The sequence below is a fragment of the Mesobacterium pallidum genome (genome assembly GCF_019966535.1).
Taxonomy (GTDB): domain Bacteria; phylum Pseudomonadota; class Alphaproteobacteria; order Rhodobacterales; family Rhodobacteraceae; genus Mesobacterium; species Mesobacterium pallidum.
Window position 1 is genome coordinate 56,803 of record NZ_JAIMID010000018.1, and the last position, 54,956, is coordinate 111,758.

58 protein-coding genes (2 of these 58 only partly in view) are annotated in these 54,956 nt (G+C 61.6%); 32 read left to right on the forward strand and 26 right to left on the reverse strand.

Going from position 1 to position 54,956, the window contains the following annotated elements; all coding sequences use genetic code 11:
* The 4 genes in view from MF270_RS21520 to MF270_RS21535 are tightly spaced (at most 29 nt apart) and all read left to right on the forward strand, a layout consistent with a single transcriptional unit that may run on beyond the window.
* Positions 1-1,384 carry the 3' portion of a TolC family protein gene (locus MF270_RS21520; protein ID WP_238367845.1) on the forward strand. It extends 29 nt beyond the left edge of the window, so only the last 1,384 of its 1,413 coding nucleotides appear in the window; its start codon lies off the left edge, out of view; it ends in the stop codon at positions 1,382-1,384.
* Entirely contained in the window at positions 1,381-2,748 is a 1,368-nt protein-coding gene (locus tag MF270_RS21525) for a multicopper oxidase family protein (RefSeq protein ID WP_238367846.1), read from the forward strand. Before MF270_RS21520 ends, MF270_RS21525 begins: the two co-directional genes overlap by 4 nt.
* 27 nt (positions 2,749-2,775) lie before the next feature.
* On the forward strand, positions 2,776-3,261 hold the full coding sequence (locus tag MF270_RS21530; RefSeq protein WP_238367847.1) for a cupredoxin domain-containing protein: 486 nt from the start codon (positions 2,776-2,778) through the stop codon (positions 3,259-3,261).
* Between the two features lie 29 nt (positions 3,262-3,290).
* Positions 3,291-3,578 (forward strand): copper-binding protein, encoded by a 288-nt coding sequence (locus tag MF270_RS21535; RefSeq protein WP_238367848.1) that lies wholly within the window; start codon positions 3,291-3,293, stop codon positions 3,576-3,578.
* Positions 3,579-3,635: 57 nt separating this feature from the next.
* Here MF270_RS21535 and cueR read toward each other — a convergent pair whose 3' ends face one another.
* Complete coding sequence (gene cueR, locus MF270_RS21540) at positions 3,636-4,040, reverse strand: Cu(I)-responsive transcriptional regulator (protein WP_238367849.1); 405 nt, start codon at positions 4,038-4,040, stop codon at positions 3,636-3,638.
* 12 nt (positions 4,041-4,052) lie between these two features.
* Positions 4,053-6,563 (reverse strand): heavy metal translocating P-type ATPase, encoded by a 2,511-nt coding sequence (locus tag MF270_RS21545; protein ID WP_238367850.1) that lies wholly within the window; start codon positions 6,561-6,563, stop codon positions 4,053-4,055.
* 148 nt (positions 6,564-6,711) lie between these two features.
* Between MF270_RS21545 and MF270_RS21550 the strand changes: the two genes are divergently transcribed.
* Positions 6,712-6,912 (forward strand): heavy-metal-associated domain-containing protein, encoded by a 201-nt coding sequence (locus MF270_RS21550; RefSeq protein ID WP_094023146.1) that lies wholly within the window; start codon positions 6,712-6,714, stop codon positions 6,910-6,912.
* Positions 6,913-6,957: 45 nt separating this feature from the next.
* On the opposite strand, the gene MF270_RS21555 is transcribed toward MF270_RS21550, so the two are convergent.
* The 7 genes from MF270_RS21555 to MF270_RS21585 form a co-directional block, all read right to left on the reverse strand.
* Entirely contained in the window at positions 6,958-7,689 is a 732-nt protein-coding gene (locus tag MF270_RS21555; protein WP_238367851.1) for a DsbA family protein, read from the reverse strand.
* A 1-nt stretch (position 7,690) separates the two neighbouring features.
* Positions 7,691-8,173 (reverse strand): c-type cytochrome, encoded by a 483-nt coding sequence (locus tag MF270_RS21560; protein WP_238367852.1) that lies wholly within the window; start codon positions 8,171-8,173, stop codon positions 7,691-7,693.
* Complete coding sequence (locus MF270_RS21565) at positions 8,170-9,564, reverse strand: multicopper oxidase family protein (protein ID WP_238367853.1); 1,395 nt, start codon at positions 9,562-9,564, stop codon at positions 8,170-8,172. Before MF270_RS21565 ends, MF270_RS21560 begins: the two co-directional genes overlap by 4 nt.
* Before the next feature lie 44 nt (positions 9,565-9,608).
* Complete coding sequence (locus MF270_RS21570; RefSeq protein WP_238367854.1) at positions 9,609-10,526, reverse strand: c-type cytochrome; 918 nt, start codon at positions 10,524-10,526, stop codon at positions 9,609-9,611.
* Positions 10,527-10,528: 2 nt separating this feature from the next.
* Positions 10,529-11,104, reverse strand: a complete 576-nt coding sequence (locus tag MF270_RS21575) for a c-type cytochrome (protein ID WP_238367931.1) — start codon at positions 11,102-11,104, stop codon at positions 10,529-10,531.
* 379 nt (positions 11,105-11,483) lie between these two features.
* Positions 11,484-11,942, reverse strand: a complete 459-nt coding sequence (locus tag MF270_RS21580; protein WP_238367855.1) for a c-type cytochrome — start codon at positions 11,940-11,942, stop codon at positions 11,484-11,486.
* Positions 11,943-11,969: 27 nt separating this feature from the next.
* Positions 11,970-12,530: a L,D-transpeptidase gene (locus MF270_RS21585; protein WP_238367856.1), complete on the reverse strand. Its 561-nt coding sequence runs from the start codon at positions 12,528-12,530 to the stop codon at positions 11,970-11,972.
* Positions 12,531-12,684: 154 nt separating this feature from the next.
* On the opposite strand from MF270_RS21585, the gene MF270_RS21590 reads away from it, so the two are divergent.
* The 3 genes from MF270_RS21590 to MF270_RS21600 all read left to right on the forward strand — a co-directional run bounded on the left by MF270_RS21590 (position 12,685) and on the right by MF270_RS21600 (position 16,108).
* On the forward strand, positions 12,685-12,990 hold the full coding sequence (locus MF270_RS21590) for a DUF2933 domain-containing protein (protein ID WP_238367857.1): 306 nt from the start codon (positions 12,685-12,687) through the stop codon (positions 12,988-12,990).
* A 245-nt stretch (positions 12,991-13,235) separates the two neighbouring features.
* Complete coding sequence (locus MF270_RS21595; RefSeq protein WP_238367858.1) at positions 13,236-13,997, forward strand: DsbA family protein; 762 nt, start codon at positions 13,236-13,238, stop codon at positions 13,995-13,997.
* Positions 13,991-16,108: a protein-disulfide reductase DsbD family protein gene (locus MF270_RS21600; RefSeq protein WP_238367859.1), complete on the forward strand. Its 2,118-nt coding sequence runs from the start codon at positions 13,991-13,993 to the stop codon at positions 16,106-16,108. Before MF270_RS21595 ends, MF270_RS21600 begins: the two co-directional genes overlap by 7 nt.
* Positions 16,109-16,138: 30 nt before the next feature.
* On the opposite strand, the gene ccmI is transcribed toward MF270_RS21600, so the two are convergent.
* The 7 genes from ccmI to MF270_RS21635 form a co-directional block, all read right to left on the reverse strand.
* The gene (gene ccmI, locus MF270_RS21605; RefSeq protein WP_238367860.1) at positions 16,139-17,290 is read right to left on the reverse strand and encodes a c-type cytochrome biogenesis protein CcmI; all 1,152 of its coding nucleotides are present in this window, start codon (positions 17,288-17,290) and stop codon (positions 16,139-16,141) included.
* Positions 17,287-17,760: a cytochrome c-type biogenesis protein gene (locus tag MF270_RS21610; protein WP_238367861.1), complete on the reverse strand. Its 474-nt coding sequence runs from the start codon at positions 17,758-17,760 to the stop codon at positions 17,287-17,289. The genes ccmI and MF270_RS21610 overlap by 4 nt, the downstream gene beginning before the upstream one ends.
* Entirely contained in the window at positions 17,757-18,323 is a 567-nt protein-coding gene (locus MF270_RS21615) for a DsbE family thiol:disulfide interchange protein (RefSeq protein WP_238367862.1), read from the reverse strand. The genes MF270_RS21610 and MF270_RS21615 overlap by 4 nt, the downstream gene beginning before the upstream one ends.
* 8 nt (positions 18,324-18,331) lie before the next feature.
* Positions 18,332-20,332 (reverse strand): heme lyase CcmF/NrfE family subunit, encoded by a 2,001-nt coding sequence (locus MF270_RS21620; RefSeq protein ID WP_238367863.1) that lies wholly within the window; start codon positions 20,330-20,332, stop codon positions 18,332-18,334.
* A gap of 63 nt (positions 20,333-20,395) precedes the next feature.
* A complete protein-coding gene (locus MF270_RS21625; RefSeq protein ID WP_238367864.1) occupies positions 20,396-20,701 on the reverse strand; it encodes an SHOCT domain-containing protein in 306 nt (101 codons plus the stop codon).
* Complete coding sequence (locus MF270_RS21630) at positions 20,637-22,103, reverse strand: ATP-binding protein (RefSeq protein WP_238367865.1); 1,467 nt, start codon at positions 22,101-22,103, stop codon at positions 20,637-20,639. Before MF270_RS21630 ends, MF270_RS21625 begins: the two co-directional genes overlap by 65 nt.
* Entirely contained in the window at positions 22,103-22,837 is a 735-nt protein-coding gene (locus tag MF270_RS21635) for a response regulator (protein WP_472850409.1), read from the reverse strand. Before MF270_RS21635 ends, MF270_RS21630 begins: the two co-directional genes overlap by 1 nt.
* A gap of 162 nt (positions 22,838-22,999) precedes the next feature.
* Between MF270_RS21635 and MF270_RS21640 the strand changes: the two genes are divergently transcribed.
* From MF270_RS21640 to MF270_RS21650, 3 genes are all read left to right on the forward strand, one after another.
* Positions 23,000-23,578 carry an EF-hand domain-containing protein gene (locus MF270_RS21640; RefSeq protein ID WP_238367866.1) on the forward strand — a complete coding sequence of 193 codons (579 nt, stop codon included), beginning with the start codon at positions 23,000-23,002 and terminating at the stop codon, positions 23,576-23,578.
* A gap of 75 nt (positions 23,579-23,653) precedes the next feature.
* Positions 23,654-24,040: a DUF302 domain-containing protein gene (locus MF270_RS21645; protein WP_238367867.1), complete on the forward strand. Its 387-nt coding sequence runs from the start codon at positions 23,654-23,656 to the stop codon at positions 24,038-24,040.
* Positions 24,041-24,056: 16 nt separating this feature from the next.
* Positions 24,057-24,617 (forward strand): hypothetical protein, encoded by a 561-nt coding sequence (locus MF270_RS21650; RefSeq protein ID WP_238367868.1) that lies wholly within the window; start codon positions 24,057-24,059, stop codon positions 24,615-24,617.
* Positions 24,618-24,868: 251 nt separating this feature from the next.
* Here MF270_RS21650 and MF270_RS21655 read toward each other — a convergent pair whose 3' ends face one another.
* Positions 24,869-25,921, reverse strand: a complete 1,053-nt coding sequence (locus MF270_RS21655; RefSeq protein ID WP_238367869.1) for a hypothetical protein — start codon at positions 25,919-25,921, stop codon at positions 24,869-24,871.
* Between the two features lie 226 nt (positions 25,922-26,147).
* Between MF270_RS21655 and MF270_RS21660 the strand changes: the two genes are divergently transcribed.
* The 8 genes from MF270_RS21660 to MF270_RS21695 all read left to right on the forward strand — a co-directional run bounded on the left by MF270_RS21660 (position 26,148) and on the right by MF270_RS21695 (position 35,370).
* On the forward strand, positions 26,148-27,032 hold the full coding sequence (locus MF270_RS21660) for a recombinase family protein (protein ID WP_238367870.1): 885 nt from the start codon (positions 26,148-26,150) through the stop codon (positions 27,030-27,032).
* A gap of 293 nt (positions 27,033-27,325) precedes the next feature.
* Positions 27,326-28,471, forward strand: a complete 1,146-nt coding sequence (repA, locus tag MF270_RS21665) for a plasmid partitioning protein RepA (protein ID WP_238367871.1) — start codon at positions 27,326-27,328, stop codon at positions 28,469-28,471.
* A complete protein-coding gene (locus MF270_RS21670) occupies positions 28,461-29,390 on the forward strand; it encodes a ParB/RepB/Spo0J family partition protein (RefSeq protein ID WP_238367872.1) in 930 nt (309 codons plus the stop codon). Before repA ends, MF270_RS21670 begins: the two co-directional genes overlap by 11 nt.
* A 203-nt stretch (positions 29,391-29,593) precedes the next feature.
* A complete protein-coding gene (locus MF270_RS21675) occupies positions 29,594-30,706 on the forward strand; it encodes a helix-turn-helix domain-containing protein (RefSeq protein ID WP_238367873.1) in 1,113 nt (370 codons plus the stop codon).
* A gap of 127 nt (positions 30,707-30,833) precedes the next feature.
* A complete protein-coding gene (locus MF270_RS21680; RefSeq protein WP_238367874.1) occupies positions 30,834-33,005 on the forward strand; it encodes a ParB/RepB/Spo0J family partition protein in 2,172 nt (723 codons plus the stop codon).
* A 100-nt stretch (positions 33,006-33,105) separates the two neighbouring features.
* Positions 33,106-33,579, forward strand: a complete 474-nt coding sequence (locus MF270_RS21685) for a hypothetical protein (protein ID WP_238367875.1) — start codon at positions 33,106-33,108, stop codon at positions 33,577-33,579.
* A gap of 389 nt (positions 33,580-33,968) precedes the next feature.
* The gene (locus tag MF270_RS21690) at positions 33,969-34,133 is read left to right on the forward strand and encodes a hypothetical protein (RefSeq protein ID WP_018001789.1); all 165 of its coding nucleotides are present in this window, start codon (positions 33,969-33,971) and stop codon (positions 34,131-34,133) included.
* Between the two features lie 187 nt (positions 34,134-34,320).
* A complete protein-coding gene (locus MF270_RS21695; protein ID WP_238367876.1) occupies positions 34,321-35,370 on the forward strand; it encodes a hypothetical protein in 1,050 nt (349 codons plus the stop codon).
* 20 nt (positions 35,371-35,390) lie between these two features.
* Here MF270_RS21695 and MF270_RS21700 read toward each other — a convergent pair whose 3' ends face one another.
* A complete protein-coding gene (locus MF270_RS21700) occupies positions 35,391-35,708 on the reverse strand; it encodes an H-NS histone family protein (protein WP_238367877.1) in 318 nt (105 codons plus the stop codon).
* Between the two features lie 425 nt (positions 35,709-36,133).
* On the opposite strand from MF270_RS21700, the gene MF270_RS21705 reads away from it, so the two are divergent.
* A complete protein-coding gene (locus MF270_RS21705; RefSeq protein ID WP_238367878.1) occupies positions 36,134-36,538 on the forward strand; it encodes a single-stranded DNA-binding protein in 405 nt (134 codons plus the stop codon).
* Positions 36,539-36,649: 111 nt separating this feature from the next.
* On the opposite strand, the gene MF270_RS21710 is transcribed toward MF270_RS21705, so the two are convergent.
* Positions 36,650-37,714 (reverse strand): hypothetical protein, encoded by a 1,065-nt coding sequence (locus tag MF270_RS21710; protein ID WP_238367879.1) that lies wholly within the window; start codon positions 37,712-37,714, stop codon positions 36,650-36,652.
* Positions 37,715-37,960: 246 nt separating this feature from the next.
* On the opposite strand from MF270_RS21710, the gene MF270_RS21715 reads away from it, so the two are divergent.
* The 8 genes from MF270_RS21715 (at position 37,961) to MF270_RS21750 (ending at position 42,664) form a co-directional block, all read left to right on the forward strand.
* Positions 37,961-39,160, forward strand: coding sequence for a DUF932 domain-containing protein (locus tag MF270_RS21715; protein WP_238367933.1), 1,200 nt, complete (start codon positions 37,961-37,963; stop codon positions 39,158-39,160).
* A 125-nt stretch (positions 39,161-39,285) separates the two neighbouring features.
* On the forward strand, positions 39,286-39,726 hold the full coding sequence (locus MF270_RS21720) for a JAB domain-containing protein (RefSeq protein WP_238367880.1): 441 nt from the start codon (positions 39,286-39,288) through the stop codon (positions 39,724-39,726).
* A 111-nt stretch (positions 39,727-39,837) separates the two neighbouring features.
* A complete protein-coding gene (locus tag MF270_RS21725) occupies positions 39,838-40,356 on the forward strand; it encodes a DNA repair protein RadC (RefSeq protein ID WP_238367881.1) in 519 nt (172 codons plus the stop codon).
* A 96-nt stretch (positions 40,357-40,452) separates the two neighbouring features.
* A complete protein-coding gene (locus tag MF270_RS21730; protein WP_238367882.1) occupies positions 40,453-40,944 on the forward strand; it encodes a DUF6878 family protein in 492 nt (163 codons plus the stop codon).
* A gap of 11 nt (positions 40,945-40,955) precedes the next feature.
* Positions 40,956-41,333, forward strand: coding sequence for a DUF6915 family protein (locus tag MF270_RS21735; protein ID WP_238367883.1), 378 nt, complete (start codon positions 40,956-40,958; stop codon positions 41,331-41,333).
* 1 nt (position 41,334) lies between these two features.
* Positions 41,335-41,532: a hypothetical protein gene (locus tag MF270_RS21740; protein WP_238367884.1), complete on the forward strand. Its 198-nt coding sequence runs from the start codon at positions 41,335-41,337 to the stop codon at positions 41,530-41,532.
* A 75-nt stretch (positions 41,533-41,607) separates the two neighbouring features.
* The gene (locus MF270_RS21745; protein WP_238367885.1) at positions 41,608-42,027 is read left to right on the forward strand and encodes a hypothetical protein; all 420 of its coding nucleotides are present in this window, start codon (positions 41,608-41,610) and stop codon (positions 42,025-42,027) included.
* Positions 42,020-42,664 carry an antitoxin of toxin-antitoxin stability system gene (locus MF270_RS21750; RefSeq protein ID WP_238367886.1) on the forward strand — a complete coding sequence of 215 codons (645 nt, stop codon included), beginning with the start codon at positions 42,020-42,022 and terminating at the stop codon, positions 42,662-42,664. Before MF270_RS21745 ends, MF270_RS21750 begins: the two co-directional genes overlap by 8 nt.
* A 10-nt stretch (positions 42,665-42,674) precedes the next feature.
* Here the strand turns inward: MF270_RS21750 and MF270_RS21755 are convergent, their stop codons facing one another.
* Positions 42,675-42,971: a hypothetical protein gene (locus tag MF270_RS21755; RefSeq protein WP_018065918.1), complete on the reverse strand. Its 297-nt coding sequence runs from the start codon at positions 42,969-42,971 to the stop codon at positions 42,675-42,677.
* A gap of 178 nt (positions 42,972-43,149) precedes the next feature.
* Here MF270_RS21755 and MF270_RS21760 point away from each other — a divergent pair, with 178 nt between their 5' ends.
* From MF270_RS21760 to MF270_RS21775, 4 genes are all read left to right on the forward strand, one after another.
* Complete coding sequence (locus MF270_RS21760) at positions 43,150-47,544, forward strand: bifunctional class I SAM-dependent methyltransferase/DEAD/DEAH box helicase (RefSeq protein ID WP_238367887.1); 4,395 nt, start codon at positions 43,150-43,152, stop codon at positions 47,542-47,544.
* Between the two features lie 3 nt (positions 47,545-47,547).
* A complete protein-coding gene (locus MF270_RS21765; RefSeq protein WP_238367888.1) occupies positions 47,548-48,579 on the forward strand; it encodes a DUF7146 domain-containing protein in 1,032 nt (343 codons plus the stop codon).
* Positions 48,580-48,943: 364 nt separating this feature from the next.
* Positions 48,944-49,876 (forward strand): DUF2493 domain-containing protein, encoded by a 933-nt coding sequence (locus MF270_RS21770; RefSeq protein WP_238367889.1) that lies wholly within the window; start codon positions 48,944-48,946, stop codon positions 49,874-49,876.
* 84 nt (positions 49,877-49,960) lie between these two features.
* Entirely contained in the window at positions 49,961-50,233 is a 273-nt protein-coding gene (locus MF270_RS21775; RefSeq protein WP_238367890.1) for a WGR domain-containing protein, read from the forward strand.
* A 148-nt stretch (positions 50,234-50,381) separates the two neighbouring features.
* Here MF270_RS21775 and MF270_RS21780 read toward each other — a convergent pair whose 3' ends face one another.
* The 6 genes from MF270_RS21780 to darT form a co-directional block, all read right to left on the reverse strand.
* Positions 50,382-50,555 (reverse strand): hypothetical protein, encoded by a 174-nt coding sequence (locus tag MF270_RS21780; RefSeq protein ID WP_238367891.1) that lies wholly within the window; start codon positions 50,553-50,555, stop codon positions 50,382-50,384.
* Entirely contained in the window at positions 50,545-51,495 is a 951-nt protein-coding gene (locus MF270_RS21785; RefSeq protein WP_238367892.1) for a restriction endonuclease, read from the reverse strand. Before MF270_RS21785 ends, MF270_RS21780 begins: the two co-directional genes overlap by 11 nt.
* Positions 51,492-52,757: a three-Cys-motif partner protein TcmP gene (locus MF270_RS21790; RefSeq protein ID WP_238367893.1), complete on the reverse strand. Its 1,266-nt coding sequence runs from the start codon at positions 52,755-52,757 to the stop codon at positions 51,492-51,494. Before MF270_RS21790 ends, MF270_RS21785 begins: the two co-directional genes overlap by 4 nt.
* A gap of 27 nt (positions 52,758-52,784) precedes the next feature.
* Positions 52,785-53,567, reverse strand: a complete 783-nt coding sequence (locus MF270_RS21795; protein WP_238367894.1) for a DUF5131 family protein — start codon at positions 53,565-53,567, stop codon at positions 52,785-52,787.
* Positions 53,568-53,867: 300 nt separating this feature from the next.
* Positions 53,868-54,947, reverse strand: coding sequence for a type II toxin-antitoxin system antitoxin DNA ADP-ribosyl glycohydrolase DarG (gene darG, locus MF270_RS21800; protein WP_238367895.1), 1,080 nt, complete (start codon positions 54,945-54,947; stop codon positions 53,868-53,870).
* Positions 54,947-54,956: the 3' portion of a type II toxin-antitoxin system toxin DNA ADP-ribosyl transferase DarT gene (gene darT, locus MF270_RS21805; RefSeq protein WP_238367896.1), read on the reverse strand. 620 nt of this gene lie beyond the right edge of the window; only the last 10 of its 630 coding nucleotides appear in the window; its start codon lies beyond the right edge, outside the window — the gene reads right to left on this strand; it ends in the stop codon at positions 54,947-54,949. The genes darG and darT overlap by 1 nt, the downstream gene beginning before the upstream one ends.

Consider the following 54,956-nt stretch of genomic DNA (forward strand, 5'->3'; position numbering starts at 1 on the left):
GGTTTTGCTGTCCGCCTGTGCGCAAACCTCGATCGTCCAGGTTGCCAGCAAGGATCGGGCAGGATTCGATACGGTACAGACCGGAGCGCAGCGGGCGGTCGGGGCTTCGCCGGAATGGGCATTGTCCGCTACCGAGATCCAAGCTCTGGACCAGCGTGTTCACGGGTTGGTGCACAAGAAAACCATCAATGCCGATATCGCTGTGCAGGTTGCGATCATAAACAATCGCGCATTGCAGGCGAATTTTGCCGATCTGGGTTTGTCTTCGACGGAGCTCTGGGAAGTGGCCATGGGGCCGATCCCTTCGGTCGGCGTATCTGTTTCCGGACTTGCTGGAGACGTGACGCGGTCTCTCGAATCTCTGGTCATGCAATCCATCCTGGATTTGGCAACCCGAAAGCCGCGGACAGAAATTGCGCAAATTCGCTTCCGGCAAGCGCAGCTCAATGCTCTATCCGAAACGATTGCTCTCGCGATCGAAACCCGCCGCGCATGGATCGAGGCGGTTGGCGCTTTTGAAAAAGCCGCTCTGATCGCGGAGGCACAGAACACGGCCGACTCCGCGTCTGAGCTTGCCTCTCAACTTGGGCGCACAGGATTTATGAGCAAGGCCGATCAAGCGCGCGAACACACGCTGACCGCGGTATTGGCCGCTGAGCGATCCGAAGCACGCCTCGAAGCGCAACTCGCGAAAGAGCGTTTGATCAGGCTTATGGGACTTTCCGGAAGCGCGACGGAGGTATTCGTCCCCAACGCCCTGCCGAAACTGCCAAGCCGGCCACGTGCCTCCGCAGATATCGAACGTCTGGCATTGGTAAACCGGGTGGATCTCGCAGTAGGCAAGTTGGAGCTCGAAGCCGTGGCACGCGAGTATCGATTGTCAGGCAAAACACGCATGATTTCGGATATTGCGCTGGCCGCCGGTCTGGAGGCGGAGACCAACGACGGCGATACAGAAGTAAGTCCGGCGTTGTCGGTAGACTTCGAAATTCCCCTTTACGACACCGGGCGCCTGGCGTCGAAGCGCGGGCAGATGAATTACCTGCGGGTCGCGAACAGCCTGGCGCAGAAGGCGATCGACGCGCGTGCCGAGGCGCGGATGGCCTACAAGTCCGTAACCGGCCGACACGCCGTGGCGCGACATTGGCGCGACGTGGTTCTGCCACTCCGCAGAACCATCGATGAAGAATCTCTCAAATCTTACAGCGGGATGATCACCTCGACCTTCGAATTGCTCGAGGACGCGCGTGACGGTCTCGAGGCCCAGATCGGAGCGGCAGAGGCAAAGCGTGCCTATTGGCTGGCCGAAACAGAGATGACCGCCGCGATCTGGGGCGGGTCTGGCGGAGCAGTTGCCGGCGGCGATGAGGAGGACAAGGAATGATCAATCGCAGACAAGTTCTCGGAGCAGGTTTGACTGCCGGAGCGGGCGCGGTGCTCGCCAATGCGGGGGCGGCACAGACCCGTTTTCGGGATCTGCCCGAGGCAGCATTCACCGACAGCCCCTACACTCAGGTGCCGCCGCGCCCGACCGACCGTTTCGACTACAACCCGGTGGTGACGCTCAATGGCTGGTCTCTGCCCTGCCGGATGAACGGAGACGTCAGGGAATTTCATCTGGTCGCCGAACCCGTCGAGCGGATCATGGCGGACGGCATGATCGCCCGGCTCTGGGGCTACAACGGCCAGTCGACCGGCCCCACCATCGAGGCGGTCGAGGGCGAGCGCGTACGCATCTACGTCACCAACCGACTGCCCGAGCATACGTCGGTCCACTGGCACGGCCTGATCCTTCCTTCGGGCATGGACGGCGTCGGCGGGCTATCCCACCCGGCCATTCCGCCGGGAAAGACCTTCGTCTACGAGTTCGACCTCGTGAAGTCCGGCACTTTCATGTACCACCCCCATGCCGACGAGATGGTGCAGATGGCCATGGGTATGATGGGTCTCTTCATCATCCATCCCCGCGACCCGGCTTTCATGCCCGTCGACCGCGACTTTGCCTTCCTGCTCGCGGCCTACGACATCGATCCGGGCAGTTACATTCCGCGCGTCGCGGAAATGACGAACTTCAACATGTGGACATGGAACAGCCGGATCTTTCCGGACATCGACCCCCTCGTCGTCAACAAGGGGGATCGTGTGCGTGTCCGGTGCGGTAACCTGACCATGACCAACCATCCGATCCACATGCACGGGTACGATTTCGAAGTGACCTGCACGGATGGCGGCTGGGTCAGGCCAGAAGCGCGCTGGCCCGAGGTCTCGATCGACATTCCGGTTGGGGCGATGCGTGCGTACGAGTTCGACGCGGTTCACGAGGGCGACTGGGCCATCCACTGCCACAAGTCGCATCACACGATGAACGCGATGGGCCACGAGATCCCGACCTTTATCGGCGCGGACAAACGGCGTCTTTCGCAGATGGTCGGCCGTCATCAACCCGGGTACATGCCCATGGGCACGGCCGGCATGGCCGACATGGGCGAGATGTCCATGGAGATCCCGGAGAACACCGTCCCCATGATGACCGGATGGGGCCCCTTCGGTCCGCTGGAGATGGGCGGCATGTTCAGTGTCGTGAAGGTCCGCGAGGGCATCGCGCCCGACGATTACAGCGATCCGGGCTGGTACGAGAACCCGCCGGGAACGCAAGCCTATGAGTGGACGGGCGAATTGCCCGAACACGCAAGCAACACCAGTCCACACACGATTATCACGCCACGTGGCGGGGTTCGGTGGGGCTGATGTAACGAGCACAGGAGAAACGCGCTCATGAAAACTGCACTTCTTGCCATGGGGCTTACCCTGGCAGCGTCTATTGTCCCGGCGGTGGTTCTGGCCAGCCCGGGACACGGAAACGGTCAAATGGCGGTCGGTATGCCCGCCATGCACGGCGAAAAACCGGCTCGTACCGTCACTGTCATTCTTCGCGAAGATTACGACGGCGACAGGCCGTTCGTGTTCGAACCCTCGGATCTGACCTTTGCGGCGGGTGAGACTGTTCGTCTGATGATCACGAACAAGGGGGAGGAAACCCACGAGTTCGTCATGGATACGGTCGACAAAAACGCCGAGCACCGAGACCTGATGGCGAAGTTCCCAGAGATGGAACACGATGATCCGAATGCCGTGCGCCTCGAGCCCGGTGAAGAGGCCGAGATCATCTGGACCTTCAACAACTCCGGAACGTTTGAATTCGCCTGCCTACTGCCCGGCCATTACGAAGGCGGGATGTACGGCAGCTTGATCGTCGAATGAACCCTTTACCCACAAACAGGAAGCAAACCATGAACAAACTTCTTTCCATCAGCACCGCCCTTCTCCTTGCGGCAGGCGCAGCCATTGCCGAAGGCGAGCACGCGATGTCGAGCGGTACGGTGACCAAAATCGACACGAAGTGGAACAAGGTCACGATCGACCACGGTCCTCTCGCAAATCTCGACATGCCGGCCATGAAGATGGTTTTCGAACTTGCCGATGCAGGAATGCTGGAGGGGCTCTCGGAAGGCGTCCAAATCAGCTTTCTTGCAGAGCGCGTCAACGGAAAGTTGACCGTCACCGAATTGCAGAAGTAAGAAACTGCCGCGCACCGGCAATGTCTGGTGCGCGGCTACCCTGTCCGTTCTGCTTCGTCATTCTTTGGCACTTGGGTTGTTCGGCGACAAATCCGCAAGGATCGGGCAATCAGGCCGATGATCTCCGGCGCATTTGTCGATCAGCTCAGACAGGGTCGCCTTCATCGACTGCAGTTTCCCGATCTTTTCGTCGATCTGGCGCAAGTGCTCTTCCGCAACGGCCTTGACCTGCATGCTTTCACGGTTCTCGTCCTCGTAAAGCGCAAGAAGGGTCCTGCAGTCCTCGATGGTGAACCCCAGTGCTCTCGCGCGGCCCAGAAAAGCCAGCTTGTGCACGTGCTTTTGCGTAAAGGCGCGGTAGCCATTTTCGCTGCGTTTCGGTCGGACAAGTCCGATATCCTCGTAATAGCGGATGGTCTTTGGGGGAACGCCCGACTGGCGAGCCACATCTCCGATGTTCATTTGCGATCTCCTTTATTCTGCCGGGACCGGGATGACCGATAAGGGCGAACGAGAGACGCTCGGCCCTTCATCCATCACAGGGGTGACGCGGCGCAGCCTGAGGGCGTTCGTAAGCACGAACACCGAGGACAACGCCATCGCTCCGGCGGCAAGCACCGGCGACAGCAGCAATCCGAAAACGGGGTACAGCGCGCCCGCTGCGACCGGAATGAGCGCGACGTTGTAGGCGAAGGCCCAGAACAGGTTCTGCCGGATATTGCGCATTGTCCGGCGCGAGACCTCGAACGCGTTCACGACGCCCCGCAGATCGCCCGACATCAGCACGACGTCGGCAGACTCGATCGCCACATCCGTGCCGGTGCCGATGGCGATGCCGACATCGGCATGAGCCAGAGCGGGCGCGTCGTTGATGCCGTCGCCCACAAAGGCGATCTTCTTGTCTCCATGCCGCAATTCGTCGAGCGCCGCAACTTTGCCATCTGGAAGCACGCCCGCAACGATGTGGTCGATGCCGGTCTCACGCGCGATCGCCTCAGCGGTCTCCCGCTTGTCACCGGTGATCATCGCGACCTTCAGGCCCTTTTCATGCAGCGCGGCTATTGCTGCACGGCTTGCCGGCTTGACCGGATCGGCAACGCCGATGACTCCGGCAATCCGCCCGCCGATCGCGGCATAAAGGGCGGTGCGTCCACGGTGCGCCAGCTCCGTTTCCCGATCGGTCAATGCCGAAATATCGATGCCTTCGCGCTGCATGTAGCGGTCTGCCCCCACAAGCACCTCGGATCCGCCGACAAGGGCACGCACACCGTATCCCGTAATCGATGAAAAATCCGCGGCCTCGGCAATGGAACCGCCTTCCGATCGCGCAGCGCGGACGATTGCCTCGGCCACGGGATGCTCGGAAAGCGCTTCGACCGCAGCAATCTTCGCAAGGACGTCGGCCCGGTCGAAACCGTCTGCAAGGACGAGGTCGGTCAGTTCGGGCCGGCCTTCGGTGACCGTGCCGGTCTTGTCGAGCGCGACAACGTCCACAGTATCAAGTTGCTGCAACGCGTCGCCCTTGCGGAACAGCACACCCATTTCCGCGGCGCGTCCGGTTCCCACCATAATCGAAGTCGGTGTTGCCAAACCCATGGCGCAGGGGCAGGCGATGATGAGCACCGAGACACCGGCCACGAGCGCCATCGTCAGAGCCGGGGACGGCCCGAACACAAGCCAGACCAACACCGTCAGTGCGGCCACGGCCATCACCGCGGGCACGAACCAGAGCGTAATGCGGTCGACCACGCCCTGGATCGGCAGCTTGGCGCCTTGCGCTTCTTCGACCATTCGAATGATCTGGGCGAGCGTCGTCTCGGACCCGACCCGAGTGGCACGGTAGGTCAGGCTGCCTGCGCCGTTGACGGTTCCGCCCGTGACTGAATCGCCAGAGCTCTTCTCCGCAGGGATAGGCTCTCCCGTCAGCATGCTTTCGTCGACATGGCTCGAGCCCTCGATCACTTCACCGTCCACCGCGATCCGCTCTCCGGGGCGGACGACGACGATGTCACCCTGTGTCAGCGCGTCGATCTCGATCTCGATGGTTTCGCCGTTCCGGCGCACGCGCGCCGTGCGCGCCTGAAGGCCAAGCAGTTTCTGGATGGCCGCCCCGGTACGCCCCTTGGCGCGTGCCTCGAGGAAACGACCGAGCAGGATCAGAACAACGATGACAGCAGCGGCCTCGAAGTAGACGGAGCGCACACCGTCAGGCAACGCCGAAGGCACGAAGGTCGCGACGACGGAATAGAGATAGGCAGCGCCCGTTCCGACCGCCACGAGGCTGTTCATGTCGGGAGCGCCTCGGAGGAGCGCCGGAAAACCCTTGAGGTAGAACACGCGTCCCGGACCGAAAAGCACCAGGCTGGTCAGGATGAACTGCGCGATCCAGCTCGCCTGCTGGCCGATGCTGTTCTCGATGGCCATGTGCACCGCCGGAATGAGGTGGCCGCCCATCTCCACCAGGAAGACCGGCAGGGCCAGCGCCGCCGCCAGAACCACCTTCCGGGCGAGGCCCCTCGCCTCTTCTTCCTTCCTTTCTACCCTGTCGCCCGATGACTTTGCCTCGGTCACGCTGGCCGGGTAGCCAATGGCTGAGCTCGCTTCAATCAGGTCGGAGGGGGCAACGACGCCTTCGACGTAGACCACCGTTGCAGTCTCGGCGGCGAGATTGACGTTGACCGACAACACGCCCGGAACGGCGGCGAGCGCCTTGTCCACCCGTCCGACGCACGATGCACAGGACATCGCGTCGATGGAAAGCGTCACTTTTGCAGTTCGCGCCGGATAGCCCAGCTGATCCAGCGCATGAATAACCGATGGAATGACTTTCGGATCATCGACCTTCATGCGGGCGGTTTCAGAGGCAAGATTGACGGATACCTCCTGCACACCGCCAAGCGCGGCCAGCCCACGGTCCACCCGTCCGACGCAAGATGCGCAGGACATGCCCTCGACGGACAGGCTGATCTGGTTTGATTCAGGCATCTTCGACTCCTTTACCGAGACAGTTGAGATGGAAATGGCGCTTCCAGCAACTGGAAGGTCAAGCCTGAAGCGAAATTTATTTTCCTCTTGACCTTCCAGTGGGGGGAACACCCATCTACAATTCGATGTCAAAAGCGGAGTGATCCAAATGAACTTCAGTGTTCCTGACATGAGCTGCGGCCACTGCACCGCGGCCATCGAAAAGGCCGTAAAGGGCGCGGATCCGGCAGCAGCCGTCGAATGCGATTTGGCGAACCGAAAGGTTCGGATCGATAGCGGATTGGCGCCCGATCAGATAGCGGCCACGATCAAGGCCGCAGGCTACGACGCTGAATTGTCAAACGCGTAACGCCAGATTGCCCGGACCGCGCATCGCTGGTCCGGGCAGCTTCGCTCACTGGTCGTTCTCGCGGGCATCCTCGACCAACTCTGCGAGGCGCGCTTTCTCGACAAAGCCGGGCACGAGTGCGTCCCCGATCACGAAAGACGGCGTGCCGTTGAAACCCAAGGCCTGTGTCAGACGCATCGAGGTTGCGATGTGTTCCTCGACTTCCGGTGCGTCCATGTCAGCTCGAAGCTGGTCAACGTCCAACCCGATATCTTCTGCGACGCGCAAGACCGAGGCTTCCTCGGCCCTCCCTTGAAGTCCCATCATGGCCCAGTGGAATTCCTCGTATTTGCCCTGCTTGCGCGCTGCGAGCGCCGCCTTGGCGGCGAACACCGATCCATCCCCAAGAATCGGCCATTCGCGATAGACGAGACGAATGTTGGGATCCTCGTCGATCAATGCCCGCACTTCGGGTTTGACCCTGCGGCAGTAGGGACAGTTATAGTCGAAGAATTCCACTACGGTCACGTCACCGTCAGGATTGCCCAGCACGGGAGCATTGGGGTCGCGCTCGATCAACTCTCGTTGATTCTGGAGCACTTGAACCTGGTCGTGCGCCTGAGCCTGTGCCTGCCTCTGTTCGAGGATCGCCACTGCTTCCATGACGATTTCCGGGTTTTCCCGGATCGTTTCAAGAACAAGTTCCTTGATCCGAGCCTCCGAGAGTTCATCCGCATGGACCGGGAATGGAGCGAATGCAGCCACAGCAATAGCCGCGATCGTGTTTCTCAAATTCATCTCAGCTGTCTCCTTGTCGTTCGTCGGCTCGTGTTCGCTCGGCTTGAGCCTCGCGGATGCGCTCTGGCCAAGTGGACCGAATGAACGCGAGGATGTTGTGGATTTCCTGGTCCGTCAGCGTGTCGCCAAAGCCGGGCATTCCGCTCTCAAAATCGATGCCTTGGCTGGCCAGCGTCGCCGCTCCGCCCAGCTTCGTATAGTCGAAGAGGACGCTGTCGGGATGATGCCATGTGTGGCCGCTTTCGTCATGCGGCGGTGCCGGAAGGCGCCCGTCCGGACCCGGACTTCTCCACTCCGGCTGCCCCTCGAGATCGGCCCCATGACAGGATGCGCAGTTTTCAGCATATAACGCGGCACCCTCGGTAATGTCGAAGGATGCCGGCACAGAGACACCGTTGCTTCCTTGCTGCCCGGGAAAGACGGCCCAGTATGCAGCGCCAGCAGCCAACAATGCGATCGGAACTGCGAGGAAGACGGCTTTCATGTTACGCGCACCCATGTCGTCATGCCCGACGCGGCATGGCTGAGCATGTGGCAATGAAACAGCCATTTCCCGGGATTGTCGGCGACAAAGGCAATTTCGCGCGTTTCGTTGCCACCGATTAGGATCGTATCCCGCATTGGACCAAGTGCGCCACCCACGCGCAGCTCGCGGAAATGCATGCCGTGCAGATGCATGGCATGCGGAAAGACCGTCTGATTTTCGATTTTAAGGCGGACCGGCTCGTTCAACGACAGGTCTGCTAGAGGATTTGTCGTCATCTCGGCGACGTCGTTGAGAGACCAGAATTTCCCGGCGCTGGCCAATTGGCGAAATCCCAGACGCTCCCCACCCAGCAGGGCGGATTGCATGCGCCCCATGGCTCCTCCGGCCATGACGAGGCGCAGGTCACGGGCCTCGGCGAGTTCCGGCATCGCCGAATTCGGGTTCGGTTCTAACGGAACAGGAGCGCCGCGTGTGGCAACGCTGGCCCTCCCGTCGACCGGGAAGGAAACCTGCGGAACCTGCTGGTCGTCATCGCCGATCCGCAGCAATTGTGCAACCGACCCCTCGTCGGCAGTCACATCTACGATCAGGTCCATGCGTTGCGCCGGCCCGAGGATCAGGTCGTCATCGACTTTTTTCGGATTCGCCAAGGGCATGCCGTCCAGCGCAACCGTCCAGCCTGCAAGACCGGACAGCGAAAGCAGAAAGACCCGCGCGCCCGAGGCATTAATAATGCGCAGGCGGATACGCTCGTTTTTCCGGGTGGGGATGGTGAGGTCATGGCGCCCGTTCGTCGTGACGAAATTTCCGATCCGTCCGCCGTGGCTCATCATCATCGGCTGATCGAAATCCGCAAAGTGCTGGCCGCTATCGGGGTCAAGAAGCCAGTCTTCCAGAAGAAGCACCTCTTCCCGGTCAATGTCCGGGCCGGTCGGCTCTTCGACGATCAACGCACCGCGAAGCCCGCGGGCAACCTGCTCGTACGAGCGGTTGTGTGCGTGATACCAGTAGGTGCCGGCATCCGGCGCGGCGAAATCGTAATCAAAGCTTTCGCCCGGCACGACGGCGTCCTGGGTCAGGCCCGACACGCCGTCCATGGCATTCTCGATGCGGATGCCGTGCCAATGGACCGAACTGGGTTGCGGCAGCGCGTTGCGAAAGCGGCGCTTAACCCGGTCTCCCTGCCTGACACGGATTTCGGGTGCCGGAACCGTGCCTGCATACCCCCAGATCTCTGTGGCGGGGTAAATACTCGGAAGAAGCTGTTGACGCGCCACGTTGGCCGTCAATTCTTCGATTGATCCTTGCGCAAGCGCGACGCCCGGCACAGCCAGGGTGCAGGCGGCCGCTGCCGTGCAGCGAAGGAAGTCCCGTCTTGTCTGTGCCATTGGATATCCCCGAAAATACGGGGGCTTAAGGCCCCCGCACCTGTTCATTTCGACGTGGCATTGGCCGTTTCAATCGAATCCTGATCGAAAAGATACAACGCCATCGCCTGACGATCCTCAGCGGTCAGAAACCGTGTCCCCTCTCTGACGACTTCGGCCATACTGCCACCAAAGGCATCGCCCGAAGGCGTGATCCCAGTCTGCAGCGCATAGGCAAGCGCCGAAACGGTCCAGTCATTTTCGGCCAGATCCCTTGCACGGATCGCGGGCGCCTTGCTTCCGCCGGGCAATTGTGAGTTCCCGGCAAAAGATGCCCCGATATCCCGGCCCCCGGCCAGATTTCTGGGTGTATGGCAAGCCCCACAGTGTGCCGGTCCGCGGACCAGTTCCCTGCCGCGGTTCCAGGCATCACTCCGTCCTGCGACCGGTTCCGTATCCGGGTCATAGAAGAACGCCGCCCGCCACAGTTTCAGCCCCCATCGCTGGTCAAAAGGAAAGCCGACCGCGTGCTCGGGTGCCGGTTCGGCGACCGGAGGAACCGTCTGGAACGCGGCCCAGAGATCGGCGATATCCTGATCGGAGAAGTTGGCGTAGAATGTGTAGGGGAACGAGGGAAAATATGGCTCTCCGTCGGGTCCGATGCCTTGCCTTACCGCCTTGGCGAATTGTTCTCGCGTCCAATCGCCTATCCCATGCTCGGGATCGGTGGTGAGGTTGGGCGGGTAGAACGTGCCGAAAGGCGTTTCAAGGGGGGCACCACCCGCTAGCGGTGCCCCACCGGCTTCGAAGTTCGAGTGACAGGCGATACAGCCGCTCGCACGGGCCAGATACGCGCCCCGATCGACATCGCCGGCAAGCGAAATCGGTGCGACGGCGCTGCCCACCGGCCATGCGATCACAGCGCCCAAGGCAACCGCGCCGAGCACGGCGGCCCCTGACAGAAACGTAATGAAGCGCCGCATGATCAGTCTTCTTCGGCCCGAAAGCGGGAATGGCACGCCGAGCAGACCTGCGTCGTCATGTTGAAGGCGCCGTCGGCCGGCATCGCCGCGATGTCAGAGGCGCTCATCATTGTCGATCCGCCCATCATCGAGGAACCGCCCATCATCGAGCCAGTGTCGCCCATCATCGAGGAGCCGCCCATCATGGATCCGCTTTGCATGCCGCCCAAGCCGTTTTCAGCAGCGCGTTCCAGGCCTTTTGCGTATTCGCCCAGTTGCTCGGCCAGCGACGCGAAGCGGTCCCAATCCGTCCAAACTGCGTTTTTCGCTTCGGACGGCATGCCACCCGAGCCTTCGGGGAAAAGCTTGGTCATCGCATCTCCGGAATGCTCCTGAAAGGTGCGCGCGGCGTCACGCAAGGTTTCGGCGTCATAAGCCACCTCGCCTCGCATCATCGGTGTGACGGCTTTGACCGCATCGCCCATCGCCGACATTGCGTCCATGCGTTCCTTGACGATGCCGGTCGCTCCGCCATGGGCAAACGCTGTGACTGCCGTTCCGGCGATGAGGATTGTGGCGGTCAGAGTGGTCATTTTCATCGTTTTGATCCTTCGATAGGTCTGCTTTTTCTGTTTTCGAAAAGTCAGGCCATCCACCGAGGAGGCGGAGGATCGATGTTCGTATAAGCGTTGGGTCTCCGAATTTCCGCAGTCTGGAGCCTTAATTCGGAGAAGATCGGTTCAAAACTCTGATCGAATGCCAATAGGAAGACAGCCGTCACTGAGCAGTCGAGAGCGGGATGGCAGTGGTCTAAAGCGGACGCAGAATGCGATGTAGCGTCTTCGTCATCGTGTGCATGTGTTTCGGACGCATACGAATGCGCCTCTTCGGAAGAGGGTGCTTCCGGAAAACCAAGCGTCGTCAGGAAAACGCTCAATGCAAAAGTCATCAGTAATTTGGAAATGTCCTTCCAAATCATCAATTGATCCCGTTCGCGCGCTGCAATTCACGGACATAGGCCGCGACCATTTTTACGTCGCCTTCTGTCAGCCCATCGATCCTCGGCATGTTCCCGAAATTCCAGTGATGCGCACGCACGCCGTTTTGAGCGGCCATGATGAACGCCATGTCCGAGTGATGGCTGGGTTCGTAGATCTTGTGCACGAGAGGCGGAGCCATTCCATTTCTGCCAGCCGCGTTTGCGCCATGGCACTCCACACATTTCGCATTGAACACGTTCTTGCCGAGTGACGCCTGCGCAGAGAGCTCCGCTGGCAGCTCGACCTCAACGATTGGATCGCCTTCGGCGATTGCGCTCGTGTCGGGCGGGGTCATGGAATGACCTACCTCCGCGTCGCTCTTTCCGAAGAATTGCCATCCTGCAACGATCCCGCCACCGACGATCACGGCTATTAATAGCCCGCTTAGTCTGTCCATGCCTGTCTACTTTTGCCTGCCTGCTCTTCAGATCAGTTTTACCTGCGTTCCGACAGGTGCCCGATCATAGACTTCTTCGATCTGCTCGTTGTAGAGACCAATACACCCGTTCGACGAGCGCCGCCCAATCTTGCGTGTATCCTGTGTGCCGTGGATCCTGTAGTACTGCCAGGAAAGATACAGAGCACGCGTTCCGAGTGGGTTCATAGGGTCTCCACCCGAAACAAATTCCGGCCACTCGGGATTACGTTCCCGCATGGACGGGGTGGGCGCCCAACTTGGGTTCTCTCGCTTTTCGACCACCTCGGTGTAACCGCGCTTCGTGAGTTCATCGGTCAGCGGAACCGACGTCGGATAAATTCGCATCTCACCGTCGGACGTCCAATGCTGGAGCGCTTTCGTCGTCGTATCAGAGATGATGATCCCCTTGCCCAGCGTCTCGAAGTGGTCGCGCCAGTCGTGAAGCTTGAACGATGAGATGTTACGCCGGATGACCTCTGCACGGACGAGACCGGGCGTTGCAAGTGCAACGGCGGTGGCTCCAAGCAATTGCCGTCGATTAATCCTGGTATTGCGTAGCGCAGACATGTGCCTCTCCACGTCGTTCTGGTTGGGCAACTTGTACGCGACATCGAAGGACAGGCAACCTGACAAACCCGCGAGAAATGTATCGGTTTGTATCCTTGACCTTGCCATGCGGTAAGGTCGGAATTGATCCGTGACCATTGAATGTGAGGAAATCATGGACAACCAAACGCCCAGTGGCAAGTCCCTTCAGGACCGGTTCATGCACTACGGCATGATGGCATGTTGTGCCGTGATGCTCTTGCCCATCGTGGGCTATCTCATCGCCGGCGGAAGCCTCGCCGGATTGTGGGGCAACGCGGCGGCATTCGCCCCGCTGCTGCTATGTGTTGGTGCGCATTTTGTGATGCACAAGGCCATGGGCAAGTCGTGCAACGACCGGCGCACAGCCGCCGAAACGGCGGAAGATTTCCCTGCGGAAACAGACGCCGAACAGAACGTCCTCGGCAGGAAGGCTGGTTGAATTGCCGAAATGCCCTTGCGCAATTGCGGGCTTCGCGGCGGCACTCGCCCTTGGCGGGTGCTCGACGTCGCTGGCGGATTGCATCAGGGACAATCCCACCCTGTCAACCGAACAATTGGCGGATTTGCTTCCGAAGGATTGCAGGATTTCCGACCAATCGAAATCCGATGTGCAGATGCTCGATTGCAAGGATGGCAGGCAAGGCTACGTATTCTCGAATGCTCTGATGGATTAGAAAGCAGCCAATGAACAGACGCTACCTGCTTTTCGGTTTCGGGGCCGCGGCAATCGGCGGTAGCCTGCCATTGGTCAGATGGTTTAGGCACCGGTTCACGCCGCTGCCCGAGTTTGAAATGCTCGCTGATCCCAAGGGATTTCGCAAGATCGCTGGCGGCGAATTCTCGCTTTCGGGAAACGTCTTTTCCGGGATCGGGGAAGATCGTAAGGCTGCCCACGAGCTTCCTCTGGATGCCGTCAGGCGAAACATATGTGGCTCGCTGTTTGGCAGTTCGAGCGGGAACACCGATGTCGTGCCAATCGCATCCTTCTCGGATTTCTACTGCCCATTCTGCCGGGTTCAGACAAAGCGCCTCGGAGAACTGGAAAGGGAGCTCAACGGCGAGGTGCAGGTGACATGGCACGAACTCCCGCTTCTCGGGGACGCGTCGCTGCTCGCCGCCAGGGCCGCGCTGGCGGCCGACCGGCAGAACGCCTATGTTCAATTTCAGGAACGCCTCCTCTCCAGCCCGTTCCGCGCAAATGACGCCTATCTGGCCGCCTTGTCCGAGGCGATTGGCGTCAATCACGACCGGCTCATATCCGACATGAACAGCCCTGAAGTGACCCAGCAGATCAGGGAAAGCGCCGCCTTGGCCAAGACCTTTGGCTTTGTCGGCACTCCGGCAATGGTCGTCGGCCGGACCGTCATCCAGGGCGAGGTCAGCGACGCAGTCCTTCGGAAACTCGTGGACCTGGAGCGGACCGAAAACTGGATCGACGCATGCTAGGTCTTCGCAAATTCATCTCCGTCCTGCTGCTGGCCGTCTTCTTCATCCCCCAGAGTGCGAACGCCGCATCGTCGGAAGAACACCGCAGCACTCCGATCACGGCACGGCTCATCACTGCTCAGGATGGCATACCGGGCGATACCCGGAGCCTGTCGGCCGGGCTGCATCTGCGGCTGAATGAGAAGTGGAAGACCTATTGGCGCTCTCCGGGTGAGGTCGGCATTCCACCCTCCGTCGACTGGAGCGGTTCGGAGAACGTCAAGGATATCGAGTTTCTCTGGCCCGCGCCGACGCGTTTCACGGCATTCGGCATCGAGAACTTCGGCTACACGGGCGATGTGGTTTTCCCCTTGCGGGTCTCCCTGGAAGACAGCAGAGGCCCGGCGACCCTTCGGGCGCAGGTCAAGTTGCTGGTCTGTTCCGACATTTGTGTTCCCGAAGAGTTTGCACTTGACCTGACACTTGAGCGCGGAACGGGCATAGACCAGGGCGCTGCAAACCTCATCAGTACCTACGCCGATCGGGTTCCGGACGATGCGGATGCCGGAGGCGTTCGGGTCGCAGAGGCTTTCATCGACGACGACCTCGAGGAATTGCTGGTCAGCATACGTGTCGATGCGCCGCTTCAAGCGCCGGACGTCTTTCCCGAGCTCGGTGCCGGGATTGCACTGGGCAAACCCGATATCCGATTGGGCGAGCAGAATCGGTTGCTTTGGGCGCGCCTGCCAATCCTTTCCGCGGATCCGGGCGCTCTTGAAGCACCGAGGATCACGGTAACGGACGGCGCAGACCGTTCATTCACCGTCCTTGCAGATCGTGCGACGCAAGAACTGCCGCCGCCCTTTCTGCGTGCCGCCACGAAACCCGATGTCCTCGAGATGGTTTGGATCGCAGCCATCGCGCTGCTCGGCGGGCTTGTTCTGAACGTTATGCCCTGCGTCCTGCCGGTGCTGTCGATAAAGCTGTCCTCGCTGGTTCGCCACTCGGACATCCCGAGATCCTGTGTCCGGACCGGTTTCCTTGCTTCCGCAGCCGGGGCGATGGTCTTCATGTGGGGGCTGGCATTGGTTCTCTGGGGGCTTCAAAGGCTGGGGATGAGCGTGGGCTGGGGCCTGCAATTCCAGAACCCGCTGTTCATCTCGATCATGATCGTGGTGTTGCTGATCTTCTCGGCGAACCTCTTCGGCACCTTCGAAATTTCCTTGCCGTCAAGCTTGCAGACCCGGCTCGCGGGCGCGGGCGGACGCGAGGGGTATTCTGCGGATTTCTTCACCGGGATGTTCGGTGCGGTCATGGCGACACCTTGCTCGGCGCCGTTTCTCGGAACCGCCGTCGCTTTTGCTCTGGCCGGGAGAGGAATCGATATCCTTGTCGTTTTCACGGCGCTCGGTCTTGGGCTATCTGCGCCCTACCTGGCCGTCGCGGCATTTCCCGGCATCATCACCTTCATGCCCAGACCGGGCCGCTGGATGTTGGCCGTCAAGCTGGGCATGGGAGTTCTTTTGCTGACAACGGCACTCTGGCTGTTCTGGGTTCTGGCTGGCGTCGCAGGAATGCGCGCCGTCTGGGCCGTTGCCGTCTTCTCCGGCGCGGGAATTCTTGTAGTGTCCATCCCGGATCTACGCCTACAGTATAAGTGGCCCCTGGCGGCGGCCAGCTTCGTTCTTGCCCTGGCCGTCGGACCTAACGCGCAGCAACCTGCAGCCCCACAAGACGCCAAGAAAGCCGCTCTTTCTTGGGTTCCATTCGACCGCGGCGAAATCGCCAGACGGGTTTCGGCAGGAGAGGTCGTGTTTGTCGATGTGACCGCGGATTGGTGCCTGACCTGCAAGGCGAACAAGGCACTGGTCATCGAGCGCGAAACCGTTCGCGGCGCGCTAGAGGCCGAGGGTGTCACCGCTATGCAGGCTGACTGGACCAGACCTGACGAGCGTATCGCACGTTATCTTGAGAGCTACGGACGCTACGGCATTCCGTTCAATGCGGTCTACGGCCCGGCCGCCCCTAACGGCATCGTCCTGTCCGAGCTGCTGACATCCACGGACGTTATGGATGCCCTTGCTCGGGCCGGGACTGCCGCGCTGGCGCACGGGAATGCCGGACAGGACTGAAAGCCTGCCCGGCCGCTGATCGGGGGGGTGTCATCCACCGAGTTGTTCCAGCGCCTCACGAACCACGGCGTTGCGCGGATCGTCGGACGGCATTTCCTCAAGAAGCGCCTGCGCCTTCTGGTATGCCTCGATCGCAAGGCTACGTTCTTGAAGAACGTTGTACGCGTTCGCCAGTCTCATCCAGCCGTCCAGATCCTCCGGCTCGTCTTCGAGGCGGGCGGCCAGGCGCGAAACCATGGACCGGATGAAGTTGGCACGATCCTCCTCGGTCATGTCCGCTGCCGCGGCAACATCGGCCGCAGTCGGTCCGGGTTGCTGTGCGCGAGCCATTGGCGGCTGAAACGCAGGAAAATTTTTCTCTGCGGCGATCCGATTGATCTGCTGGGCATAGACCTCCATCCAGGGGGCAAAGCTCACCTCTTCGTTCAGGCGCGACAAAAGCAGATCGTATGACTTGCGCGGTTGTTCCTGTTGCAGGAAATAGAGCGCCCGGAAGTACGTCGCCGCAGGGTTCTTCGGGTCGAGTTCGAGGGCGCGGTCGATGTGGCGCTGAGCCTTCGGGATCACAACACCATCATTGGCGATCACGACCGCCTCGGCCAGCATCGAGAATGTCGCCGATGACGCGTCGGGGCGCTTCGCGACAACTTCGAAGGCCGTGATCGCATTGTTGAGGCGGCCCATCCGCTGATAAGTTTGTCCCAACAGCATCCAGCCTTCGCTTGGACCGCCGTCCGGGTCAGTTTCCAGCCGCTCGCGCATACGAGAGGCAAGCTCGGTCACCTCTGCATTCTGCGTGCGCTCCTCCGTCCGCTCGGCAAAGGCGAGTGACGGAATATCGGGCGAACCCATGGTCGTGTAATAGACAACGGCGAAAACAGGCGCGAAAATCGCCGCGATCAGGATGCTCTTTCGTCCGCCAGCCGCTCCGTTTACGGGCGCGCTTTCCGACTGGCGAAGCGTCGACAGGATGCGCTTCTTGATTTCCAGCTGCGCCGCCTGTGCTTCCGCCTCGGAAATCAGTCCTCTGTCGAGGTCGCGTTGGACCTCCTGCATTTGATCGGCAAGGATTTTCGGAACGGTATCATTACGGGTCAGAATCCCGGCTCCCGCCATCCGGAGCGGGTGCAGGACGATGGCGAAGGCGACCAGTGCCAGGATGGCGAATGTGGCCCAGATCATGATGCGTCTCCTGCGTCACTTCTCTTGAGAAATTCGGAAACCGCTTTCTCGTCATCTTCATTCAGCGCCGAAACCGCTTCGGGTTTTCGATTGCGCGACAGGACAATCACGCCGGCCAGCAGGCCAAAGAGAATAAGGGCGACCGGCGCGAACCAAAGGGCGTAGGTCGACGGTTCGAGGGGTGGTTTCAACAACACGTAGTCGCCATAGCGCGCCCGGATGAATTCAATAACTTCGGCGTCGCTGCCTCCGGCAAGCAGGCGTTCACGGACAAGCAGGCGCAAATCCCGAGCGACGCCCGCGTTCGAACTGTCGATATCCTGATTCTGGCAGACGACGCATCTGAGATCCTTCGATATCTCGCGGGCGCGAGCCTCGAGCGCCGGGTCGGCAAGCATCTCGTCCGGTTCGACCGCTCCAGCCGCGATTGGAACGAGAGAGAGGGCAAGAGCCAATAACAGCCTTTTCATGATCCGGCCTCCGTCTGGATTGCGCCTGCCTGTTCCAGAGCCTGCATGAAACGGGCCTCGGCTTCCGGTCCCACGACCGGCCCGACATACCTGAAAAGAACGACGCCGTTCCCATCGACGATGAAGGTTTCGGGCACGCCGGACAGCCCCCATTCGATGCCGGTGCGGCCCGTCAGGTCCGAACCGATCCGTTCGTAGGGATTGCCCAGATCGCTCAACCATTTCGCGGCATCCTCGGCCTTGTCCTTGTAGTTGATACCAAACAGCCGGATGCCGTCCCGTTCGACCAGCCTTGTCAGAACCGCATGTTCCGCCCGGCAGGGGACACACCACGAGGCGAACACGTTCACGACGACGGCCCGGTCATTCGACACGAGGTCACTTCGGGACAAACCCGGTCTGTCGACGCCATCGACCGGACCGAGGTCGAACTCGGGCGCGGGTTGAGAAATCAGAACCGAGGGGATCTCGCTGGGGTCCCGATCCGGATTGAGCCCCCAGAGGAAGAACCCGCCGAAAATGACAGCCGCCAGCAGCGGCAATACTGCGATCTCGCGTCTCATGCTTGCTCCTATTCAGCTGCCACGGCATCGCTTGCCGCGGTCTTGGCGCGGCGCGGCGCGCCGACGCGCAAGCGGCGATCCGACAAGGACATAACCCCGCCAAGGACCAGGAGGGCAGCGCCGATCCAGATCAGGTTGACCAGTGGTTCGTAGAGAATGCGCAAGGTCCAGGCACCGGCATTGTTGACCTGGTCCGAGGCCGGCTCGGCGATCGACGTGTAGAGATCCCCGGCCAGAGTGGAGCGAATGGCGGATTCCGTCGTCGTTGTCTGCGCGACGGGATAAGTGCGGCGTTCAGGAAAGAGCGTGGTGACAAGATCCCCGTCGCGACGCACCGCCAAGGTTCCACGGTCGGCAAAGTAGTTCGGGCCCCGAACCCGTTCGACCCCCTGAAAGGCGATGTCGAAGCCGGCGATCGAGACCTCTTTGCCGGGTGCCGCGAAAACGATTTCCTCGCTTTTCCACGCGCTGGACCCGATCATGCCCATCATCAAGACAGCGACGCCCGTATGCGCGAGGGTCATCCCGTGGGACGCCCTCGGCAGGTTGCCCGCGCGTCTGACCGCGTCCCGAAACGGAACCTCGAACAAGCGGATCCGCAGCGCCCATTCCCGCAGTGTGGCCAGAAGAAGCCAGAGCGCCGCGAGGATCGCGAGATAGGCCATGAAGGGGCCGCCGTTGAGGAGATACCAGGAAGCGAGAGCGGCCAGCAAAGCGAGGGCCGCAACAAAGCGAACGCGTTGCAGCAGTCCGGCAATATCCGCGCGTTTCCAGGACAGAAGCGGACCCAACCCCATGAAACCCACGAGCAGCAGCATCATCGGAACGAAAGCTGCGTTGAAGAACGGCGGCCCGACAGAGATCTTTTCGCCGGTCACCGCCTCAAGGATCAGCGGGTAAAGCGTGCCGAAAAGAACCGACCCAGTTGCGGCGGCGAGAATAATGTTGTTGACCAGCAGGCCAGCCTCTCGACTGACGGGACGGAACAAGCCGCCGCCTTCCATTTCCGGCGCGCGCCACGCGTAGAGTGCAAGCGAGCCGCCGATGGACACGGCAAGTAGTCCGAGGATGTATAACCCGCGTTCCGGATCGACGGCAAAGGCGTGGACCGAAGTCAGCAGACCGGAACGGACGATGAAGGTTCCGAGTAGCGAAAGCGAAAAGGTCAGAATGGCGAGCAGGATCGTCCAGCTTTTGAACGCATCGCGCTTTTCCGTGACGATGGCGGAATGCAGCAATGCCGTCCCCAGGAGCCACGGCATGAAACTGACGTTTTCGACCGGGTCCCAGAACCACCAGCCGCCCCAGCCCAGCTCGTAATAAGCCCACCACGACCCGAGCGCGATCCCTGCTGTCAGGCTCACCCATGCGGCCAGTGTCCAGGGGCGGACCCAGCGCGCCCATGCCGGATCGACGCGACCCTCGATCAGGGCGGCCACGGCGAACGAGAAGACGATGGAGAAGCCGACATAACCGAAATAGAGCAGCGGCGGATGCATCGCCAAACCCACGTCCTGCAGCAACGGGTTGAGATCGTTGCCGTCCAGGGGCGGCGGAAAAACCCGCTCAAAGGGGTTCGACGTCAGCAATAGGAACGACAGAAACCCGACGCTGATCCACGCTTGGACGGATAGGGTGCGCGCCTTGGTCTCAGCAGGGATGTTCGATCCCAGACCGGCGACGCCCGCACCAAAAACCGTCAGGATCAGAACCCAAAGCAGCAAGGAGCCTTCATGGCTGCCCCATGTCCCGGCGACCTTGAACAGCATCGGTTTCAGCGAATGGGAGTTCTCGACGACGTTCCTGACGGTGAAGTCGCTTACAATGAAAGAATGCATGAGGGCCGCAAACGCGATTGCCACGAACAACACCTGTCCGATGGCCGTGGCCTGAGCGGACTTCATCAAGACAGGGATGCGACGCGATGCTCCAAGGATTGGCAGCACACTTTGCAAGAGTGCCAGTGCAAGTGCCAATGCGAGCGCGAAATGACCGATTTCCGGGTACATAGTTTTCCTTTCTTCTGCGCTCCGCATTTCCGCGACGCACCGGCGTATGAGGCAAAAACGGGCTTACTTCTCCAGAGCCGCTTTAAGACGCCTGTACTCTTCTTCGTCGATCTCGCCCTTTGCGAAGCGCAGTTGCAGGGTGTCCAGCGCCTTCGTTTCGCGAGGTTGAGCGGGCGTGTCCCGCGGCCTGACGACAACGAACACGATCAGGGCTATGACCGCGCCCCAGAAAATCAGCATTGTCAGCCCGCCCATGAAACCGAACCCTCCGCCCCACATGTGAGCACCCCAGGACCCGTCGGCATCAGCCCGCGCCATGCTCGCCGGCAAGACGGCCGGAACCGTCAAAACGTATTTCAGGTGTCTCATCGTTTTCTCCTTGAAGGCCTGCTGTGCCAGCGCCAGGCATTGTAATGACCGCGCGCAGACCGCCGCCTGCGCGGTTTATCAGGCGGATATCGCCGCCGTGGGATCGGATGATCGTACGCGCGATCGAAAGTCCGAGACCGTAGCCACCCGTCTCCAGCGATCTCGATTCCTCGAGGCGGTAGAACGGATCAAACACTTTCTCCAACTGCTCCTGCGGTATTCCCGGGCCGGTATCGTCGATGTTCAGCGCCAGTTCCGATCCCTCGACGGTCCAGCCGACGCTCGCGTCTCGACCGTATCGAACGGCATTTTCGACCAGATTTCGGAGTGCCCGCCGGAAAGCATTTGGCCTGACACTGAAATGGGTTTCGGGACCTTCGTTCAGCGCGAAACCGACAGCCATGTCCGAGCGCAATGTTTCCAGAAACATGCGCAGGTCGACCGTTTCCGTTTCCTCCGTTCCGGTCAGGCCCTGGGCGAAGGTCAACGTCGCGTCCACCATGCCCTGCATTTCCTCGACGGATGCAATCAGGCTCTCGCGGGTATCGTCCTCATCGACCAGTTCGGCGCGGACACGCATGGCCGTGAGAGGCGACCGAAGGTCGTGACCGAGAGCGGCCAGCATCCGTGTCCGATCGTTGACAAATCGTGTCAGCCGCGCCTGCATCCTGTTGAAGGCGACCGTGAGGTCTTGAACCTCTCGCGACCCTGCCGCCGGTAACTCCGAAACGTCTTCGCCGCGGCCAAGCCTGTCCGCAGTAATCGACAAGAGGCGCAGGGGCCGCGTCAGGCGGGTCAGCACGAACCAACAGACCGCCACGAGCAGCAGGCCGGTTGAAATCACGAAGGTCACGAACGAGTAGAACGGCCATTGAAGCGGCGGCCGCTCGAAGCGGGTTCCGACGTTGAGCCATTCGCCACCCCGGATCGAGATCGACAGGTTCATTTCCACCGCGTTCAGTTCACCCCGCATCATGGCCATGTGCATCTCTGTCATTTCGTCGGACAAGTTGGGCAAGGGCCTCAGTTCACCTTCGACTTCGTGCAATTCGACACGAATGTCGCGGCTGTAACTGTCGTTCATGAGTGCGCGGATCCGGGCTTCCACGATGCCGCCATCCGAATGGCCGGTATGCTGGACGGCTGGCTCATCGGACAAATCGAAGCGGATCAATGGCGAATTCGCTGCCCTCAGGATCGACTCCTTGAGGTCGGTCGGGGCCTCCTCGATAAACCGCGCGACGTTCGCAGCGCGACCGGCCGCCTCAAAGCCAATCGCGGCCCTGATGGCCAGGCTGCGCTCGTCGGCGAACAGGAAAAAACTCACCACTTGCGCAAGAACAAGGGTCGCGATGACAACCAGGATCAGTTGTCTGGAGAGAGAATTCACAAAGCGGGGCATCACGGTGCCTCCACGACGTCGGCGGCCAGGCAGTATCCACCGTTTCGCACGGTCTTGATGATGCTCGGGCGCAAGACGTCCGGCTCGATCTTGCGGCGCAGACGGCTGATCTGGTTGTCTATCGTCCGATCCATCGGACCCGCGCTCCGCCCTGCGGTCAGATCCAGCAGTTGCTCACGACTGAGCACCATACGATGCCTTTCAAGCAGCACGGTCAGGAGTTTGAACTCGGACGTGGTCAAGGACGCCTCGGCGCCGCTGTCTTCGATCAGGACCTGGCGATCCGTGTCCAATGTAAGATGCGCAAAGCGCACGCGCTTGCCGCAGAGTGCGCCCGCCACGGGTTCTTCCCGGAAACTTCGCCGGAGAACGGACTTGATCCTTGCAAGCAGTTCGCGTGGGTTGAACGGTTTTGCCAGGTAGTCATCCGCACCGATTTCAAGGCCGACGATCCGGTCAGTGTCCGCACCAAGCGCGGTCAACATGATGATCGGAAGCCTTCCGGTGGGTACCAGCCGGCGGCATACCGACAGACCGTCTTCGCCGGGCATCATCACGTCGAGGACGAGCAGATCGTACTGTCCGGTCGCAAGTTTCGCGTCCATCTCGACAGCATCCTTGGCGACGGTTGTGCGCATCCCGTTCTTTTCCAGGAAGCGCGCAACGCTCTCACGGATCTGCGCGTGATCATCCACGATGAGAATATGCGGTGGCGGTCCCATGAGTTTCTTCATAGATTAGGTAGCCAATTGATTTCATGGAGTGTTTTGTAGCGGTTTGTATCAAGGCCGTCTCTTGCGACAGACGGATACAAATCTCTGGCTGCGGCGGCTTCAATTCCGATGTCTGAATGCAAAGCTGAAAGCAATATAGGCAAGCAAGCAAAGGAGGCTGCCATGAAACACCTGAGGAAACCCGCCATCGTACTGTCGGTTGCGCTGCTGGGTGCCGCGCCGGCGATCGCCGACAATGACCATCATGGTGACGCGAAAGGCCCGGCCGCGCAGGGTGCCATGGGGCCCAGCAGGTTCTCGAAAGACGACATGCCGATGGCCGGCGCTGATGCCCCGATGATGCAGAACATGATGCGCATGATGATGATGATGCACAGCGGCGGCATGAACCCGGGCGCGGGCAATCCCGTCGGCATGGGCATGATGGATCAGGACATGATGCGCATGATGATGGGGAACGCGATGATGGGCGCGATGGACGGAGGCATGGAGCCTGGCCAGATGATGCAATCCCGCCTGAAGGAATACGACGCGGATGGTGACGATGCCCTCGGCATCGACGAGTTCGCATCCTGGCACGCCGCCATGATGCGTGAGCAGATGGTCGATCGCTTCCAGCACCTGGACGCAGATGGCGACGGCAAGATCACGCCCCAGGAGATGGACAGCTTTGCAGGCCGTCTCAAGCCTGGCACGGGCGATATGGGCCAGCGGGGTCCCATGATGTCGGATCAGAACTGATCACGGGCTGGAATGCATGATACGTTCGTCCGGTCCAACGCGACCGGACGACGCCATGGAATGGGGAAACACCGAATGAAATATACCCACGACCGACTGCTGGAGAATGTCTCGATCGACGACGCGGACATGCGGATCCGGGCTGCGCTTTCGGACGCAGGTTTCGGCGTGCTGACCGAAATCGACGTCCAAGAGACGATGAAGAAGAAGATCGATGCCGACATGGACGGATATCGTATCCTGGGCGCGTGCAACCCAAGGATGGCATGGGAGGCGATCGGCCTTGAACCGCGCATCGGCGCCATGCTTCCTTGCAACGTGATCCTGCGGAGCATCGCAGGGGGAACCGAAGTCAGCGCGATCGACCCTGTTGCATCCATGGCGGCCGTGGACAACATCGAACTGCACAAGGTCGCGGGGTATGTCCGCGACATGCTTGTGAAAGCCGTGGATGCCGCCTGATACCGGAGGTCCAGACATGCCAGCCAAGATGCATAGGAGAACCTTTCTGGTCGGCGGTCAGACCGCTATTTTCGCCGTCCTGGCCGCCCCGCTTTCGGCGCAGCAAGGTCAGGTCCTGGCCGCGGGCGAGGCCTTCGACGCTCTGCTGGCCGATAAAATGCGAATCATCGACGTCAGATCGCGCGAGGAATGGCAGGAAACCGGTGTCGGATCCGGGGTCTGGCCCATCAGCATGCACGAGGGCCGGTTTGCGGAACGGCTTTTCGCGGCAAAACTGGTACGCGTCGGGCTACTGGAGTCAGATGCTCGGGAACTGGGCCACGAAGTCGAAGTCAACTGGACCGACGCAAGTGGCTGGTACTCCCAAAAGCGGACCGGTGAGACCCACGCGGCTGCGAAGTTCGTTTACGAGGCCGGCACGGGCCGGATCCTCGGGGCTCACCTGTTCGGGCCGGGATACGCGGAGCTGGCGAATATTGTTGGTCTCGCCATGCGTCTCGACCTGACCACCAAGGATCTCAAGAGGATGGTCAACGCCTATCCCAGCACGGGGTCCGATCTCGGATCGCTGCTCTGATTGGCGATACGGGGCATTGAGCGAACTATCCTATCTTCGCGCCCCAGAACGCTGCCTCTGAGCCAGCGGAAAAAAGGCAGTCTACGGTCAATGGCTTGTCTAGGGCTCGACGGCGCCGCTGGCGCAAGGCGCCATTGAAAGCCAGATGATGTCACCTCCGGATCGTGCCCCCCAATAGTCCTGGTGGTCAAGTCCAACACAGTTCGATCCATTCCTGCCCCGCCATGACCTTGAACGACGATATCGCCCACTCAAGATTTAATGCGCCACACCCGGAACCTTCCCTGACCGGTCAATTCCTGGATCAGACCTTCCGATTCCAACCAGGCGAGGTTCCTCTGAATGGCCGCGCGACTGGCGCCGGTGAGTCCTTCGGCCATGGGCGCGGTTACGAGCGGCCAATCGCGCAGGACAGAGATCAGGCGTGGCGGGGTGCGCCCCGACAAACGCGAGGAGCGTGCAATTGCGCGGGCTTCCCACGCCTCCAGCTGATCGATCTGTCGCATCGACCCGATGATCCCTTGCTCGGCCGCCTTGAGCCATCTTCCCAACCGCTCCTCTGGATCGGCACCGCGCAACCCCCCTGCCCCGCCGATCTGCAACGGCGCGAACAAGGCTCCGCCCTGCCCTTCAGCCCCCGACAGCCTTGCCGCGACCACGGCGCCTTCGAGGACATCGCCCTCGGGGCCAATCCCGGTCAATGGCCACAGGTGAAATGCGAAACACGCCCTCACCAAGGGGTGCAGACTCGACGTCAGGTCCATGACCGCGTTCCAGGCCGCGACCTTCTCCGTGAGCGGTTCGACGCCCTCTACCTCGTGCCGACCCAGAAAGCTCGCGAGGTCCGGCTCCGGGCCAGGACCTCCTGAAAGGCGCCGGAACGTCCATGCTGAACGCTGGAGGTCAGTGGTGTCCTCATCTGTCGCGCCCAGGCGCATCGCTTGCCAGAGACCCAGGCGGTCGACCGATACCCGGTCGCCCGACATCCAGCTGAACTCGGATGACGCCAGGAGGGCCAGCCGATGCCTCCACCCCTCGGGGCCGCGCACCAAGCGGTCATCCAGGGCTCCGAACCGGGCGGCCACGCGCGCCAACCGCAGGGCTTGCGATGCCTGGGCGGCTTCCCAGTCCGCAACCAGTGTGCGCTCGTCGGGCTCGGCCCGGGGCAGCGGCGGCAGGAAGTCGGGTTCGTCTTCGACCGGACCCGGCAGGAACCAGACGTCTTCTTCCGATGGCGCACCGTGATAGGGCGCCTCGGTGTCATCCTCCGATTCCTCTGGAAACACGGACTGTTGCGGTTTCATATGTGCAAAATATGGTGCTTTTGCACAGCACCCAAGCGAAATCTTGGGGTGTAGCCTATGACTCTATAGAGAACGCAACCACGCCGCCCAAGCTGCGTGTTCTCGTTGCGCTCAGCGCAAGGAAACCAAGGGATTTCTAACGAGCGCTACCACAGAGTCGCCCCTTGCATCCGTTTACAAACGGTCGTTTATTAAAGGTATATGAAACTGCAAACGGCCTGTCTTGATGCCTTTGATCGGCTATGCGCGCGTCTCGACCGAGGATCAGACCCCCCTGCCCCAGTCGCAGGCACTGAAATCCGCAGGCTGCGCCGAGATCCATGAGGAACAAGCCTCGGGCGGCAACCGCGCACGGCCCGTGCTGGCCCGCGTGCTGGACCGGATCGGCAAGGGCGACACGCTGGTCGTCGTGCGTATCGACCGTCTGGCGCGGTCGCTGTCGCATCTTCTTGAGGTGATCGAGCGGCTGGAGACGAAAGGTGCGTTCTTCCGCTCGCTCATGGACCCGATCGACACGTCCTCGCCGCAGGGCAAATTCACATTGCAGGTCCTGGGCGCCGCGGCCGAGTTCGAGCGCGCGCTGATCCGCGAACGGACCAAGGCCGGGCTGGCTTCGGCGCGCAGCAAGGGGCGGATCGGCGGCAACCCGGGCCTGCGCGCCCGTGATCCCTCCGCGCTGCGCAAGGTGCGGCTGGCGCGACAGGACGGCTACATGGAACGGCTGAACGAAACCGCGCAGGACTGGGTGCCTCATGTGCGCCGCCTGCGGCCCGACATGGCCTGGGAAGACGTGCAGCGCATCATCAATGGCCCCCTGCCCCGCGAGCGGCAGTGGACGCAAAGCCGTCTGCTGCGCGCCGTGAATGCCTATGTCCGCGACGGCTTCCTGCCCCAGACAGTGCTGGCCCGAGCCGGCCGCCGTGAGACCGACGACCGCCTTCCCGCCATCGTGGCCGCCATCAAGGGCGCCGATCCGAAGATCACGCTGCAGGAGATCTGCGCCAGGCTCGAGAAGATGCGGGAGCGGACGCCGCGTGGGCGGACCAGCTGGCAGCCATCATCTGTGAAGATGCTGCTGGAACGGGCCGAGAGGCTGGGTCTGCTTGATTGAAGTCGCGGGAATCGGCCGTTCGATTCTTAAGATCTGCAGTCCGTAGGCGTACACAATACATGTTGTGGCCACGACATCACGACCCACGAGCTGTTGAAGTGTGCCGCGAACAAGGCCACCCAACGCACTGATATTTAATGGTTTTTTCTCGTCAGAAATCGGCCATCTCAACACTCACACGCCGCTCAACGGTTTGGGCTGGATTTACTCACCAAAACTGTTAAAGTCCACAAAACAATAAAGACTTGAGGGCAGTGATGAGCGGGATACGAGCCTCTCAAAGATTTGATGTCATGTCCAAGCGGCTTGGTAGCCGGTTGCGTGAACACGCTCAGGAGACTTTTCCACCGGATGCCCAGAAGGGTCTCCGCCGCTTCGCGATGCGGGAAGCAGCCGATCTCCTACGGCTCAACCAGAACACCTTCCGCCACCATGTGTCAAACCTCGACGGCTTTCCCGAAGGCATCCTCGAAGGTGGCAACCGCCGCAGTTTCTCTGCCGAGGAAATGGTCCAGGCCCAACGCGTCCTTCTTGAGACGGGCAGAATCAAGCCCGATGAACACCCTCAAAGAAGAGCCGGCGAGCCGTGCCAGGTCGTGACGATCTTCAACCTGAAGGGTGGCTCAGCAAAGACGTCGACCGTTGCTCATGTTGGTCAACTCCTCGGCCTTCGCGGCTATCGCGTCCTGCTGATCGATCTGGACAGCCAAGCAAGTCTGACAAACCTGTTCGGGGTGACCCCTGAACTCGATCCGGACATGCCGACCTCCTACGATCTGATCCGATCGGAAGGTCCCCTGCCCGCCTCCGATATCATTCGCAAAACGAACTTCCCGACCGTCGACCTTATCCCCGCGTCCATGGACATCATGGAGTACGAATTCGAAGTTGCACTAAGTTTCCGACACGGAGCCACCACGTTCCACAGCCGGATCCGCGAAGCACTTGAGCCTGTCCTGGACAGATATGACGTGGTGATCTTCGACACCCCGCCTCAGCTGAATTTCTCGGTGATCTCTGCCCTCTTTGCTTCCACCGGGGTCCTGATCCCGCTCAACGCGTCTATGCTTGATGTCATGTCCCTGGCGAGCTTCCTCGGTATGGCGAGCAACCTGATGGGTGTCGTCGAGGCGCATGCTCCCGAACACGGTCTGAACTTCGTGCGCGTGCTGATCACCCGCTACGAGAATACCGATGGTCCACAGGTCCAGATCTCGTCTCTGCTTCGGACGGTCCTTGGCGATGCGGTCCTCCCGGCCGAGTTCCTAAAGTCGACAGCGGTAGGTGATGCCGCCAATACGCAGCAGAGCATCTTTGAGGTCGAACCTCGTGACGTGAACCGCAGAACCTACGAGCGTGCGATCGAATCCGTTTCGCGCGTGACCGACGAAGTCGAACGCGAAATCCTCAGCGCATGGGGGCGCAGCCATGGCGCGTAAGGTTTTCGGAGACTCTCTCAAGAACGCGATGGGCAATGCTGCAACGCCGGACGAAGGTGCGGATCTCGATCTGAAGCGCACGAGCCCAACTGTCGCTCGAGCGCAAGCATCAGTGCTGGAAGAAGACAAACACGCCACACGCCTGATCGACCCGAGCACTGTTCGGATGTCCGCTGTCATGGATCGTATCGATCCGAGCGATGGCCTCAAGGAACTTGTGTCCTCGATCCGGGAGCATGGGCAAAAGGTTCCCATTCTTGTCCGCCGAACCCAAGATGGCGCACTTGAGATCGTCTACGGGCGCCGTCGCCTTCTAGCCTGTCGTGAGCTTGGTCAGAAGGTGCGCGCCACGGTCATGGAAATGACCGAAGAGGAAGCTCTGATCGCCCAAGGTGTGGAGAACAATGCCCGCCAAGACCCCTCGTTTATCGAGAGGGCTCTGTTCGTCGCTGGCATCATTCGGGAACTTGGTAAAACAGACGAAACGCGCAAGAACGCCCAGACCATCGCCTATCGGGCGCTTCAGATCGACGAGTCGCTTGTCTCTCGGATGAACCGTATCGCAACGGGCATTCCGATGGAGCTGATTCAGGCCATCGGACCAGCACATGGCGTTGGCCGGCGGGTCTGGGAGAAGCTTTTCAGGCTGTGCGAGAAGGACGTCTCGAGAGCCAAGGAAGTCGCCCGCGAAATCCCCCGTACCTTGCCTGGCCCAGACCGACTTGACGCAGCGGTTACGCTGCTCACGGCCACCAAGACAACTCCACCCAAGGCTGAGTCAGGTGAGCGCGTGAAAATCGGCCGTAAAGGCAACCGCATCACCATTGATGTAGACGCTGATCTTGCCCCGCGCGTCGAAGAGGCCGTCCGAAAGCTGATCGGCGAGCTTCTTGACCGCGGTCAAGACGGCCCCGAGTGACGACCCCGTGTCTTGACCGCGGTCAAGACATCAAGAGCAACGAGCAGAAAACGAAAGGAGGACCGGCTAGAAAAGGAAAGACCCCCCGAAAGCGGTGCTTCCGAAGGGCCTCAATCAGTCTCGACACCTGATTGATACCCCCAAAACGAATCGAGTTCAACACCGCTCGCGGTGACCCGGGAAGCTTTTTCTTCCGAAACACCATGAGACATGTCACTCACGCACGAACCGCCTTGGCGGAACAGCCGACTATTGCCTGCCCGAACCCCTACGAACTTCTGGGGCCAGTACGGGTTCTACGAAAGGAGTTGAGCCTGACGAGCAACGACGTCACCGTACTGACGGCACTCATCAGCTTTCTCCCGCGCGACCAAAACCCCAACTCTGGTGGCACACAGCGCAAACTGACCGTTGTGTTCCCATCCAACGCCTCCCTATCAGAGCGCGCAAACGGCATCGATGAGAGAACGCTTCGCCGCTGCCTGGCGCGCCTTGAGGCGGCAGGACTCATCGAGCGGAAGAGTTCAGCGAACGGCAAACGCTTTCCTCTCCGCTACGGGGGCATCATCAAGGATGCGTTTGGGATCGACCTGGCCCCGATGATACAGAGCCACGACGCTCTCGCAGCCAGAGCATCGAAGGTGACGGAAGAGCGCGAACGCCTTCGCTCGCTCAAGGCAGAAGCGCTAGCACTGCGCGCTTCCCTCCTTCAAGATGAGCACCTCGATGAAGCACGGCTGTCTGCACTGGGAACGATCAGAAACCTGCTTCGTCGAGCAACCCTGACTGCCGACACAGTCTTGCAAATCATCGCTGGACTCCGCGAGCTCGGAGCCAACGCTGCACAGAGCTACGGAGAGAGCCATGGTTCAAGCGCTTCAGCGGACCAAGTGCAGTCACACGAACAAACCCTCAGCGGTGCACGCGCACGCGAAAGGTCCGCCAGGAACGGACAAAATGACCGGCAGATAGAGTCTGTAAAAAAAGAACATATAAAGAAAGACACACACGTGAAGCAGACCAACGCTTACAAAAGTGTTGGGGCACCGACCATGAACCGGGACCCTGCGAAAATGGCGTGGACGGACTTTTCACATGTGGCGGGCTTCTTTCCAGACCCACCGCGAACAGGCGAAGCCCTCAACCGCGTTCTCTTCGACATCGGTCGATTGCTTAGAATACGCCAAGAAAAGCTGATGCGTGGTCTCCAGCAAGCTGGGGCTGGACGAATTCTCCTGATCTTGGACTACCTGTTGGGGAAGGGAGAAGAGATCAGGCTGCCCGAGGCGTACTTTGAAACAATCATACGGGCATAGAGCATCCAGCTTGTACGTCTTGACCGCGGTCAAGACGGACGAGAAGAGGAAAAGGTTGGGGGTTTGAGGGGTGACGGGAAGTGAGATCGGGAGAGTGGCTTCCGGCGCCCGTCGTGGAGAAGATCTGATGGCGAAAGCAGCCCAGAACGTCGTCCTGTCCCCATCGCGGGACATCCCCTTCAACAAGCTCTTGCTGAGCCAGTCCAACGTGCGGCGCATCAAGGCGGGCGTCTCGGTCGAAGAACTGGCCGAGGATATCGCCCGCCGCGGGCTCCTGCAAAGCTTGAACGTCCGGCCAGTGCTTGATGCCGATGGTGTCGAGAACGGGATGTTCGAGATCCCGGCCGGCGGCCGCAGATTCCAAGCGCTGTCGCTGCTGGTGAAGCAGAAGCGGCTAGCCAAGACCGCGCCGATCCCCTGCATCGTGCGGGACGTTGCGTCGGAGATCCTCGCCGAGGATGACTCGCTGGCGGAGAACATGCAGCGTGTCGCCCTGCATCCGCTGGATCAGTTCCGCGCCTTCGTGGCTCTGCGGGAGAAGGGGCAGGATGAGGAAGCGATTGCGGCGGCCTTCTTCGTCACCCCGCAGATCGTCAAGCAGCGCCTGAAGTTGGCCTCCGTGGCCCCTGCCCTGCTCGAGGTCTATGCCGAGGATGGCATGACGCTGGAACAGCTGATGGCCTTCACGGTGAACCCGGATCACGCGCGTCAGGTGCAGGTCTGGGAGGCTGTGAAGAACTCCTGGAATAAGGAGCCTCACGCGATCCGGCGTATGCTGACCGAGACCTCGGTCCGGGCGTCTGATCGTCGCGCGGTCTTCGTCGGCGTCGATGCATATGAGGCGACGGGCGGTGTCGTCCTGCGTGATCTCTTCCAGGGCGACGACGGTGGCTGGCTGGAGGACCCTGCCCTGCTTGATCGGCTGGTCGCCGAGAAGCTTCAGGCGGAAGCCGGAGCGCTGGTTTCCGAAGGCTGGAAGTGGATCGAGGTGGCGACCGACCTTCCCTATGGCTACAGCCACGGTCTGCGGCGTCTGGCCGGTGATCCCGCGCCGATGACCGACGAGGAAAGTGCGGCCCATGCGGCGCTCCTCGCCGAGTACCGCGCGCTGGAGGAGGAGTACTCCGGCCAGGACGAATATCCCGAGGAGATCGATGCCCGGCTCGGTCAGCTGGAAATGGCGATGGAAGCGCTCGAGCAGCGGCCGCTGATCTATGATCCGGCCGAGGTCGGGCGCGCAGGCGTCTTCGTCACGCTGGATCGGGACGGCAGTCTCGCGGTCTATCGCGGCTATGTCCGGCCCGAGGACGAGCCGCGCGAGGAGACCGCGGTCCAGGATGGTGATGGCGCGGATGCTATGGGGCAGGGGGGTGATGTCGGTGTTTCCAGCTGGAAACCATCGGCGACCTCCGCCGGAGGCACCGTGATCACTTCGGGCGGTCAGCCGATCGGCGCGGATGCGTCCGAGGAAGAAGACGACGGTGTTCTGAAGCCGCTGCCTGAGCGGCTGGTCATGGAACTGACTGCCCACCGGACCCTCGCACTGCGCGAAGCCATCGGTCGTTCGCCGGACGTCGCGCTGACGCTCCTGCTCCTGAAGCTGGTGACGGACACCTTCCGCACCTCCTCCGGCTCGGGCAGCTGTCTCGAAGCCTCGGTGCGCCATGTCTACATGTCCGCGCAGGCGCCCGATCTGAGGGACAGCGTCGTGGCGAAGCTGGTCGATGAGCGTCACGCCGCCTGGGAGGCTGATCTGCCCCTCGGGGACGATGCCGCGCTCTGGGACTATCTGACTGTGCTCGACCAGGGTAGCCGTCTGGCACTCCTGGCGCATTGCCTCAGCTTCGGGATCAACGCACTCCATGAGAAGGTGAACCCCTATGGTGCGGGCATCTCCGCCAGCGGCCTGACCCGCCGCATGGCGCATGCCGATCTGGTGGCCCGCGCGGTGGATCTCGACATGGTCGAGGCGGGCTGGGAGCCGACGGTCGATGGCTACCTCAACCGTGTGCCCAAGGCCCGGATCCTCGAGGCCGTGCGCGAGGCGAAGGGGGAGGGTACCACGCAGCTCCTCGACCATCTGAAGAAGGGCGAGATGGCCACGGAAGCCGAGCGGCTCCTCAAGGGCAGCGGGTGGTTGCCCGAGGTCCTCCGCCGGACCGATCTGGCGGCGCAGGACGGCGAGGATCTCGCGGAAGGGCAGGGGGAAGATGTGGGCGAGCCCGAAGACATCGATCTCCCGGCTTTCCTGACTGCTGATCTGCCGGACGGCGACGCGTCGATGATGGCAGCCGAGTGAAATAAGCCATCCGAGGGCGGGGAAACCCGCCCTCATTCCAGAAAAAATATAGCAATATCAATATGATGAATGCGGCTACTCGCATTCGGGATGAGGAATCATGTCTGCAACGAACATCATCGACTCAGCGCCTCTCGGGGCACTGATCCGCTACACCGACGGCAGTCCCAGGCCGCCGGCGCGTTTCACCAAGAAGCTCGCGGCCTGGGAGCGCTCGAACGGCGTCGGCCGTCTCGTGAAGAAAGAGCCACCGCGGGTCTATCCGACGTGGACGGCTCCAGCCTCCTTCACGCTGCATGAAGGGAACTTCTCCTCGGACGGGGTGATCCTCGTCACCATCATGCGCAGCCATTCGGCGGACAGCCGGTTGGTCTTCGAGGTGGCGGAGGAACCGAAGGCCGGGCAGGTCTGCGTGCTGCTGGACTTCGGCGGCAACACCGAACTGCTGCATCTGGCGGAGTCCGTTACCGCGGCAGAGCTCTGGATTGCGCGGGAGGGCTATCGCAACGCTCGTCTCGAAATCGTCGGTGCCGAAGACGGCGATAGGGCAGGGGGCACGGACCTGGCCGCCTGAGTCCTGACAGTGCGTGAGGGGCTTGCCGAGGGGCGAGCCTCTCACCGACCACGAACCTCGTCCCGCGATGCCACGGGGCGCCACAGGATCCATCCCCAAAGACGAAGGTCTTCAACCAAGAGCCTGCCCGGGAGGCTGGCAGCGTTACGAGCATCAACAGGACAACCGGCTCCAGTCGCCAGAGCACCATCCCCCGCTCGCCATTCCCTTCCTTGCCCCGAATCCTGTCTTCGAGATCAACCCGCAAGGGGTCGGACTACGGGCGAGCCCGTGCCGCCGGGTGGATTCGGACGAGCCGAACGCACCCGGTGATGTCAGCCAGTCTTCGGGCCTGCGGGGTCCTGTCGTGCGGGGGATGGTCCCCCGCCTCCAAGACAGGAGCCAAACAGATGTCCCGCAAAGATGCTCACGCCTTCGCAGCCTCCCTCGCCGCCACGCTCATGGTCTCGATCGTCGTCTTCCAGGCAGGGGATGGAACCTTCGGCGCCGTCCCCGCCGATGAAATCGACGGAGACGAGGTTCAAGTGGTCGCTGAGGTCGACCCGTGGGCATGATGCCCACGGTCTTTTTTCGAAGGCTCGGCATCGGGGCAGGGTCCCCGATCTGGGCCTTTCCCCGGTCAACCGTTCCGGTCGACAGGTCGGAAGCGCCGCCAAGTGGTCGGCGGCACGTCCATGGAAGTCGCTTGATCATCGAAGGCGTTCGTCGGAAGCTGAACAAGACGGCGCAGGGTTCGGTGGAATGCTCTATAAATCTTTGATTTCATTATACGGTTCGTCGCTCGCGGGTAAGTCGGCTCCCAAAGACGACTTGATCTGGCACTTCACACCGTCCGACGACCTGCGGCAGTTCCGAGTTTACGCGCTCGATGCGCTGCAGCGGGCCAAGGTGTTCCTGCTCGATCACCAAGCAGCTGCCTACACTGACACGCTTCACGATGCCGTCTCCAAGCAGGCAGAGGAAGCTGGGGTGCCCGCCATGGCGATCCTCGGTGAGGTGAAGCTTCCCGGTCCCGTCGTTTGGGTAGAGTTCGACGATCGCGAGCTGGGCGTTGCACGATTTGAGCGCGCTTCACCTGTGACCCGGCACGAAGAAAAGCCTTTGGGGACGGGCCTGCGCGGCTACCTTCTGGACGACCGCAACGAGGGCCATCTGCGCATTACGATGTTCCACCGCCGCGAGAACTCGCGTGTTGTCGATCCGATCTGTGCGCTGCTCGTCAAGCGGACACCGACAGGACGGCTGAACTATGACGACGTCGATGTCGAGCTGAGCCGATCCGTGGTCGATTTCCGCGTGCGGAGCGGCGATACGATGGAAATGATCCAAGGCCGCCGCACGGTGCACCAGGTTGAAACCGGGTATGACCTGTTCATTCCCTACGCTCTGTTTGCAATGCTGGTCTCGCCGGATCTTGGCGGGATCATCCCAACGGAAACTGAAACCTTCACTGTCAAGGACACCAAGACTGCCCGAAAGTTCGGCAAGTCGTGGATCCTTGGCGCCCAGAAATCACACCTGACGATCCGGATCGGCCCGCAGGCCGCCGCGCACATGGCGGAAAGAACCGCTCGCCTCGAATTCGAGAGGCAAACACTCGAGGCGCGGAACGGCCCCGTTCGTCATTGGGTGTCCGAGCATGAGCGGCACTACCGAAGCGGCAAAGTCGTTCTGGTCAAAGGGCATCACCGGGGCCAAGCACCTGACCCCAATCTGCCGACACGGGTGATGGGGCCGAAACGCGAGGAGTTCGAGTTTGACCTCCCCAAGGTCGTCCGATCAAAATCCTAATGATCGAGCAGCAGACAGCTTCATGCGGCTAGATCGTCTTTCGACTTCCCAGCAGCCAGCGCGTCCACGAACCACTGCGGTTTGCGTCCCCGGCCGGACCAGGTGAGTGCCGGGTTCTCAGGGTGCCGGTATTTCGCCGCGGCAGGTGCACGGGAGGATTTCGTCTCGGTGCCGACAAGTTCGGCTAGAGAGTAGCCCAGATCCCGGGCGAGAGCTTCCACCTTGGCGCGGGCTTCCGCCTTCTGCCGATCCTCGAATGTGGAGATCGCCTTGGCGACGCCCTTCTGCATTTTCTTCAGCTCGCTGAGCGACAGTGCCTCGAGATCGTAATCAGCCATTGGTGCGGTCCGTGTCCTGAATGTCCCGGTATCGATAGCCCGTAGCGGCAACGCACCGCAACTCCCGGAAGGCAAGGGCAGGGGTGGCAAAGGCTGGTGATCGCCGCCGTCGTCCCCAGTGAGTTGCTTAACTGGGGGTCAGGCTTCTCCGATGGGCAAGGTGACAGGGTCTGGCCTGGGCTCCCCGCGCATCTCTGTCTCCTGGGCCATCCCTTCGACTGACAATCCCCTAATCCCGTTCGGGCTCCTGCGCGCAACCCCGCGTCAGTCCGGGCCGTGTTGCCCCTTCGGGGCTGCCCGCTCCACCCCGGTCCTCTGGGGGTTTCCGGCGTCCGTTCCGGCCACCGTGCACGCGTCACCCGACGGGATTCTTCCTGGTCTTGTCGAAGGGACGGTCCCGAAGACAGGACACACAGGAGCTTACCATGCAGAACATCGTCATCCTCGCCGGCAACATCGGTCAGACCCCCGAAGTCCGCACCACCCAGGGCGGCACCAAGATCACCAACTTCAGCCTCGCCACCTCCCGCCCCCGCCTCTCGGAAGGTCGCGTCCTGCGCGACGACAACGGCTACCGGGTCATGGACACCGAATGGCACCGCATCACCTGCTTCAACGGTCTCGGCAAGACGGTCGCGGAGCATTGCGAAAAGGGCATGAAGGTCCTCGTCCACGGCCGAATCCACTACACCAAATGGATCGACAGCATGGGGAACGACCGCTACGGCTGCGAGATCATCGCCGAGAAGGTCGACTTCCTGAGCCGCCCGAAGTCGGCCGAGAATGAAAACCCCGAGCTGGTCGACCGCGACGACGAGATCCCGTTCTGAGAACGGGGTCTCCCCCTCGGGCCCGGCGGGGAAACCCGCCGGGTTCGCTGCGCTGCTGCAATGTAGCTTCGAGCCGACTTTGGCCGATGATGCAATTTATTTGAACGGCAGCTATCTGCCGAGCAGTGCACGCATTAACGGGTTCGTCATGGCAATGTCGGGCATGCTTTCCGGTCGGTATGGAATACTGAAATTAATCAAGTCGTCGGACTCGCGCGAAGCTTCGACACCAATACTCTCAGCCATGTCCTCTAAGACATCGCCAATTGCCTCGAAGGCATCCAGATTCTTCCATTTCCCAAATTCGCTCCAAAGCGCCTCGTGCACTTCAATTAAGCGTTCGTAGAACGTAGCAAACCAGCCAAACTCAGACTCATCGGTGAGAGCAGGCGGATGCGTTTCTGGGGTTTCCTGCGCCGCTGCGGCACCCACAAAGTAGGATGAATACTTTAGCAGATCGCCGAGCTTGCCATACACTTCCCCTACAATCTGCCCAACATCCCCGTGGGTCCGATATGCCTTGATCAGCTCATAGCATTGGCCCCTGGTATCGCCCAACACCTTGACCAAGGTTTCGAGGTAACCCTCTGCGGGGTCATATCCGATAGAGCCGGCGATGCGGCATACTGCATACTCATCCCACGTTGCCAGAATTACCTGCCAGCGCATGTTGTCTAGGATATTGCTATGTGTTTTCTGAAGAAGAAACCCGGGGAAAGACCTGTCAAATGCTGCTGTCACCTCCACATGCGCGCATTCGTGCGCAACTAGATGAAGCGATTGCCAGAAGTATTCGGTTTCCTCCCCGGGTTCTTCTAGGATGCTGAGCGCGTAGTTCGCGTTAAGTACTAGATGCGTTTTGATCACACCGTCGCGAATTACCGTGGGTGCCATTGCAACACCGATGGCGACACCTTTGGTGGCGGTGAGCGTGTAGGTTGTCTCATATCCACGATCAAGATCAGCTAGTGCCTCGTCGTAGTCGAAGGCGACGGTGACGCCATCCAGGTTGGCTAGGTCAATGGATTGACTGATGACGCTGAGAACGGAATGCAACTTGTACATCGCCTCCTTAGCGTAGTCCTCATCTGCAAACATTCTGGCGGAAAACTGAAGATCGCTCGGAATCGTAACGCCTTGTGGCAGTTCGTCGGTCTTGCCCTCTTCATCCTGCATCTTGCTCACCCTTCACCCGCTAAGTCTGAGATTCCCCGCGCACATCTAGATATGGACACATACTGCGCTGGCACAACCGAATCTGGGTAAGAAATTCGGAGATGGCGCAGGCGCAGCGTGCGCCCGCTTCGTCCCGCATTGCTGCCGCTCGTGCCTCTTTTGAAGAGTGAAAGAATGGCTGGCTGCTTTCGCGACAGGTTGAAGGTTGGGAGAGTGGCTCCCGGCGCCTGTCACGGAGGAATGCCGATGGGTGTTGTGGAAGTTCTGGATCCGGTACCGCCGGTGCAGGCCGGTGGCTGGAAAGTGGATGTGAGCCGGGGCGAGCGGAACGGGCGAGTGTCGTCCGAATGGTTCAACCGGCCCGATGATGAGCGGTATCTGTCGCTCGACGACCTCTGGGCCAATGTGAAGGGCCGGTCTGAGCGCAGCCGCAGCCGGGTCGTTCAGACAGCCGATATCCGTGTCGAGGCTGCGCGCGACAGCGCCGAGCGATTGCACCTTGTCCTTCCAAAAGCGCAGGAGCCGGTTGCACCGACGCATTGGGCCTTCGGCCAGCTCGCCAGCATTATCGGCGCTCCGGCCTCTTACCTACGGCAGCTGCCCGCGCCTTTGGCGGGGATCAACCTGCAATACGGTTTGACCAACCACCGCGCCGAGCAGGTGAAGACCTTCGAGACCGAGGATGGCCGGACCGAACTGCGCGCCGTGACCGGTCCCGACTACGGTCGCATCCATGACTTCGAGCTTGTCGAGGCGGTGCAGCGCATCGCGGGCAATGGCACGGGCGATACGCGCTGGAAGGTGCCGGGTGTGCTGGATTGGTCGACCGGGGTCTACAATCCGGATGTCGAGATCAGCCGCGACACGACCACGCTCTACGCCTCGGACCGCGATGTCTTCCTGTTCCTGGTCGACGATCGCAATCCGATCGAGGCGGGCAAGCTGGCGGACGGCTCTCCCGACCTCTACTTCCGGGGATTTTATTGCTGGAACTCCGAGGTCGGTGCCAAGACCCTTGGCATGGCGAGCTTTTACCTTCGGGCGGTGTGCCAGAACCGCAACCTCTGGGGCGTCGAGGATTTCCAGGAGATCAAGATCCGCCACTCGAAATACGCCGCGTCGCGCTTCGCACATGAGGCCGCGCCCGCGTTGACGCGGTTTGCCAATTCCTCGCCGCAAGGATTCGTGAACGGGATCAAAGCGGCGCGGCAGCAGATCGTGGCGCGCAGCGACGAGGACCGCGCGGATTTCCTGCGCAAGCGTGGTTTCTCGAAGGCCGAATCCGGCAAGATCATCGAAAAGGTGCTGATGGAGGAAGGCCGCCCGCCCGAGAGCATCTTCGACTTCGTACAGGGCATCACTCGGCTTGCGCGCGACAAAACCCAGCAGGATGCCCGCCTTGATATGGAAGGGCGCGCCAAGAAGCTCCTCGACCGGGTCGGCTGACGCGAAGCCCGGCACAGCGACCGCCTGCATCCGCGGCGGTCGCGTTTTCCTCCTCCACATGCACGCCACTGGCCCCGTCCCGAGAGGGCAGGGGAAGTCGGTGTGCGCAATTCAGCGAGACCCTCATGACCCCCCAGGAAGAAACTGTCATCGTCGAGGCCCGCGACATCCTCGGCCGCTACCTCAGCCAGAACCCGGTCATCGGCAGCTGGCAAGCGCTGATGGACTATTGTGCGCTGACCGTCCGAGGTCCCATCGAGCGCTTCCATGTCCTCTATCTCGACCGCAAGAACCGCATCATCGCCGATGAGCTTTTGTCTACCGGCACGGTCGACCATGTCCCGGTCTATCCGCGCGAGGTGATCAAGCGGGCGCTGATGCTGAACGCTTGCGCGCTGATCCTGATCCACAACCACCCGTCGGGCGATCCGACACCGTCGGAGGCCGATCTCAGCATGACCGGGGAGATCCAGAAGGGGTGTAAGTTTCTCGGTCTGACGCTGCATGACCACATCATCGTCGGCGCGGGGACGGAACTGAGCCTGCGGGCTCTGGGCAAGCTGTGACGCGCCTTTCGGATCTGCCGCCGGCGCCCCCCCCGAGAAAGAGGGCGGCGGTTCGGTCTTTGACGGTTTGAAGCGGGGAGAGAGGCTCTCCGCACCGTCGGAGGTATTCCCATGTTCGACATTCCTCTCCAAACTCGGCCAGCAACGCAGACAACAGGTTTGCCGCCGAGCCTCCTGACCATTCTTGCAGATCAAGACTTGCCGTTTGCGCTCACGGCGGCTTGCCGTGCGCCCGCGGCTCTCATGTCCGGGCAGGCACACCCCAAGGTACTGGCGCGGTTTGCCACGCTGGCCGAGGCCATGCAGGGGGCAATCGTTCACGCCGAAGATATCACTCCTGAAGACACTCCGCGCATCCTGGTAATCCTTGATCGGGAGGGCCGCCTCGTTCTGGCCGGGGCTACCAATGATGGCGGGCTCGCCTGGTGCCACCCGGTCTCGGATGCCGCCGAAGCCCGCGCCGTCGTGTCCGAGGCCAGCCAGACCCGCGCGCAGGCCATGCGGGCGGCCGAGTGGCATGAACATGGCCTCGCGCGACGGCTGCGGCACCACGCCGATCTTCTCGATGCCCGTCTTGTCGATCCGCTTTGGCGCGTCTTCGCGTCTCGCGCCCTGCAGATCGCGGCGTGACGTCCAAGAGTCAGAGAAGGGCAGGGGAGGATGTGAGCCTACGGGGACGAGAGAGAGCCCGGGGTTCAGATCCTTTCCCCCATTCCGGAGTTTCCAATGTCCAAGATTGAACCCACCCTGGCCGCGCCGATGGCGCCGTCCAGGATTGATTTCGCCGCCGTGCTGGCCCGGCAGGCCGAGCGCGACGCGCGGATCGCAGCTTTGCGACCGGCCAACAAGGAGCGCCTCTTCGATGGCCTGACTGCCGCGGGCATCACCCATGTGACCGTCAGTTTCGACGGCTATGGCGACAGCGGTCAGGTTGAGAGTATCGCTGCCTACGCCGGCGAGACCGAGGTCGCTTTCCCCAAGACCCAGATCGCCTATGCCGTATTGACCTGGGACGACCCGGAGGTCGAGATGCGGGCGCTTTCGCTCGAAGATGTCGTGGAGCAACTGGCCTACGACTTGCTGTCTGACACCCATGCCGGATGGGAAAACAACGACGGGGCTTACGGCGAATTCTGCTTCGACGCGAGCGCTCGCTCCATCCACCTCGAGTTTAACGAGCGCTTCACCTCGTCCGAACTCACCACCTATGTTTTCTGAGGGCGGCGGCGATGGCACATCCCTATCACCACGCCCTGTCCTCGGTAAAAAAGTGGGGCGGCACGGTCGACGATTTCATGGCGGTGCATGCCTGGTTCGACCAGAGCAAGGAGATTACTGCGGACTTCCGGCACCGGGCTTTGCGCCACCATGCGGAGGGCATCTTCATGGCCGAGACGATCTTCGGGCAGACCCTCACGCTCTCGACCGGGCGCATCATCCCGACCCGGTGGGTCGGCGAGCAGCATGTGAAGGAAGACCTCGGCTTCATCCCGAGCTTCGCCGACTGGGTAAAGGCAATCCGGCCCGAACCCTGGATGGGCCGGGCCGAGCGGATCGAGGCCCTAGTTGATCCGCATCTCGTCTCGCCCGTGGTTGAGGTCACGTGACATGACCGATCCCACTTATTTAAGTCTTGGCTTGCCGCCGACCGCTTCGCCACTGGCAGTGGTTCGCGCGGCGGTCCGGGCGCTGCACCCCGACACACGCGCCGTTTGCGGCCTCCGGACCGCGCGCAAGCGTTTCTACCGGCAGATGCTCTGCGCGCATGCCGCACGAAAGTCGGCAGACGACACGCCAACCGGCTGATCGCACCCGGCCGACCCTTCATTCCGATTCAGTACCCGGCGTCTTGGCCGGGTCTTCCCCATTCAGGAGGTCCCCATGGCGGATTACTTCACCCATTTCTCTTGCCTCATCGACGTCGGCAGCCCCGGCAAGGCCGCCCGCGCGCTCGCGCTGTTTCAGGAACTCCGCGCTGCGGATCAGAACGCTGACGACCCGGAGGTCGCGGGCTTCGATCTCGTACGCCAGGATGCCCCCGAGGGCAGCAGCCTCTGGATCCATGATGACGACCACGGCGACGTCGACGCCGTCATCCGCTTCGTCTTGCGACTCGCCGCAGACCTCGACCTCACCGGCCTTTGGGGGTTCCAGTATGCTCTGACCTGCTCCCGGCCGCGGCTCGACGCCTTTGGTGGCGGCGCGCATGCCATCGATCTCGGCGCTCGCAAGTCCATCGGCTGGACCAGCACCCAAGAGTGGCTGGCCTCAGCACTGAACGGGGAGGACGCCGATGCCTGAGATCATCTGCACCACCATCTACCAGTTCCCCGAACTCTCGGATGCCGCCAAGGAGAGGGCCCGAAGCTGGTATCGCGAGCTCAGCCCTCACGATGATTGGTGGGACGCGGTCTACGAGGATTTCGAGCGGGTCTGTGAGATCCTCGGCATCCGCCTGAAAACCACCTCCGTCCGCCTGATGAGTGGCGGGACACGGGCCAAGCCCTGCATCTGGTTCTCCGGCTTCTGGAGCCAGGGTGATGGAGCTTCGTTCGAAGGCTACTGGTCCCACGTCAAGGGCGCCGCCGCGCGCATTCGGGACTATGCCCCGACGGATGTGACGTTGCACGGCATCGCCGACCGGCTGCAGGCCATCCAGCGGCGGAACTTCTACCAGCTCGCCGCCGCGGCCAGCCACCGTGGCCGCTACTACCACGAATACACCATGTCTGTGGACGTCACGCGCGACAGCCCGACCTGGCAGCCGCCGACCGAGGACGCGGAAAAAGTCGTGACCGAGACGCTGCGTGATCTGGCCCGCTGGCTCTACCGTCAGCTTGAAGCCGAATACGACCACCTTACCTCGGACCAGGCCATCGAGGAGGGAATCATCGTCAACGCGTATACGTTCACGGAAGGAGGGCGGCGGTTCGGGTGATCCTGCCGAGTCACTTATTCCCGTCGATCCACTTCGACATGAGCCCCTTGTCGCGGAAGCATTCGTCTGGAACGGCGCACCGTTTGATCCGGGCGAGCTTCTCAGCGAAGGCCACTTGCCTGGAGGTGGGCAGCTGGTCCATGTCCGATACGGGCTTCAGCCGGGCCTGAGCCTCGATCCAGGCGCTCAAAGATCGCCGGTCTTGCTGAACTTCCCAAGGCAGGAGCGTCCGGTTGCGCTGCGCGAGCGATCGCGCATAGGCGATCTGCTTGGGCGTTGCCGGCAGGGCGTGCGTGGTGATTTCCATGGTGGAACCCCCTTTCTGGCTTGGCTCAGAATATAGAACATAACAAGAACAAAATCAAGCCGAGCTTCCGGGACGCGTCGGATTCGAGAGGGAGAGAGGGGCCGGGAAAGATCAGGTCCGAGGCTGCCCGAGAGAGGGTGTAAGGGCCTTATCCTGTCCTTCATTCCGGAGTTTCCCGATGACCCATCTTGCCCCTGTTGCGCAGGCGTCCTTGCCTGCGCCCATTGTCCCGTTGGCAGCAAATCCTGCCCCTGCGATCGTTGCTGTTGCCGAAGCGCTGCAGCCCGATCTGGCGCAAGGGCTTCAGATCGACGCGCTGCGCCTCCGCCGCGAGATGGAACATGCCTTTGGCGGTTCCGATGCGACCGGTGCTTGGGACTGGAAGCTCGCCTATGAGGCGGGCGAGGTGGCGCTGATCCTCTTTCTGCGAAAGTTCGGTCGGGCGCTGCTTGCGCGTGCCGGCTCGCCTGCGGCGCTCTTGCCGATCCTCGCCAAGGTGGCAGGCCTCTTGCCCACGCACACCCGGCGGTCGGAAGAGATGGAGCGCTTTCAGCAATTCTCGACGCCGCTGCCCATGGGGCTCGCGGCTGTGGCGGCAGCACAGATCACGCCCTATGATCTTGTCCTAGAGCCGTCTGCCGGGACCGGGCTTCTGGCGATCCTCGCCGAGATCGGCGGCGGCACTCTGGCTCTCAACGAGTTGGCGGACACCCGCGCCGACCTTCTTCGCTTGCTGTTCCCGGGCCGACCGGTCACGGGGTTTGATGCCGCGCAGATCGACGATCATCTCGATGCCTGCTCAAGCCCGAGCGTCATTCTGATGAACCCGCCCTTCTCGGCCCAAGCCAATGTCGATGGTCGGTCGACCGAGGCGACGGCCCGACATCTGCGCTCGGCCCTTGCGCGCTTAGTTCCCGGCGGACGGCTCGTGGCCATCACAGGGGCCGGTTTCGCGCCGGATGCGCCGGCCTGGGCCGATACTTTCGGCCGTCTGACCGAGACGGCCCATCTCATCTTCACCGGCGCGGTGTCGGGCGCAGCTTTCGCCAAGCACGGCACCAGCTTCGAGACGCGGATTTCTGTCTTCGATAAATGCCGCGGCGGTGAGCCGGGCGGCATCACCGCTGACCTGCACCAGCCCACGTCCCCGGACGTAGCGCATCTGATGTCCAGGGCCACTGCAGAGGTTCCGCCGCGCCTCGAACTGGATCCAGCTCCTGCTGCGGGGCAGGGCCATTCTTCCCCCTTTCCGGGAAATTCTCACCTCACCACCCGCAAGACCGTCAGCCGATCCCGCGCGACCTCTGCGGCTCAGCCGGCGAAATCAGAAACCCGGTTCGAAGCCGAGGAGCTAAACTACGCAACTCGCGACGCCGTCGGGGACGCGGATGCCGCACGGCTGTCCGACGCGATCTACGAGACCTTCCACCTGCAGGCGATCGAGATCCCTGGCGCGGCCCAACACCCGACCAAGCTTGTGCAATCGGCCGCCATGGCCTCGGTCGCACCGCCGAAACCCAGCTACCGCCCCAAATTGCCCGCCGCCGTCCTGCGCGACGGCATGCTGTCCGACGCGCAGCTTGAGACCGTCATCTACGCGGGCGAAGCCCACTGCGCATACCTCGCCGGGTCGTGGGCCGTCGATGAGACCGGAGACGTGGTCGCCGCTGCACCGGAGGACGCCGCTGACGCCGTCCGCTTCCGCCGCGGCTTTTTCCTGGGCGATGGCACCGGAGCGGGCAAGGGCCGCCAGTCGGCCGGGATCTTGCTCGACAACTGGGCCAGAGGAAGACACAAGGCGCTCTGGATCTCGAAAAGCGACAAGCTCCTCGAGGATGCACAGCGCGACTGGTCGGCCCTTGGCCAGGAGCGGCTTCTGGTCACGCCGCTCTCGCGCTTTGCCCAAGGCCGCGACATCCCGCTTACCGAGGGCATTCTCTTCACCACCTATGCGACGCTGCGTTCGGAAGAACGAGGCGGGAAGAAATCCCGCGTCGACCAGATCGTCGACTGGCTCGGGGCAGATTTCGACGGGGTGATCCTCTTTGACGAAAGCCATGCCATGGCCAACGCCGCCGGCGGCAAAGGCGAGCGCGGTGATACCATGGCCTCGCAGCAGGGCAGGGCGGGCCTGCGCCTTCAACACAAACTTCCGAATGCCCGCGTGGTCTATGTCTCGGCCACGGGCGCGACGACGGTCCACAACCTTGCCTATGCGCAGCGTCTCGGTCTCTGGGGCGGGGAGGATTTCCCGTTCGCGACCCGGTCGGAATTCGTCGAAGCCATAGAGGCTGGCGGTGTCGCGGCGATGGAGGTCCTGGCCCGCGACCTCCGGGCGCTCGGCCTCTACACCTCCCGATCGCTCTCCTATGACGGTGTCGAATACGAGATGCTCGAACACGCGCTCAGCCTCGAGCAACGCGGCATTTACGATGCCTATGCTGGGGCCTTCGCTATCATCCACAACAACCTGACCGCGGCGCTGGTGGCGGCGAACATTTCCGGCGCGGCCGACGGGCCTGGCGGGTCAGGCACGCTGAACCGCCAGGCCAAGTCCGCAGCGCGGTCAGCCTTCGAGAGCGCCAAACAGCGCTTCTTCGGCCATTTGCTCACCTCTATGAAGACCCCCACGCTTATCGCATCCATCGATGCCGATCTGGCAGCGGGTCACGCGGCGGTCATCCAGATCGTCTCGACGGGTGAGGCGCTGATGGAACGCCGCCTGTCGGAGATCCCGACCGACGAATGGAACGATATCAGATGCGACATCACGCCCAGGGAGTATGTCCTGGACTACCTCGCCCATTCCTTCCCGGTGCAGCTCTACGAGCCTTTCACCGACAGCGAGGGCAACCTCTCGTCGCGCCCCGTCACGCGCTACGGCCAACCGGTGGAGTGCCGCGAAGCCGTCCGGCGTCGTGACGCGCTGATCGAGAAACTGGCTTCGCTTCCGCCCGTGCCGGGTGCACTCGACCAGATCGTCCAGCGCTTCGGCACCGCTCTAGTGGCCGAAGTCACCGGGCGTTCACGGCGCATCGTGCGCAAGGGCGAAGGGCAATCGGCACGGCTCGTGGTGGAGAACCGGGCCGGAGCCGCGAACCTCACTGAGACCCAAACCTTCATGGATGACGAAAAGCGTATCCTGATCTTCTCGGATGCCGGGGGCACGGGGCGCAGCTACCACGCCGATCTTGGGGCGAAGAACCAGCGCTTGCGGGTCCACTACCTCCTGGAACCCGGCTGGAAGGCAGATGCGGCGATCCAGGGCCTCGGGCGCACCAACCGCACCAATCAGGCGCAGCCGCCGCTGTTCCGGCCGGTCGCCACCGATGTGAAGGCGGAAAAGCGGTTCCTCTCGACCATCGCGCGTCGTCTCGACACGCTTGGCGCGATCACCCGCGGCCAGCGCCAGACTGGCGGGCAAGGGTTGTTCCGACCCGAGGACAACCTCGAGTCGCCCTACGCCCGCGACGCCCTGCGCCAGCTTTACCGCCGCATCTATCGCGGCGATCTGGCGGGCTGCTCGCTAGGGGCCTTCGAGGATGCCACTGGCCTCGGCCTGACCGATGACAACGGGCTGAAGGACGACCTGCCGCCGATCACGACCTTCCTCAATCGCCTGCTGGCGCTGACGATCGACATGCAGGCCGTGTTGTTCGCGGGTTTCGAAGAACTCCTCGACCAACGGATCGAGGGCGCCATCGCGGCCGGAGTCTACGACATCGGGCTCGAGACGCTGCGCGCCGAGAGTTTTTGCGTGACCGACGCCCGGGTGATCTACACCCATCCCCGCTCCGGTGCCGAAACCCAACTCCTCACCATCGCGGAAAAGCGGCGCAACACGCCGACTTCTCTCGCGGATGCGCTCGATTGGCTGGACGACCCGAAGGCGCGGTGCCTCATCAACAGCCGTTCGGGCCGGGCTGCCGTGCAGGTTCCTGCCACCAGTCACATGCTGGACGATGGGACCATCGAGCCGCGCCTGCGCCTGATCCGCCCGCTTGATGCCAGCACGGTCCCGGCCAAGGTCATGGAGGACACCCACTGGCTCGAGGCCGACCGCGCGGCCTTCACTGCGGCGTGGACTGCGGAACTGGCCGAGGTGCCGGAGTTTTCGAACTCCACTCTGCACATCGTGGCAGGTCTGCTGCTGCCGATCTGGAAGCAGCTTCCCCAGGATGAAACCCGCGTCTACCGCCTGCAGACCGATGACGGGCAGCGCATCATCGGTCGCCGCGTCTCGCCTGCCTGGGTCGCGACCACGCTGGCCGCCGATGCGCCCAAGCTCTCGGCCGCGCAGGTCCATGCCCTCGTTCTGGAGGGCAAGACCGTGGTGTGCCTGTCCGAAGGGATGGAATTGCACCGCTCGCGCGTCATGGGCGCGAACCGGATCGAACTCTCGGGCTTCTCGGAGGCAGCCAAGGATCGGCTCAAGGCCGATGGCTTCTTCTCGGAGATTATTAGCTGGAAGCTTCGGCTGTTTTGCCCGACCGATGCTGATGGCGTCGCGATACTGGATCGTCTGCTTGCACGTTGTCCTGTCGCAAGGCCACATGATCGCGGAGGCTGTTGACCCATGTATTCCGAGACCGAAGACCTCGTGCGCGATCTGGCAGAAAATGCCGAAGGCGTCTGTCGTGCCTACCTTCCCGCCGGACGGCGGGAAGGATCCTACTGGATCGTGGGTGACCTGCAAAACAATCCTGGCCGCTCGCTCTTCGTGCGGCTGACCGGGCCTGCATCAGGGCCGGGTGCTGCCGGCAAGTTCACGGACGGCGCCACGGGTGAGCATGGCGATCTCCTCGACATCATCCGCGAGCGGACGGGGATCACGCGCTTCCCCGACCTTCTCGCCGAGGCCCGAGCGCATCTTGGCCGTCCGCAGCCGGTTCTCCCTGAAACAGCCGGTCCGAGGAAGACCAAGCGCCCGGGTGGGACACCAGCGGCCGCGTCGCGTCTGTTCGCGGCCTCGAAGCTGATCGCGGGTACGCTAGCCGAAACCTACCTCCGTTCCCGGGGCATCACCCAATTTGGGTCGGGCGGCGCCATTCGCTTCCACCCGAAGTGCTGGCATCGGGAAGAGGGGCAGACCCGGAGCACCCCCGGACCGGCGATGATCGCCGCGGTCACCGATGGAGCAGGGGCCCTGCAGGGCGTGCATCGCACCTGGCTGGCACCTGACGGAAAAGGCAAAGCAGATGTCGATCCGCAGCGTCGGGCTATGGGCCACCTCCTCGGCAATGCTGTCAGGCTGACCTCGCAGGATGACATCCTCGTCGTCGGCGAAGGCATCGAGACCATGTTGTCCCTGTCCGAGGCGATCCCCAGCCTGCCCGTCTGGGCGGCGCTCTCGTCCGGTCACCTCGGGGCCGTTCGCCTGCCGGAGGGGCTCAAGCGCCTCTACATCGCCATCGACCGCGATCCGGCCGGGCAACGAGCGGCGGAGAGGTTGAGCAACAGAGCCACCGAGTTCGGGGTCCCTGTGAGGCTGCTGGAACCGCAGCTCGGGGATTTCAACGATGATCTTCGGGCGAACGGCAGGGACGCGCTGCGCCAGCATCTGGCAGGTCAGATCGGACCAGAGGATCGGCATCGCCTGCCGGGCTGAGCTGCATCGCGCAGGGGGGTCTGGGAGTGCGGGGCAGGGGGCTGCATCCCAGCCGTGGCTCTGGATCGTCGTCCTCACCCCATCCCGGGCCTTGCGCATCCACCCGTCAGCCCTGCGCGGCCTTCAAGAGATGGGCAGGCCGTCAAAGCGGTTGCCCCTGCAAGGTCGGCAGGGAAGCTATTTCCGCCGGCGGCAAAGCCGCCTTTGCATCGCGAGACAAATAGCTTCCCTGCCGACCTCCTCCACGCTGTTCCGGCCCCGGTGAAGCCGGGGTGAAGAGGCAACCGCCCCGACGGCTCGGGTCTGCCCATGAAGGCCGCGCGGGATGACGCGCGGACGAGACAGGCCCGGAGGCAAGAAACCGATGACGATCCATATCCACGACGACGCGTATGAACCCGCCCATAGCGCATCCCAGACCGCCCATGCGCTCGACGAGCTCCAGCTCTACGGCTATCGCCCATTTGACGAGCCCGATCCGCGCCCGATGCCCGATGGGCAGCGCCTCGCCGTCGCCGTCGCCGACATCTTCGACGCCCTCGTCGCGACCCTGGAAGACACCCGTATGGAACCCGACCTCGAAGAGGTGCTCTGGGGCCAGGTCAACCTCTTCCACCGCGCCACGGCCCGGATCGAGCGGACGCTCGATGAGAACGAGCAGGCGCAGCGCCGCCTCCAGCGCGAGCAGGACGGCTCCGAAGTGAAGTCCGTCGAACTCGAGCGCCTGACGGCCGAAGGCCTGACTCTCGTTGAACGGCGCAACTGCATGGATATGATGCGCGATCATGCCGCATCCGAGTTCGTCCATCACACGGGATCGACCTGGCGCCCCCGCACCGGATCAATCGTGAACCGCCAGCACATGACCGCCGCCCTGATCGACAGCCGCGACTTCCTGGCCGCCAAGCGCCGCGCCGAGACCGAGGTAATGCTTCCCGCAGGCCCCAAGGTCGCCCTCACCGGCGGGACCGATTTCAACGATCACCGCCTGATCTGGGGCAAGCTCGACCAGGTCCGGACCAAGTATCCCGACATGGTCCTCCTGCACGGTGGCAGCCCGAAGGGCGCAGAGCTCATCGCCGCCAAATGGGCCGAAGCCCGGGGCGTGACGCAGGTGGCCTTCAAGCCCGACTGGACCAAGCACGCCAAGGCCGCGCCCTTCAAGCGCAACGACGCGATGCTGGATGTGCTCCCGGTCGGGGTCCTCGTCTTCCCCGGAACCGGTATCCAGGAAAACCTCGCCGATAAAGCCAAAAAGCTGGGCATCCCGGTCATGAAGTTCGAGAAGGGGGCGTGAGCCCCCGACTTTAATCCGGGACAGAACATTGTGGAAACGTCGAAGAGCGCTTGATATTGTGGTTTGTAGAGAGGCGCCAACAACATGTTCGACATATCGCGGCAAATGGAAGTGTTCCCGACGACGGTCGATCTCAAGCGGATCGACCCGTCTCTCAACATGCGCCGCTTCTATCGAATGAGCGTTCAGCCGGACCTGTTTGGCGGCGCATGCCTTGTGCGGGAATGGGGCCGTATCGGGTTTCGAGGACAGATGCTGATCGAGCAACACGATGACGAGGGCAGGGCGGTCAATGCTCTGTTGAAGCTGTCGGCGACGAAGAAGCGGCGAGGGTATAAGTTGCCGACCGAACGTTGAGAACGGCCCGCAGTCGCCGTTCATTGGCCTAGAAAGTTACTGCGGTGCGGTCCGCCAGACCGGACTTTCGCTGCGGCCGCGAAATCGAGCGGTCGGCGAATGGTAGTGCAGCGGGACAAAGTGCGACGATCGAATGCCAGGCGTTTTCTCAAGGCAGTGCCTTATCGCGATCGCCAAGGTGACGGGAAAGGACCGATGGGATATCGAAGCCATGCTGGCGCGTCTGGCTCCTAAGCCCATGAACAAATGAAATCAAGCTGTCCGCCTGCGCCGCTCTGCGAAAGGGTATGATCGGGCGGGAGGCGATCAGCTCAGCCGTCATCAGAGTTTGGCCAGTTTCCACCGGTGCGAAGGTCATCGACGCTCATGGTGTCGGCGGGCGCTTGTATGGAGATGCGCCAGTCCTTGGTACGCGCTGATGAGAACTCGACACGCTGTATCCCGACATCCCCATCCCCATTGTAACGAAGCTTGCGCGCCTCTTCGATGGTTACGAACTCGGGCTCGATCCACCTTGCTGTGCTGAGGAAGACGAATCCTAGGCGCGCAGGGCCATTCAGTGTGTCGATGGTCACGGTGCCTGGATATCGAATACGTGCCGTTCGGGTGATCGGCGGTGCGGCCTTCTCGATTTCAGCATAGGGATCGAGCGAGTTCTGAACTTCGCGCCAGATAGAGTTGATCGACCAACTCGACCCGGCCTCGCCGTGGAAAATCGGGGCCGAAAGGTCGGTGTCGCTAGGCAGGACATAGTCAATTTCGTCTGGCTCGGGCCGGACGTCCTCCTCGTTCGGGCGATAGGTCCGAATGCCGACACCTGTACAAACGCAGCCTTTGTGCCAAAAGATGACCACGTCCAGGCCAAGAAGAGGATTTAGGTCCTCGGCTTGCACGTCTGCGATGCGCCGCAACGTGATCCCGAGGTGCTGCGCTACCGTCTCGGCCTCCGGCGAAAAGCCGGAATGACTCACCGCGATCGTATGATCCGCGCCGATAGACGAGCGCTTGGTGGCCAGTTGCTCGAGCCAAGTCACGTCCTGCACCTTGGTTCGGCGTCGGCACTCTATCGTAATCAGCATTTCCGCCGTGCCGGCCTTAGTGCGAATCGTCGCGTCCACTTCTCGGAGGCGACCCGTGAGTTTGCACCGGATACGATCAGGCGACTTGACGACAATTCCTTGCGGCCCGGCGTCGGCTTCAATCCGGGCGATGAGTTTCTCGAACTCGCGCCACTGGGCATCGTTACGACGCTGGGCGGTCACTTCGCCTCGCTCCCTTTGGAACTTGCCTCAAGGAACATCGGGAAGAAGCTCCTTTGCCGCTTGAGCTTCAGGACGTCGCCAACGCCGATGGCATTCGCGCTGCGGCGCTCGCCGCCGCCCGGGGTGATGACCGCGATGTCTGGGTTTTCGATGATTGCGCGGTGAACGTCGTCGGTGTGTGCAGGCGTGGCATTATAGATGCCCTCGTAGAAGTCGCCGACGCCGATGGCATCACCCGACTCGGAGATCAGCCGGGGGATGTCGGCGAGAAGCTGTGTTCGCGCAGTTTCGCGGCCCGATAGGTCGAACAGATAGAGCGCTCCTCCATCATGACTTGGATCGTAGGATAGCATGTTGAGGCCTGAGCGGCCGAAATGCGCTTGTGCCGTGCTGTTCTGATGGAGGACATTGTTGTAGACCTGACGCGCGCGATAGATGTTGGCGAAGTGGATCATCCAGTAGCGCCAACCGCCTGGATTGTTGATTGAAAAGGGGCTGACGAAGGGAGCGCAGGTTCGGAATGTCTCGAACACCAATCGCTCGGCGGCGCCGAGCCAGCTATGTTTGCTCATCGCCCCGTTGAAAACGTCAAGCTCGGCGGGTTCGATGCCGAAGGGTCGGAGCTGGGCCGCGAGCTGAATGGGTTTGGACTTCTGTAAGAACGACAGCAAAGCTTCGATCGCGAAAGTATAGAAGATTTCCACTGACGGGTGCGCGCGCATTATGTCGAGCAGCGTCGCATGCTCGACATGGCGGTGGCCGCACTGGTCGAGGTTGAACAGAACATTGCGATAGCGCCCCTGTTCCAGAAGCTGTTTCATCCGCGGATAGCCAGCCTCGAACGTATCGGTCATATACTCGATACGAAGGTGCAAGCGGCGGCCATTTTCGGTAATGTCGCCCAGCAGTGGTGCGATGTTCCCCTTCAATACCTCAATCGCATCACGGCTATGATCGTTGAGGACGAGCAGGCACTCGATCTCGATCAGGCCTAGGCCCTGCGCTGCGCGGTGGGCGTTTACCGCCTCGATCGCGCGCTTAAGCTCTTCGATGAAGATGAGGGGCGAGCCAGCGGTTCCGCACTGGTAGCTGCCGCCGCCGGCAAATCCGTCGATCACCGCGAGACGGAAACGCTCCTGCTGCGGAAGCTGGCAGCGCACGGTGAGATATCGGAAGAAGTATTCGCGAAGGATCTTGTGTTTGCGGCGCGAGTGCTCCTCCAAGACCGCACCATTGGCCCATTCATATGTTTTCTCGACCATCCGTCCCTCCTTATCGCCGGCCTGCGGTTATGCGCCGGTGGAGAAGGCTGCGGGCATCTCGTCCCACGTCTTGCCCCGATACTCACGGCCGTTGGCCCTTTTTGAGCGACGTTTGTTGTCTTTGCCCCAAGTGCCCCACTGCTTGAAAAAGAAGGCGGTCTCGTGTTCCTCGCATTGGGCGTGGATTTCATCGATCCATTCCTCGCGAATCGGCCGCGCCGACCGACCGCTCTCGCCGCCGACAATAGCCCAATGGATGCCGGACAAGTCGACACCGCCGACCGGCCCGATCAGTGGTTCGAATGATAGGAACCGGATCGCCGCCGGCACTGCGCGCAGGTGGTCGATACGTTTTACAACCTCGGCATTCTCGATACTGGTGCCAAGCCAAACATTGGGTAGGACATCCTCGACCAGCGTCGAGACGAACACTGCCATCCGTTCAGGTCGTTTGGTGAGGATTTGGTAGTGGTGGCGCGGCGTTTCGCGCATCACCTGCCAGACCTTGAGAATGAAGCCATCGCTGACTCGCTCATGGAACAGGTCGCTCATCGAGTTTACGAAAATCTTGCGGGCTTTCCGCCAGCGGTGCGGGATCGCAAGCGCCTCTTCGTCTTCGCGGACGACGCCGTTCCAGATGGTGCGCCCGCCGCCGCGCCGGGTGAGGCCGGCATATTTCGCCACGCCCATTGCTTCGAGCCGCCGCGCCATCTCCATAGCATAGCAATGTGTGCAGCCGGCGCTGACGATCGAGCAGCCGGCCACCGGATTCCAAGTGGCGTCGGTCCATTCTATCTGTGTTTCAGACATGAGTGTTTAGCCCCGATATTCCCTGCCGCTCAGTTCGCGTGCCAAGCCTTACTCTAACCGGAACAAAGTGGGAATTACTAGATCGAGACCTCGTATGGCCTCCACCGTGTGAGGCTCGACTGCCTTAAGGCGGTTGCCCAGTGAACCACCCCAGAACGACCTCATTTGCGCTTTCCACCCATGCGGTTGTTCGGGCGGACATCTCGCTGTAACCCGCGCGAACGGCTGCTTCCCTAGCCCACTGCGAGAGCCATGCCGCATCGCCCTCAGGCCGCTTTCCGCCCGCGAAGTCAGAGAGTATCAGGCAGGCAGCCTATTCGATGTCTGAAGTTGGTCCAATGCGATGGCGACCAACCGGCGATCGAAGATCTTCAATTTGCGCTGTCCAGCGGCTTCCCCACCAGCCCAACCCTTGAGACCTTCCATCACTTCCTCAACAGTCGGTTCGATATCGTCGTGCTGCATCATCCAGTCGACAGTTGCCAGAAGTTCCATGCCGAGAGGCGACTCGAAGCCATCGATGGTGGCCGAAGCCCATTCCAGTACGCTTGAGAACTGCTTGCCTTCACCGGAGTTCAGATAGGCTTGCACCCGATCGTATTTGGCGTCGTTGAACCAAATGAGATCCATGGGATCGGCATCCGCGAGGCGTTTGTCGCACCGGAGATAACTGCCGTCGAGACTATCGAGCAGCTTCGTCAGGTTATGCGAATAAGGTCCGTACTTGTTGGCTTGGAACCTGAACTTGAGCGCATCGGCCCCCCCGAACCGCATCACGCCGCGCTCGAGGAACCAACCTAGCTTCTGGACCTCCAGAATCGAGCACTCAATCCCAAGGAGAGAGTACCGACGCACCATCTCAGCTACCAGTGCGCGTGCCGGGGTCAGTTTCTCGACACCGGTGCGCTTGGCGACATTCTGATACTTGGAAGTCGGCTCGTAGACGATGGCGTTGACCCCATCTAGATCCGCCAATGACGCCTCGATAAGTGGACGCACATCGCTCCAGTCGAGGCCGCCATTCCCGCAGCCGAGTGGCGGAATTGCAATTGAATGAATTCTCTTCTCTCGAATTACTCGGACAAGATCCTTCAATCCATCCTCGACCCATTCGATCTTGGTTTTGACTCGCCAATGGGTCTTAGTCGGGAAATTGATGATCCAGCGCGGCCCGAAGAGTTCCTTGTTCTCGGTAACGAACATTTTCCCAATACGCACTTCGCCCGCATCGCAGGCGCGCGCATAGGCTTCGAAGTTTCTTGGGAATTGCTCCTTGAACATCAGGGCAATTCCTTTGCCCATGATTCCGACCGTGTTCACGGTGTTCACCACCGCGTCAACGTCGGCTTCAAGAAGATTGCCCTGCGTGTAAGTTACCATCAGAAATAC

Excerpts from the sequence above, each read along its gene's own strand:
- MF270_RS21525 (WP_238367846.1), top strand. The coding sequence starts at position 1,381 with ATGATCAATCGCAGACAAGTTCTCGGAGCAGGTTTGACTGCCGGAGCG.
- MF270_RS21530 (WP_238367847.1), top strand. The coding sequence starts at position 2,776 with ATGAAAACTGCACTTCTTGCCATGGGGCTTACCCTGGCAGCGTCTATT.
- MF270_RS21535 (WP_238367848.1), top strand. The coding sequence starts at position 3,291 with ATGAACAAACTTCTTTCCATCAGCACCGCCCTTCTCCTTGCGGCAGGC.
- cueR (WP_238367849.1), bottom strand. The coding sequence starts at position 4,040 with ATGAACATCGGAGATGTGGCTCGCCAGTCGGGCGTTCCCCCAAAGACC.
- MF270_RS21545 (WP_238367850.1), bottom strand. The coding sequence starts at position 6,563 with ATGCCTGAATCAAACCAGATCAGCCTGTCCGTCGAGGGCATGTCCTGC.
- MF270_RS21550 (WP_094023146.1), top strand. The coding sequence starts at position 6,712 with ATGAACTTCAGTGTTCCTGACATGAGCTGCGGCCACTGCACCGCGGCC.
- MF270_RS21555 (WP_238367851.1), bottom strand. The coding sequence starts at position 7,689 with ATGAATTTGAGAAACACGATCGCGGCTATTGCTGTGGCTGCATTCGCT.
- MF270_RS21560 (WP_238367852.1), bottom strand. The coding sequence starts at position 8,173 with ATGAAAGCCGTCTTCCTCGCAGTTCCGATCGCATTGTTGGCTGCTGGC.
- MF270_RS21565 (WP_238367853.1), bottom strand. The coding sequence starts at position 9,564 with ATGGCACAGACAAGACGGGACTTCCTTCGCTGCACGGCAGCGGCCGCC.
- MF270_RS21570 (WP_238367854.1), bottom strand. The coding sequence starts at position 10,526 with ATGCGGCGCTTCATTACGTTTCTGTCAGGGGCCGCCGTGCTCGGCGCG.
- MF270_RS21575 (WP_238367931.1), bottom strand. The coding sequence starts at position 11,104 with ATGAAAATGACCACTCTGACCGCCACAATCCTCATCGCCGGAACGGCA.
- MF270_RS21580 (WP_238367855.1), bottom strand. The coding sequence starts at position 11,942 with ATGGACAGACTAAGCGGGCTATTAATAGCCGTGATCGTCGGTGGCGGG.
- MF270_RS21585 (WP_238367856.1), bottom strand. The coding sequence starts at position 12,530 with ATGTCTGCGCTACGCAATACCAGGATTAATCGACGGCAATTGCTTGGA.
- MF270_RS21590 (WP_238367857.1), top strand. The coding sequence starts at position 12,685 with ATGGACAACCAAACGCCCAGTGGCAAGTCCCTTCAGGACCGGTTCATG.
- MF270_RS21595 (WP_238367858.1), top strand. The coding sequence starts at position 13,236 with ATGAACAGACGCTACCTGCTTTTCGGTTTCGGGGCCGCGGCAATCGGC.
- MF270_RS21600 (WP_238367859.1), top strand. The coding sequence starts at position 13,991 with ATGCTAGGTCTTCGCAAATTCATCTCCGTCCTGCTGCTGGCCGTCTTC.
- ccmI (WP_238367860.1), bottom strand. The coding sequence starts at position 17,290 with ATGATCTGGGCCACATTCGCCATCCTGGCACTGGTCGCCTTCGCCATC.
- MF270_RS21610 (WP_238367861.1), bottom strand. The coding sequence starts at position 17,760 with ATGAAAAGGCTGTTATTGGCTCTTGCCCTCTCTCTCGTTCCAATCGCG.
- MF270_RS21615 (WP_238367862.1), bottom strand. The coding sequence starts at position 18,323 with ATGAGACGCGAGATCGCAGTATTGCCGCTGCTGGCGGCTGTCATTTTC.
- MF270_RS21620 (WP_238367863.1), bottom strand. The coding sequence starts at position 20,332 with ATGTACCCGGAAATCGGTCATTTCGCGCTCGCATTGGCACTTGCACTG.
- MF270_RS21625 (WP_238367864.1), bottom strand. The coding sequence starts at position 20,701 with ATGAGACACCTGAAATACGTTTTGACGGTTCCGGCCGTCTTGCCGGCG.
- MF270_RS21630 (WP_238367865.1), bottom strand. The coding sequence starts at position 22,103 with ATGCCCCGCTTTGTGAATTCTCTCTCCAGACAACTGATCCTGGTTGTC.
- MF270_RS21635 (WP_472850409.1), bottom strand. The coding sequence starts at position 22,837 with ATGAAGAAACTCATGGGACCGCCACCGCATATTCTCATCGTGGATGAT.
- MF270_RS21640 (WP_238367866.1), top strand. The coding sequence starts at position 23,000 with ATGAAACACCTGAGGAAACCCGCCATCGTACTGTCGGTTGCGCTGCTG.
- MF270_RS21645 (WP_238367867.1), top strand. The coding sequence starts at position 23,654 with ATGAAATATACCCACGACCGACTGCTGGAGAATGTCTCGATCGACGAC.
- MF270_RS21650 (WP_238367868.1), top strand. The coding sequence starts at position 24,057 with ATGCCAGCCAAGATGCATAGGAGAACCTTTCTGGTCGGCGGTCAGACC.
- MF270_RS21655 (WP_238367869.1), bottom strand. The coding sequence starts at position 25,921 with ATGAAACCGCAACAGTCCGTGTTTCCAGAGGAATCGGAGGATGACACC.
- MF270_RS21660 (WP_238367870.1), top strand. The coding sequence starts at position 26,148 with ATGCCTTTGATCGGCTATGCGCGCGTCTCGACCGAGGATCAGACCCCC.
- repA (WP_238367871.1), top strand. The coding sequence starts at position 27,326 with ATGTCCAAGCGGCTTGGTAGCCGGTTGCGTGAACACGCTCAGGAGACT.
- MF270_RS21670 (WP_238367872.1), top strand. The coding sequence starts at position 28,461 with ATGGCGCGTAAGGTTTTCGGAGACTCTCTCAAGAACGCGATGGGCAAT.
- MF270_RS21675 (WP_238367873.1), top strand. The coding sequence starts at position 29,594 with ATGAGACATGTCACTCACGCACGAACCGCCTTGGCGGAACAGCCGACT.
- MF270_RS21680 (WP_238367874.1), top strand. The coding sequence starts at position 30,834 with ATGGCGAAAGCAGCCCAGAACGTCGTCCTGTCCCCATCGCGGGACATC.
- MF270_RS21685 (WP_238367875.1), top strand. The coding sequence starts at position 33,106 with ATGTCTGCAACGAACATCATCGACTCAGCGCCTCTCGGGGCACTGATC.
- MF270_RS21690 (WP_018001789.1), top strand. The coding sequence starts at position 33,969 with ATGTCCCGCAAAGATGCTCACGCCTTCGCAGCCTCCCTCGCCGCCACG.
- MF270_RS21695 (WP_238367876.1), top strand. The coding sequence starts at position 34,321 with ATGCTCTATAAATCTTTGATTTCATTATACGGTTCGTCGCTCGCGGGT.
- MF270_RS21700 (WP_238367877.1), bottom strand. The coding sequence starts at position 35,708 with ATGGCTGATTACGATCTCGAGGCACTGTCGCTCAGCGAGCTGAAGAAA.
- MF270_RS21705 (WP_238367878.1), top strand. The coding sequence starts at position 36,134 with ATGCAGAACATCGTCATCCTCGCCGGCAACATCGGTCAGACCCCCGAA.
- MF270_RS21710 (WP_238367879.1), bottom strand. The coding sequence starts at position 37,714 with ATGCAGGATGAAGAGGGCAAGACCGACGAACTGCCACAAGGCGTTACG.
- MF270_RS21715 (WP_238367933.1), top strand. The coding sequence starts at position 37,961 with ATGGGTGTTGTGGAAGTTCTGGATCCGGTACCGCCGGTGCAGGCCGGT.
- MF270_RS21720 (WP_238367880.1), top strand. The coding sequence starts at position 39,286 with ATGACCCCCCAGGAAGAAACTGTCATCGTCGAGGCCCGCGACATCCTC.
- MF270_RS21725 (WP_238367881.1), top strand. The coding sequence starts at position 39,838 with ATGTTCGACATTCCTCTCCAAACTCGGCCAGCAACGCAGACAACAGGT.
- MF270_RS21730 (WP_238367882.1), top strand. The coding sequence starts at position 40,453 with ATGTCCAAGATTGAACCCACCCTGGCCGCGCCGATGGCGCCGTCCAGG.
- MF270_RS21735 (WP_238367883.1), top strand. The coding sequence starts at position 40,956 with ATGGCACATCCCTATCACCACGCCCTGTCCTCGGTAAAAAAGTGGGGC.
- MF270_RS21740 (WP_238367884.1), top strand. The coding sequence starts at position 41,335 with ATGACCGATCCCACTTATTTAAGTCTTGGCTTGCCGCCGACCGCTTCG.
- MF270_RS21745 (WP_238367885.1), top strand. The coding sequence starts at position 41,608 with ATGGCGGATTACTTCACCCATTTCTCTTGCCTCATCGACGTCGGCAGC.
- MF270_RS21750 (WP_238367886.1), top strand. The coding sequence starts at position 42,020 with ATGCCTGAGATCATCTGCACCACCATCTACCAGTTCCCCGAACTCTCG.
- MF270_RS21755 (WP_018065918.1), bottom strand. The coding sequence starts at position 42,971 with ATGGAAATCACCACGCACGCCCTGCCGGCAACGCCCAAGCAGATCGCC.
- MF270_RS21760 (WP_238367887.1), top strand. The coding sequence starts at position 43,150 with ATGACCCATCTTGCCCCTGTTGCGCAGGCGTCCTTGCCTGCGCCCATT.
- MF270_RS21765 (WP_238367888.1), top strand. The coding sequence starts at position 47,548 with ATGTATTCCGAGACCGAAGACCTCGTGCGCGATCTGGCAGAAAATGCC.
- MF270_RS21770 (WP_238367889.1), top strand. The coding sequence starts at position 48,944 with ATGACGATCCATATCCACGACGACGCGTATGAACCCGCCCATAGCGCA.
- MF270_RS21775 (WP_238367890.1), top strand. The coding sequence starts at position 49,961 with ATGTTCGACATATCGCGGCAAATGGAAGTGTTCCCGACGACGGTCGAT.
- MF270_RS21780 (WP_238367891.1), bottom strand. The coding sequence starts at position 50,555 with ATGACGGCTGAGCTGATCGCCTCCCGCCCGATCATACCCTTTCGCAGA.
- MF270_RS21790 (WP_238367893.1), bottom strand. The coding sequence starts at position 52,757 with ATGGTCGAGAAAACATATGAATGGGCCAATGGTGCGGTCTTGGAGGAG.
- MF270_RS21795 (WP_238367894.1), bottom strand. The coding sequence starts at position 53,567 with ATGTCTGAAACACAGATAGAATGGACCGACGCCACTTGGAATCCGGTG.
- darG (WP_238367895.1), bottom strand. The coding sequence starts at position 54,947 with ATGGTAACTTACACGCAGGGCAATCTTCTTGAAGCCGACGTTGACGCG.